The sequence below is a fragment of the Halorhodospira sp. 9621 genome, assembly GCF_022228055.1.
GTDB classification, from domain to species: Bacteria; Pseudomonadota; Gammaproteobacteria; order Nitrococcales; family Halorhodospiraceae; genus Halorhodospira; species Halorhodospira halophila_A.
This window is the reverse complement of the sequence record NZ_JAJNRD010000020.1, coordinates 1-43,021: the sequence shown is the minus strand read 5'-3', so window position 1 is coordinate 43,021 and position 43,021 is coordinate 1. Positions and strand designations below refer to the sequence as shown.

Below are 43,021 nucleotides of genomic sequence, written 5' to 3'. Positions count from 1 at the left end.
GGGGGGGGGCTACAGGTAAGGGGGCGCGCCACCGGCGGCCCCGCGGCAACCGCCGGGTCGGCTCAGGAGGCCGGCGAGGCGATGGCCTCGACCAGCTCGTCGATGACCGCGAAGTAGTCGTCGGCATCGCCATTCACCGGGACGTGGGTGGGCAGACTGTAGTAGGACCAGCCCAGCTCCCGCTCGATGAAGCGGGCCCCGTCCGCCGGCTGGAAGTCGGTGAACAGGGTCACGCCCCGCTCGTCCGCCAGCTCATTGACCAGCCGCCGCAGGTGGCGGGCCGTGGGCGGCACGCCGGGCAGCGGCTCCAGGTAGCCGTGCAGGGGCACGTCCAGGCGGTGCACCAGATAGTCGATGTCCGCGTGGAAGAGCAGCACCCCGGGGGCGTCGGCGACGCGCTCTTCCCAGCCGGGCAGACGCTCCTCGACGGCGGCCTGGAAGTCATCGGCATTGCTGTAGAAGTGCTCCGCGTGCTCCGGGGCCAGGTTGCCCAAGCGCGAGGCCAGGGCCTGACCCACCTCGGCCATGCGGACGGGGTCCAGGTAGACGTGGGGGTTGCCCGCCGGGTGGACATCACCCCGGGCACGGTCGGCGTGACCGGTCTGGCCGATCAGCTCCACCTGGGCGGCGGCCTCGAAGTAGCCGTCCTGGCCGATCTGCACGTCCGGGTTGTTGGCGCCGCGGATGGCGGCGGGCAGCCAGCCCTCCTCCAACTCGGCGCCCACCGAGACCACCAGGTCGGCCCCGCGCAGCGCGGCCATCATCGACGGCCGTGCCTCCAGGTAGTGGGCGTCGCGGTCCGGCGGGGCCATGGTGGTGACCTCCACATGCTCGCCGCCGACCTGCTGGGTGATCATGGCCATGTTGGTGGTGGTCGCGGCCACCTGCAGCCGCTCCGCTGCGGCGGGGCCGGCGGCGAGGGCGGTGGCGAGGACCGCGGTGGCAAGGATGCGCTTGAACATCATTCGACTCCCTTTGCGTTTGCGGCGCGGCGCGCTCAGAACGGATGGGCGCCGTGGGCGCCGAGGCTCAGGTTGTACTGGAGCATCGCCTGCCAGGCGTCTTCCCCGTGGTCGTGTCCGTGCCCATGCCCATGCCCAGCGCCACCGGCGAAGTCGGAGTAGTTGACCTGAGCCCGGATGTACGAGAAGTGCGACGGGTAGAAGGTCACGTTGGCCGCGTAACGGTAGCTGGTGTCTAGGGCCTCGATCTCATCGTGCCCGAAGGCGTCGTTGGTGATGCCCAGGGCTTCGGCGCGCAGGCCGGTCCGCCAGCGCGGGGCGATGCCGTAGACCGCCTGGATGTAAAGGCCGTCCTGCTTGCTGGTGCCGGCGTATTCGAAATCTCCGTCGTCATAAAAGTCGGCTTCGATGTTCCGGTAGAAGTACTCGCCCTGTACGGTCCAGTCGCCCTGGCCCTTATAACCACCGGCGTCGTAGCGATAGATCGCGTCGAGGCCGGCGAACCAGCTGTCGCCGTCCCAGGCGTCCTCGTCGTCGATATCGCCCTTCTGGAAGGCACGGGCGTAGCCTGCGGATGCCCCAAGCTGCGCGTTGTGATTGTAACCGAGGTTCGGTCCCCACTTGGCGAAGGCGGTCCCGAGGCGCGGGCCGGAGACATCGTCGAAGCCGTGGTCGTGCCCCTCGTACGGGGCGATTCCGCTGCTCTCACCTTGCAGAGTCTCGACACCGAACTTCAGGTAGGTGCGGGTGGGCGCCAGCCAGTTGAGCTGCACGCCGGTCTCCTGGATGCCGTGGTCGCCGAAGAGGTGCTCGCTGACCAGCGGGCGGTCCACGAAGTCCCACTCGTGGGGGTGCTGGCTGTTGATGTAGCCGGTGTCGGAGAGGAACCGGCCGGCCTTCACCTGGAGGCCCCAGGGCAGGCTGCGGGTGGTGAAGTACGCCTCCTCCAGGTCGATGTGGTCGGTGCCCTCGATCACCAGCATCGCGAAGGCGTCGAAATACGGGTCCACCGAGGCCTCGAAGGCGATCTCCGTCTCGCGCAGCTGGAAGCCGTCCTCGATCCCGTGGGCGTGGTCGTGGCCGTGACCGTGGCTGTGGCCCATGCCGAAGCCGCCGGGGTCATCGACGTGGCCGGAGAACTCGTTGCCGTACACGCCGTCCAAGATCACGGAGATGGACGGGTTCATCAGTGTGCCGGCGCCGATCTGCTCGCTGGAGGCGGTGGCCCGCTGCATCGGGCCGGGGTCGGCGCTGACGGTGGGTTCCGGTCCCTGCTCGACGGTGGGTTCGTCGGTGGGCGACTGGGCGTGGGCACTGCCGAGCAGCAGGGCTGCGCTGCCCAGACCGGTGGCCAGCAGGGCCGATCGGCGCCATTGGGCGTGGTATCGTGACATGTTCGGGCTCCCCTGGATTGAGTGACGCGCCGGGCGGTTGTGGCCGCTGTCGCGCTGCTGTGGTCAAGTTCCCGGCGCTGGTGGCCGATAGCACAAGAGAGTCCACAGCGGCCGCCTCCGGCGTCCAGTGCAATCTAGTTGCAAATGCAACAAGGCGTCAACAGGCGTCGCCGGCGGGTGATGCGGTAGCATGGGGAGTCGGCAGCAGCAGCGCCGGCGTCACGGCACAGTCAGTGCATTGATAGGGCACGGGGAGGCATACCAGTGCCGAAGATTGTCTACATATTCATGGGGATCATGGCGTTGATGATGGTCGTGACCATGGGCACCGTGGGGGCCCTGGCGTTCGGCTACATCACGCCGCCGGGCATGCATGCGGACGCAGAGCCCGACCTGGGGGATCCGCAGTACCTCAAGCTGGAGCCGCCTTTGACCGTCAATTTCGAGCGGGGTCAGCGGATCAGCTACCTGCAGGCCGAGGTCGAGGTCATGGCGCGCACCGACCAGGCGCTCGAGGGCGTGGAGCGGCACATGCCGGTGATCCGCAACAACCTGCTGATGCTCTTCGCTGATCAGAGCTTCGAGGCGCTCAACACCCGGGCCGGGCGCGAGGAGCTGCGGCACGCCTCGCTCGAGGAGATCAACGACATCCTCGATGAGCGCGGGATCGAGGGCGAGGTCGAAGCGGTCTACTTCACCAGTTTCGTAATGCAGTAGCGGGCGGTCGTCATGTCGCAGCAGGATATCCTCAGCCAGGACGAGATCGACGCGCTCCTCCACGGGATCGACGACGGCGACGTCGACACCGAGGACGAAGAGGATACCGGCGAACTCCGGCCGTACACCTTTACCGCCGAGGAGCGCATCGTCCGGGGCCGGATGCCGACCCTGGAGATGATCAACGAGCGCTTCGGGCGGCTGTTTCGCATCGGCCTGTTCAACATGCTCCGCCGCACGCCGGAGGTCTCGGTCACCGGCGTGGAGATGATGAAGTTCGGCGAGTACGTCCACACCCTGTTCGTCCCCACCAGCCTGAACATCATCCGCGTGCCGCCGCTGCGCGGCTCCGGTCTGTTCGTGATCGACCCCAAGCTGGTCTTCCTGGTGGTGGACAACTTCTTCGGCGGCGGCGGGCACTTCTACCTCAAGGTGGAGGGACGCGAGTTCACGCCCACCGAGCAGCGGGTTATCCGGCTGATGCTCGATCAGGCCTTCGATGACCTGCGCGAGGCGTGGAACCCGGTGCTCGGCGTGGACTTCGAGTACGTGAACATGGAGGTCAACCCGCAGTTCGCCAACATCGTCAGCCCCACCGAGGTGGTCGTCGTGAGCAAGTTCCACGTCGAGCTCGACGGCGGCGGTGGCGACATCCACGTGACCCTGCCGTACACCATGGTCGAGCCGATCCGCGAGATCCTCGACGCCGGCGTGCAGTCCGATCGCAACGACGTCGATGACCGCTGGGCCAAGGCGCTGCGCGAAGAGATGAAGACCGCTCCGGTGACCATGCACAGTACCCTGGCGCGCTCGGAGATCACCCTGCGCGATCTGATGCACCTCAAGGCCGGGGATGTGATCCCCATCGAGATGCCCGAGCGGGTGGTGGTCGAGGTCGAGGAGGTGCCGGTCTTCTACGGTACCTATGGGGTGTGCGAGGGCCATGCGGCGCTGCGCATTGACGAGAAGGTGCAGGCGCCGGAGCGCGAGACACTGCTGCCGGAGCGCGACCAGGTCCGCCGCGAGGAGCGCGAACGGGACGAGGAGCCGGTTCAGCAGCGCATCAACCGGCTCACCGCCGAGCAGCGCAGCGGCGCCGAGGAGTCCCACGAGGCGCCGGAGCGCCCCCAGAGCAGCCAGAGGGTGGATGAGTCATGAGTGACGAGAACGACCGGCCGTCGGCCGATGACGACTGGGCCGACGCCCTGGCCGAGCAGAAGGGGCAGGGCGAGCAGGAGGGAGAGCACATCGACGACGAGGCCCTGGCCGAGGAGTGGGCGGCCGCCATGGAGGAGGGCGCCGAGGCCACCGAGACGGCCGGTTCGGGCGGTCGGGAGAGCGGCCAGTCCGGCGCTGCCGAAAAAGGCGGCGGCGGCCGATCGGTGGATCTGGACGAGTTCGATCCGGCCGCCACGCGCGCCGCCGGCGAGGATGACCAGAACATCGATGTCATCCTCGACATCCCGGTGACGCTGTCCATGGAGATCGGCCGGACGCAGATCAGCATCCGCCACCTGCTCCAGCTCAACCAGGGCTCGGTGGTGGAGCTCGACCGCCTGGCCGGCGAGCCCCTGGACGTGATGGTCAACGGCACGCTGATCGCCCACGGCGAGGTGGTGGTCGTCAACGAGCGCTTCGGCATCCGCCTGACCGACGTCATCAGCCCGGCCGAGCGGGTGAAGAAGCTGCGCTGATGGCCCCTCGATCGCGCTCGTGGGTGACGTTCCTCCGGCGCTCGCGCCTGGCGGGGGCGGCGCTGGGCGTCAATCTGCTGGCGTTCTCGGCGCCGGCCGTGGCCGAGACCGTCCCCGGGGTCGAGGCCGAGGCCATCGTCCGGGTGATTGTCGCCCTGTTGGTGGTGCTGGCGGTGATTGTCGGGCTCTCCTGGCTGCTCCGGCGCTTCGGCGGCGGGGCCGTGGGCGGCACCGGGGCCATGCGTGTGCTCGGCTCGCTGCCGGTGGGCCAGCGCGAGCGCGTGGTGCTGGTTCAGGTGGGGGAGACCCAGCTGCTGCTCGGTGTAGCGCCCGGGCGGGTACAGACCTTGCATATACTGGAAACCCCAGTGACCGGCGTCGGCGGCGAGGCCGACGGCGGGCAGGGCGGCCCGTTCGCGGCGCGGCTGCGTCGCTTGATGCAGCAATCCGATCAGCAGTAGTCCATGCCCACACTCCGTATTCTGCTTCTCGTGGCGTTGTTTCTTTGCCCGGTGCTGGCCTACGGCCAGACCGGGCTGGAGGCGCTGACCATCGAGGAGACCGAGGACGGGCAGACCTGGAGCCTCAGCGTCCAGGTCCTCGTCCTCATGACCCTGCTGACGCTGCTGCCGGCGATGGTGCTGATGATGACCGCCTTTACGCGGATCATCGTCGTCCTTGCCATCCTGCGCCAGGCGCTCGGCACCGCCTCGACGCCGTCGAACCAGGTGCTCATCGGGCTGGCCCTGTTCCTGACCCTGTTCGTGATGATGCCGGTCTTCGACGAGATCAACGAGACCGCGCTGCAGCCGTACATGGCCGAGGAGATGAACGCCGAGCAGGCGCTGGAGCAGGCCAGCGAGCCGATGCGCGAGTTCATGATCCGCCAGACCCGCGAGGACGACATCGCCCTGTTCCTGCGCATCGCCGACTACGGCGAGGTGGACAGCCCGGACGACGTGCCCATGTCGGTGCTGATCCCGGCATTCATGACCAGCGAGCTGAAGACCGCCTTCATCATCGGCTTCGTGCTCTATCTGCCGTTCCTGGTCATCGACCTGGTGGTGGCCAGCACGCTGATGTCCATGGGCATGCTGATGCTCTCGCCGATGATCATCTCGCTGCCGTTCAAGATCATGCTCTTCGTCCTGGTCGATGGCTGGTCACTGGTGATGGGCACCCTGGCGTCCAGTTTCTTCCTGTGACCGCCCGGGTGCCCCGCCGGGCGGCAAGACCTTGCCGCCGGCGGCAATGGCGGGGCGCCGAACGGCAAAAAGCTGCCGACCCGGCCGGAGCCGGTCGGCCGGTGCCGGCCGCTAGCGGCAAGCCTTTAATGGAGGTTGTCTATGACACCCGAGCGGGCGATTCAGCTGGGCACGGACGCGCTCACCGTGGCCACGCTCCTGGCCGGGCCGATCCTGTTGGCGGCGCTGATCATCGGCCTGATCGTCGGCATGTTCCAGGCGGCCACGCAGATCAACGAGCAGACCCTCTCCTTCGTGCCCAAGCTCGCCGGCTTGGCGGTGGTGCTGTTCCTGCTCACGCCGTGGATGACCCAGGTCCTGACCGACTTCACCGAGGGGCTCATCCGCAGCATCCCGGAGATCCTGCGCTGAATGGAGATCAGCAGCGCCGAAGCGGCCGCGTGGGTGGGTACCTTCATGTACCCGCTGATGCGCATCGGGGCGGCGGCCCTGGTGGCGCCGGTGTTCGGCAACGACATGATCCCGCTGCAGGTGCGGGTGTTCATCGGCGTGGCCCTGACCATCGCCGTGCTTCCGGCGGTGGGCGAGGTGCCCCCGGTGGATCCGCTCTCGGCGGACGGCCTGCTGATCGCCGTCCAGGAGGTGCTGGTGGGGCTGACCATCGGCATGATCCTGGCCCTGGCGCTGAACACGGCGGTGATCGCCGGTGAGAGCATTGCCCTGGCCATGGGGCTGGGTTTTGCCACCATGGTGGACCCGCAGACGGGCATGTCGGTGCCGGTGATCTCCCAGCTGCTGCTGACCATCGTCACGCTGCTCTTCCTCGCCGTCGGCGGGCACCTGATGCTGATCCAGCTGCTGGCAGACAGCTTCGCGGCGGTGCCTATCGGCGAGATCGCCCTGGATCGGGACGTGTTCTGGGGTGTCGCGGCCTGGGGGACGCAGATGTACGCGGGTGCCGTACTCATCGCGCTGCCGCTGGTCACCGTCCTGCTGGTCATCAACCTCTCGCTGGGCGTGATGACCCGCGCCGCGCCGCAGATGAACGTCTTCTCCGTCGGTCTGCCGCTGACCATCCTGGTCGGCGGCGTCCTGATGCCCATCCTGGTCCTGCCGGCGCTGCCGGCGCGCATGGCCATGATGTGGAGCGAGGCGTACAACACCATCGGATCGTTGCTCGGTACACCGGGGATCGGGGGGTAGGCCGTGGCCCAGGAGAGCGAAGACGGGCAGGAAAAAACCGAGGATCCGACCCCGAAACGGCGCGAGGAATCGCGCAAGAAGGGGCAGATCCCGCGCTCGCGGGAGCTGACCACCATGCTGGTGCTGCTGGTGGCCGCCGGCGCGCTGCTGGCGCTCGGTCCCTTCATGGGCGGTCAGCTGACGTCGCTGCTCGAGTGGTCATTCACCATTGATCGTAGCCACATCTACGATCCGGGGATCCTCATCGAGCGGCTGCACGAGGCGCTCGGGCGGGGGTTGCTCACGGTGCTGCCGTTCATCGCCGTGATGCTGCTCGCCGCGCTGATCGCCCCCACCGCCCTGGGCGGGTGGAGTTTCTCCTTTCACCCGATGCAGCCCAAGCCCGAGAAGCTCAGCCCCATCAAGGGGTTTCAGCGCATGTTCGGGACCAAGGCGGCGGTGGAGCTGGGCAAGGCCCTGGGCAAGGTGCTGGTCATCGGCGGCACCGCCGTCGGGCTGTTCGTGCTCTTCTGGGACAACTTCTACACCATGAGCCGGGCCCCCCTCGAGCCCTCCATGGCCGAGGGCATGCGGCTGTTCTACATCTTCTTCTTCCTGCTGGCACTGTCGATGCTGGTGGTGGTGGCCATCGACATCCCCTACCAGATCTACGACCACACCCAGAAGATCCGCATGACCCGCCAGGAGGTCAAAGAGGAGTTCAAGCAGACCGAGGGCAAGCCGGAGGTCAAGCAGCGGGTCCGCGAGCAGCAGCGGGAGATGACCAACCGGCGGATGATGGAGCAGGTCCCCGATGCCGATGTGGTCATCACCAACCCGGCCCACTACGCTGTCGCGCTCAAGTACGATCAGTCGTCCATGCGTGCGCCCACGGTGGTGGCCAAGGGCGCCGACCTGCTTGCTGCGCGCATCCGCCAGATCGCCGAGGAGAACGACATCCTGATCTTCCAGGCCCCGCCGCTGGCACGGGCCTTGTATCATTCCGCCGATCTGGACCAGGAGATCCCGGGCGCGCTCTACTTCGCCGTCGCCCAGGTGCTGGCCTACGTCTACCAGTTCCAGGCCGCGCAGCGCCGCGGCTGGACGCCGCCGCAGCGGCCCGAGCCGGAGGTTCCGTCGGGCTACGACGCCGGCGGCGGTGCACCATCCGATGAGCCAGGAGGGGATAGCCGCCGATGAATTCGGCCATCGCCGATCAGATCCGCAGCCTCGGCTCCCGGGGGCTGGGTACGCCGCTGCTGGTCATTGCCCTGTTGGCGATGATGATCGTGCCCCTGCCGCCGCTGGCGCTGGACATGCTGTTCACCTTCAACATCGTCCTGTCGCTGTCGATCCTCCTGGTCACCGTCTACATCATGCGGCCGCTGGAGTTCGCGGTTTTCCCGACGATCCTGCTGGTGGCCACGCTGCTGCGCCTGGCGCTGAACATCGCCTCGACGCGGATCATCCTCCTCGACGGTCATACCGGCACCGACGCGGCGGGCAACGTCATCCAGTCGTTCGGCGAGTTCGTCGTTGGCGCCAACTACGTGGTCGGCTTCGTGGTCTTCGCCATCCTGGTGATCATCAACTTCGTCGTGGTCACCAAGGGCGCCGGGCGCATCTCCGAGGTCTCGGCGCGCTTCACCCTGGATGCGCTGCCCGGCAAGCAGATGGCCATCGACGCCGACCTCAACGCCGGGATCATCAGCCAGGAGGAGGCGCGCAACCGGCGCCAGGAGGTGGCGCAGGAGGCCGACTTCTACGGCTCCATGGACGGTGCCGCCAAGTTCGTCCGCGGTGACGCGATCGCCGGCATCCTGATCCTGCTGATCAATATCGTCGGCGGGCTGATCATCGGCATGACCCAGCACGGCATGCCGGCCGACGAGGCCGCCCGCAACTACACCCTGCTGACCATCGGCGACGGCCTGGTGGCGCAGATCCCCTCGCTGGTGCTCTCCAGCGCGACGGCCATCCTGGTCACCCGCCGCTCGGATACGCGGCGGATGACCGACGACATCATGGAGCAGCTGTTCAGCAACCCGCGGGTGCTCTGGGTCGTCGCCGGGATCATCGGCCTGCTTGGTCTGGCGCCGGGGCTGCCGCCGGTGCCGTTTCTCTTCTTCGCCGGGCTGTGCGCGCTGGGGGCGTGGTACGCCGGCAGGCGCGAGGCCGAGGCGGCCGCCGCGGCTCAGCAGCCCGCGGCATCCGAGCAGGCCGATGCCGAGCGGGAGGACCCCGAGCAGAAAGAGCTCACCTGGGACGACGTGCCCCCGGTGGACCCGGTGGGCCTGGAAGTGGGTTACGGCCTGATCCCGCTGGTCGACCGCAATCAGGGCGGGCAGCTGCTGACCCGGATCAAGGGGGTGCGCAAGAAGCTCTCCCAGGACCTGGGCTTCCTGGTCCAGCCGGTGCACATCCGCGACAACCTCGATCTGGGACCCAACGTCTACCGGGTCAGCATCCACGGCGTACCCGTGGCCGAGGGCGACGTGCAGCCCGGCCGCGAGCTGGCCATCAACCCCGGGACGGTCCACGGCGAGCTCTCCGGGACGCCGACCAAGGATCCGGCCTTCGGTCTCGACGCGGTGTGGATCGAGCCGTCGCAGCACGATTACGCGCAGACCCTGGGCTACACGGTGGTGGACGCCAGCACGGTGATCGCCACCCATCTCTCCCAGGAGGTGCAGCGCAACGCCCATCAGCTCTTCGGCCACGAGGAGGCGCAGAAGCTGCTCGACATGCTCGGCCAGAGCCAGCCCAAGCTGGTCGAGGAGCTGGTGCCCAACACCCTGAGCCTGTCCACGGTGGTCAAGGTGCTGCAGAATCTGCTCGAGGAGGGCGTGCCCATCCGGGACATGCGCTCCATCGTCGAGGCGCTGGCCGAGCACGGGCAGAAGACCAAGGACCCGGGGCAGCTGACTCAGCACGTGCGCGAGGCGCTCAGCCGCATGATCGTCCAGGAGATCGTCGGCATGCAGCGCGAGGTGCCGGTGATCACCCTGGAGCCGCAGCTGGAACAACTCTTGCTTAATTCCGTGCAGGGTGCCGGGGACGGGGGCGGCGGCATCGAGCCCGGGCTGGCCGAGCGCATGCAGCGCTCGATCGCCCAGGCGGCGGAGCGTCAAGAAGCCGCCGGTCAGCCCGCCGTATTGCTGACGTCACCGCCGCTGCGCCACTGGCTGCGGCGGCTGTCCCGCAACGTGGCGTCGGGGCTTTACGTCCTGTCCTACAACGAGGTCCCGGATGACCGGCAGGTGCGCATCATCGCCAACGTCGGTCAGGGGCAGGAGGAATCGGGCAAGCAGGGGTAACGCACCATGCGAATCAAGCGAATCTTCGCCGCCAATACCCGCGAGGCGCTGCGCAAGGTCAAGGAGCAGCACGGCCCGGATGCCGTGGTGATCTCGTCGCGCAATGTCGACGGCGGCGTCGAGGTGATCTCGGCGGTGGACTACGACGAGCGCGCCGTTCAGGCGGCGGCCCGCGCGCAGGATCCGCGGGCCGCCGAGATCCCGCCCCTGGACGGCTCGCCGGGCCCGCGCCCCGGTGAGCCGGACCTGCCCGCCGCCGAGGACGAGCCGTCCGGGCAGGCGGAGCCGGCCGAGGATGAGGCCGGCCGTGCTCGCGAGGCGGCACTGGCCCGCCTGCGCAGTCTGCGCGCCGGTGGTGCGGTGGCCGACGACGCCCTGCCGCAGCGTGAGGGGGGCGGCCCGTCCCGCGGGCGGCCGCGCATCGACACCGGCGCGGCGGAGCGGGCCCGTGCCAACGCGGCCGCCCATCGCAGTTCCGGCCAGGAGCGCAGCGGCGGCGAGCGCCGCGAGCCGCGTATCGATCTGCGCGTCGGCGGCGCCGACGAGGACGCCGAACTGTTCGACGCCCTCAGCCGCGAGCACCAGGAGGTGGAGCGCAAGCGCGCCGAGCAGCCGCGACGCGAGCCGGCCTCCCGGCCGGCGCGTGGTCGGGGCGGGGCGGCCAGCGGCGGCGAGCCCGGTGGCGACCGGGGCCAGGGGCTCGGCGGGGTCGAGCACGCCGCCGCCATGGGGGCCGCCGCCGAGGCGGCCAGCGCCGGCAACCAGGAGGGCCCGTCTACCGGGGGTGGCTCCGGTGCGAGCCGCCGTCGCGTCGAGGAGGAGCCGGCCTTCCAGGAGATGCGCGAGGAGATCCGCACCCTGCGCAGCCTCTTCGAGAACCAGCTCTCGCTGCTCGAGTGGAACCGCATGGGTCACCGCCACCCGGCCCGAGCCACGGTGATCAAACGGCTCACGGATCTCGGCATGGGCACCGAAGTCAGCCGCAAGCTGGCCGATCACATTGGCGGCGACGAGAACCCCGACACCGCCTTCCGCAAGGCGCTGGCCCTGATCGCCCGGCACCTGCCCATCGCCGGCGACGAGATCGTCGACCGCGGCGGGGTCTACGCCCTGGTCGGCCCCACCGGCGTCGGCAAGACCACCACGGTGGCCAAGCTGGCGGCGCGCTACGCCCTGCGCCACGGCCGCGAGCAGGTGGCACTGGTGAGCACCGACAACTACCGGGTCGGCGCCCAGGACCAGCTGCTGACCTACGCCCGCATCCTCGATGTGCCCGTCTACACCGCCACCAACCGCCATGAGCTGCGGACCATCGTCGACGATCTGATGGACCGCGGCCTGGTGCTCATCGACACCGTGGGCATGAGCCAGCGCGACGTGCGTCTGGCCGAGCAGTTCAAGACCCTGGGCAGCGCCGAGGGGCTGGTGAAGACCTACCTGGTGCTCTCAGCGGCCACCCAGATGGCGACGCTGACCGAATCGGTCAGCGCCTTCGCCGGCGCCGAGCCGGTGGGCTGCATCTTCACCAAGGTCGACGAGGCCTCCAGCCTGGGCGGGGCGATGACCTGCGCCCTGCGCACCAAGCTGCCTATCGCCTATCTGGCCGTGGGGCAGCGGGTGCCGGAAGACCTTCAGGCGGCCAGGGGTGATACACTCGTGCACCGGGCGTGTGCGCTGCTGGACGAGCACGTTCAGGAGGCCGACGAGGAAGCCCTGGCATTGGCTCTCGGTGGGGGAGGCGCATGTTCCTGACAGAGCCAGGCCTCGATCAGGCGGCGGGGTTGCGCAGGATGGCGAAAACCAGACCGGTCAAGGTGGTCGCCGTCACCGGCGGCAAAGGCGGGGTCGGCAAGACCAACGTCTCCGTGAATCTGGCCACTGCGCTCAGTCGCATGGGCCAGGAGGTGATGCTCTTCGACGCCGATCTGGGGCTGGCCAACGTCGACGTGGCCCTGGGCCTGTCGCCCAAGCTCAACCTCTCCCACGTGCTCGCCGGCGAGGCGAGCCTCGATGAGGTCCTCGTCGAGGCCCCCGGCGGCTTTACCATCGTGCCCGCCTCTTCGGGCACCCAGCGCATGGCCGAGCTCACCGCCGCCGAGCACGCCGGGCTGATCCGCTGCTTCAGCGAGCTCCAGCGCGAGGTGGATGTGCTGCTCGTCGACACCGCGGCGGGCATCTCCGAGAGCGTGGTCAGCTTCGTGCGCGCCTGCCGCGAACTGGTCATCGTCGCCTGCAATGAGCCCTCGTCGATCACCGATGCCTACGCCCTGATCAAGGTCCTCAACCGCTACGGGGTCGAGCGCTTCCACCTGGTCGCCAACCGCGTGCGCAGCCGCCGCGAGGGGCAGATGCTGCACCAGAAGCTGGCCGTGGCCACCGAGCGCTTCCTCGACCTGAACCTGGACTTCATCGGCGCCATCCCGGAGGATGATCGCCTACGCCGGGCGGTGCAGAAGCAGCAGCCGGTGGTCGAGACCTACCCGAACAGCCCCTCGGCGCGGGCGTTCGGTGATCTGGCGCGGCGAATCGACGCGTGGCCGACCCCCTCGGGGGCCACCGGGAACCTGGAGTTCTTCGTCGAGCGACTGATCGAATACAGCAGCATGGGGGGAGAGGTGACCTGATGAATGGTCACGCGATGTACACCGCGGTGGCACAGCAGGGCGACGAGGATCTGGTCACCCGCCACGCCTCGCTGGTCAAGCGGATCGCCCACCATCTGGCCAGCCGCCTGCCGCCGAGCGTGCAGCTCGAGGACCTGATCCAGGCCGGTATGATCGGCCTGCTCGAGGCGGCGCGCCAGTACGACTCCTCCCAGGGGGCGAGCTTCCAGACCTACGCCGGCATCCGCATCCGCGGCGCCATGCTCGACGAGATGCGCCGGCTCGACTGGACGCCGCGTTCGGTCCACCGCAAGGGCCGCGAGGTGGCCGAAGCCATCCGCAGCATCGAGCACCGGACCGGGCGGGATGCCCGCGACCACGAGGTGGCCGAGGCCCTGGGGATCTCGGTGGCGGAATACCACAATATCCTGCAGGATGTGTCCTCGGCGAAGGTCTTCAGCATCGACCAGGAGGATCCGGGCACCGGCGAGCCCCACGAGCCCGCCGGGCACGACCCCGGCCCCCTGGCCATGCTGCAGGACGAGGCGTTCCAGGGCGAGCTGGCCGAGGCGATCCGGGAGCTGCCCGAGCGCGAGCGCCTGGTCATGGCGCTCTACTACGATGAGGAACTCAACCTGCGTGAGATCGGCGAGGTGCTCGGGGTCTCGGAGTCGCGGGTCAGCCAGATCCACGGCCGGATCATGCTCAAGCTGCGCAACCGTCTCGGGGAGTGGCGGCGCGAGCAGCAGGAACGAACGGCGTAGCACGGCTTTGGCAAGGCCTCGAGATAGGGGGGCAATGTGGCAGCGGACAAGAACATGAAGATCCTCGTTGTGGACGATTTCTCCACGATGAGGCGGATCATCAAGAACCTGTTGCGCGAACTCGGCTACAACAACGTGGTCGAGGCCGACGACGGCAACACGGCGCTGCCCATCCTGCAGAAGGGCGGGATCGACTTTCTGATCACCGACTGGAACATGCCGGGCATGACCGGTCTGGAACTGCTCAAGCACGTCCGTGCCGACGCCAATCTCAAGGACCTGCCCACGCTGATGGTCACCGCCGAGGCCAAGCGCGAGCAGATCATGGAGGCGGCGCAGGCCGGGGTGAACGGCTACATCGTCAAGCCCTTCACCGCGGCGACGCTGCGCGAGAAGATCGACAAGATCTTCGAGCGGGTCCAGGCAGGCGGGGGATGAGCAGCATGCGCCGGGAGCAGGGCAGCAGCGGCGCCGACCTCGAGGCGTACCGCCGCGCCGCGCAGCAGTTACTGGAGCACGTCGACGCCGGGGACAGCGAGGGTGCCCAGACGGTCATCGACGACCTGACCCACCTGCGGGAGACCGAGCTCTTCCGCGAGCTGGGGACGCTGACCCGGGATCTGCACGAGGCGATCAAGGCGTTCAACTACGACGAGCGCCTGGCCGATATCACCTCCCAGGAGATCCCCGATGCCCGCGAGCGCCTGAACTACGTCATCACGATGACCGAGCAGGCCGCCCACCGCACCCTGACGGTGATCGAGGGCAGTGCGCCGCTGGCGCAGGAGCTGGCCGAGGAGGGGGCACGGCTGGCGGAGCGCTGGCAGGCCTTCCAGCGCCGCGAGCTCAATGTCGAGGACTTCCGCGAGCTCTCCCGCGAGCTGGATGGCTTCCTCAACCGGGTCCAGGCAGACAGCCGGCAGATCAGCGATCAGCTCAACGAGGCGTTGATGGCCCAGGACTACCAGGACCTGACCGGGCAGATCATCCGCAAGGTCATCGCCCTGGTCGAGGAGGTCGAGTCGAACCTGGTCCAGCTGGTGCGCATCTCCGGGCAGCGCTTCGAGGAGGAAGGCCAGCAGCCCTCCACCCGGCCGGCCGAGGACGCCGAGGTGGCCAGCGAGCGGATGCGCCGCGGCGAGGGGCCGACCATGCCCGGCAAGGGTGGCGACGACGTGGTCAGCGGGCAGGACGAAGTGGACGATCTTCTGTCGAGCCTGGGGTTTTAGCCCGGGCACCGAGAAGCCCAACAACAGCGGAGGCCGAGCATGGCCATCGACCTCGACGACGACATCGTGCAGGACTTCCTGGTCGAGTCTCGGGAGATCCTCGACCGGCTGGGCGAGCAGCTGGTGGATCTGGAGCAGCACGGCGAGGACCAGGATCTGCTCAATTCGGTCTTCCGCGGCTTCCACACCATCAAGGGGGGCGCCGGGTTCCTCGGGCTCGATCCGCTGGTTGAGGTCTGCCACCGCACCGAGGACGTCTTCAACCTGCTGCGCAATGGCGAGAAGCAGGTCTCGCCGGAGCTGATGGACACCGTCCTGCGCGCGCTCGATGTGGTGGTCGCGCAGTTCGGGCAGATCGAGAACGGCAGCGACCCGGAACCGGCCTCGGCGGAGCTGCTCCAGGAGCTCGACCGGCTCAAGCAGGCGGATGCCGGTGCGCCGCCGGCCGCCGCCGCAGGGGCAGCGCAGGAGCAGCAGCCGGCCTCCCAGCAAGAGCAGACCGGCGACGACAGCGACGCCGAGTTCGATGAGCTGCTCACCGCCCTGGACGACGGCGACGAGGCCGCCACCTCCGGAGGCGGCGACGAGATCACCGACGCTGAGTTCGAGCAGCTGCTCGACGAGCTCCACGGCAAAGGTCAGCACCAGGGCAAGCCGGTGGCCGAGGATCCGGCCGCGGAGGCCGCCGAACCGGCCTCGGGCGGCGGGGACGACGAGATCACCGAGGAGGAGTTCGAGCAGCTGCTCGACAGCCTCTACGGCCCCGGAGCAGCGCCCGGCAAGGACGCGTCGCCGCCGGCGGTCGAAGGCGCGGGCGACGATGCGCAAAGCGCTTCGGCGCCGCCCCCACCCGGCGCGGCCGCGGCTGGCGAGCCGCAGGCGGGCGAGCCGCAGGCGGCCGACGCGCCGGCGGCCCCCCGGGAGCCCGAGCCGGCCGCTGCGGCGGAGTCGACCCCGGCGGCGCCGCAGGCCGATGCCCCCGCCCGCAAGCCGGCCGCCGGCGGCGGCCAGGGTGGTGGGGGCGGTGGTGGTGCCGGTGCCGACAAGGGTGGCACGGGTGCCGATGCCGGGGGTGGCGGCAACAAGGTCGAGGCCTCGGTGCGGGTGGATACCGCCAAGCTCGACGAGATCATGAACCTCGTCGGCGAGCTGGTGCTGGTGCGCAACCGCCTCTCCAACCTGCGCAACGAGCTCGACGACGATCGCCTCGGCCAGGCGGTCAGCGATCTGGAGCTGGTCACCTCCGACCTGCAGTCTTCGGTGATGAAGACGCGCATGCAGCCGATCAAGAAGGTCTTCGGCCGTTTCCCCCGGGTGATCCGCGACCTGGCCCGGCAACTCGACAAGGAGGTCACGCTGGAGACCCGCGGCGAAGACACCGACCTGGACAAGAACATGGTCGAGGCCCTGGCCGACCCCATGGTCCACCTGGTGCGCAACGCCGTGGATCACGGCGTGGAGTACCCGGATGAGCGCGAGGCCGCCGGCAAGCCCCGCCAGGGCACGGTGACCCTGTCCGCCGAGCAGGAGGGGGATCACATCCTGCTGACCATCGCCGACGACGGGCGCGGGATGGACCCGGACAAGCTGCGCGGCCTGGCGGTGAAAAAGGGCATGATGGACGAGGAGTCGGCCTCGCGGCTCGATGACAAGGAGGCGTACAGCCTGATCTTCCACGCCGGGTTCTCGAGCAAGGAGGAGATCTCCGACGTCTCCGGCCGCGGCGTGGGCATGGACGTGGTCAAGAACAGTCTCTCGCGGCTCAACGGCACCGTGGACATCGACTCCGAGCTGGGCCGTGGCACGGTCATGCGCATCCAGCTGCCGCTCACCCTGGCCATCCTGCCGACGCTGATGGTCAAGGTCTCCGGGCGCAAGTTCGCCCTGCCCATGTCCGTGGTGCGCGAGATCTTCGAACTCCAGGACGTGCGCACCAACGTGGTCAACAACCGCCTGGTGGCCATCGTCCGCGACAAGGCCATGCCGCTGTTCTTCCTGGAGCGCTGGCTCAGCCAGGCCGGTGAGCCGGTGCTCACCACCAAGCGCGAGATGGCCAACGGCGAGGAGGCCGAGGACGAGCGGCAGGTCATCACGGTCATCGTCGGCAACCAGGCCGTCGGCTTTGTCGTCGACGAGGTCATCGGTCTCGAGGAGGTGGTCATCAAGCCCCTGGGCGCGCTGCTCCACGGCCTGCCGGGGCTGGCCGGCTCGACCATCACCGGCGACGGGCAGATCGCCCTGATCGTCGACATCCCGAGCCTGATCAAGGCCTACGGCAAGCGGCTGTAGGCCGCCCGGGCGCGGGGCGCGCGTCGCTCGTAGAGGAGGACTGGGTGAGCATTCGGGTTCTGGTGGTCGACGATTCCGGCTTCTTCCGCCGGCGCATCCGCGCCATGGTCGAGCAGGACCCGCGTCTCGAGGTCTGCGGCGAGGCTGGCGATGGACGCCAGGCCGTGTCCCTGGCCCAGCGCCTGTGCCCGGACGTCATCACCATGGACATCGAGATGCCCGAGCTCGACGGCATCTCGGCGGTCCGCGAGATCATGCAGCGCCGGCCCACCCCGGTCCTGATGTTCTCCTCGCTCACCCACGAGGGCGCACGGGCCACCATCGAGGCGCTGGAGGCCGGCGCCGCCGATTTCATCCCCAAGCGTTTCGCCGACCTCTCCGGGGATATGGAAGCGGTCCAGCGGCAGCTCTGCGAGCGGCTGGTGGAGCTTGGCGGCGGTCGTCGCGGCGGCGGTTCCCGGGGCGGGCAGGCGGCCGCCTCCCAGGCCCGCTCCCCCGCCCCGACACCCCCTCCGGCTGGCGGTGAGGCCGACCGACCCCGGCGCACCCCTGCCTCGACGGCGCCGTCGACCCGGCGGAGGACGGGCGGCGAGCTCGCGCCCGAGTCCCCGGCCGAGTCCCCGACCCCGGCAGCCGAGCCTGCCACTGCCCCCGCGGCAGGCCCCCGGCGGGGCGCGCGCGGCGCTCCGCGCCTGGCCGACCTGCAGGCGGTGGTCATCGGCTGCTCCACCGGCGGTCCGGTGGCCCTGCAGCGGGTGCTGACGCGGCTGCCAGCGAGCTTCCCGGTACCCGTGCTGGTGATCCAGCATATGCCGGCCTCCTTCACGCCGGCCTTCGCCGAGCGTCTCAACGAGCTCTGCCAGGTGCGCGTGCGTGAGGCGGCCGATGACGACATGCTGCGCCCGGGCGAGGTCCTGCTCGCTCCCGGAGGCCGGCATCTGGGGGTGCGCGGGCGTAGCGGCGCACTCAGCGTCTACACCTACGAGGGGCAGAGTGACCACCACTACAAGCCGAGCGTCGACATCGCCTTCAGCGAGCTGGCCCGGCTGGCCCCGGGCGGGGTGCTGGGCATCGTGCTCACCGGCATGGGCTCCGACGGGGCCAAAGGGGCCCGGCTGCTCAAGGATAACGGCTGCTGGGTGTGGAGCCAGGACGAGGCGAGCAGCGTCATCTACGGCATGCCTGCGGCGGTGACCCGGGCCGGGCTCACCGACCAGGTGCTGCCCCTGGACCGGATCGGAGACGAACTCGCCCGCCTCCGCTAGCGGGCAGGATCGCAGGCCTATGCGCATCTGGACCGTGGCCAATCAGAAGGGCGGCGTCGGCAAGACCACCGTCGTCACCAGCCTGGCCGGGCTGCTCGCCCAGCGCGGCAGCTCGGTGCTGGTGGTCGACCTCGATCCCCACGGCTCGCTGACCAGCTACTTCGGCTACGACCCGGAGGAGGTCGAGCCGAACCTCTACGAGCTCTTCCGCCACCAGGGGCGGGGTGTCGACCCCGAGGCGATGAGTGTGCCCACCGCGGTGCAGGGGCTGCACCTGCTGCCGGCGTCCACCTCTCTGGCGACCCTCGACCGGCAGCTGGGCAGCCGCAAGGGGATGGGGCTGGTCATCCGCCGCGGCCTGAGCACCATGGCCCACCGCTTCGACTACACCCTGCTCGATTGCCCGCCGATGCTCGGCGTGCTGATGGTCAACGCCCTGGCCGCCTGTGAGCGGCTGATCGTGCCGGTGCAGACTGAGTTCCTGGCTCTCAAGGGGCTGGAGCGGATGGTCCATACCCTGGAGATGATCGAGCGCTCGCGGCCCCGTGCCCTGCCGTACACCATCGTCCCGACGCTCTATGACCGGCGGACCCGGGCCGCGACTCGGGCCCTGGAGGAACTGCAGCAGCGCCACGGCGAGCGGGTCTGGCCCGGTGCCATCCCGGTGGATACCCAGTTCCGCGAGGCCAGCCGCGAAGGCCTGCCGCTGACCGTGATGCAGCCCTGGTGCCGCGGCAGCCTGGCCTTTCGTAAGCTGCTCGATCACTTGACCCGCGGCGAGCGCGAGCGTGACAACGAGGTGGCCGGCCATGTCTGAGGAGGATCCGGGCAAGGGGCTTCCCGATCACCAGCGCGCCCTGGGGGAGTACCTCCAGGCCCTGCTCGACGACGTCGAGGACTACACTCCGGAGGCGGAGGCGGAAGCACCGGCATCCGATGCCCCGCAGGCGGAGCCGGCACCGGCCCCGCGGGCGCCGGATGCGGAGCCTGCGTCGGGGTCGGCACCCACCGGGCCGCCGCCGGCTGCCGAGCGGCAACCGGCCCGTACCCGGGAGACGCCGCCGAGCCGGGTGGCCGAGCGCCCGCGGATGCCGCAGGCGCCGCCGCCGTCGGTGGCCCCGCCGGAGACGGCCCCCGGCGAGCCCGAAGCGCACCCGCCGTCCGCCGAGACCGCAGCGCCGCCCCGGCCACGGGCCGGGGCTACGGGAGGCGGCCAGGAGCCGCCGACCGACCCCACCCCGGCGTGGGCGCGTCCCTTCTTCCAGGCGCTGACCCTGCACGTGGGCGCGCTTCGCCTGGCGGTGCCCCTGGTCAAGCTCCACCGGGTGGTGCCGTGGGAGGATCCCGACGAGGTCGAGCCCACCGTGGGGCAGCCGGGGTGGATGCACGGGCTCCTCGACCACCGGGGGCGGTATGTTCAGGTCGTCGACACCGCCGAGCTGGTCCTGCCCGAAGACCGTCGTCCGCCGCTCGAGGAGCGCCGCGCCGGGAAGATCATCATCGTCGGCGACGGCAACTGGGGGCTGGCCTGCCGCGAGGTGGGCGCGGTGCTCAAGCTCACCCCGGATCAGGTGCAGTGGCGCTCGGCTCAGGGCCGGCGGCGCTGGCTGGCGGGTACGGTGCGCGAGCACCTCTGTGCGCTGGTGGATCCCGACGCCTTCGCCGACATGCTCGAGCAGGAGGGCGGCGTCGGGGGCACCCTGGCATCCCCCGCCGCCGGGGGGCAGAATGGCCCCGCCGGCTCCCGTTAAACCCGTAGCGAGGGGAATACATGGCTTACGAACAGGCACAGTACGATGAGGATGCCGAGCTCGCCGAGGGGCCGACCTCCCAGTGGGTGACCTTCAAGCTCGGCAATGAGCACTACGGCATCAACGTGATGCAGGTCCAGGAGGTCCTGCCGTTGTCCGAGATCGCGCCGGTCCCCGGCGCGCCGGAATTCGTGCTGGGCATCATCAACCTGCGCGGCAAGGTGGTGACAGTGATCGACACCCGGCTGCGCTTCGGGATGCAGTCGCGGGAACCCGACAAGCAGAGCCGGATCATCGTCATGGAGGTGGCGGAGAACGTCGCCGGGATCCTGGTGGATAGCGTCGATGAGGTGGCCAGCGTCCGCGAGGCGCAGATCGATACGGCGCCAAACGTGGGCAACGAGGAGTCGTCGCGCTACATCTACGGGGTGGTCAGCCGCGAGGATGGGCTGCTGATCCTGGTCGACGCCAACAAGCTCCTGACCGAGGACGAGTGGCAGGAAGTCGCCGCCCTCTGATCCGCGAGCAGTCCGCCGGGCCGCGGTCACCCCGCCCGCCGGCGGGTTTGGTGAGGTTGGAGACGGAAGCTGCCGCGGTGTGGGGCCTGCCGCCGCGCGGATGTGCGCGCCCCGCCTGCGGCGGGGTTCCCTGCGCTGCTCGCCCCGCCGGGGCCGCTCGCTCAACTCGCGGCGCTAACGCGCCGCTCGGACAAGACCTCGCTGATGAGCGCGAACCGGTAAAGGTTCGCGCTCACCCCCCGTCGGGGCTGCGCGGCTCGGCGCGCCCAAATGCGCGGCGGCAGGCCCCACAAAGCGGCAGCCCTGCACATCGCCCGAGGCCCGCCGGCGGGCGGGGTGGCCGCGGGCGCGCTACGACTCGCGCCGGACCGAGGGCGGGCGCTCCGGCTGGATCTCCGCCGTCTTCACCCGATTGCCCTGGGTCTGCACGATGGTCACCGGATAACCGTCGATCAGCAGGCTCGTGCCCGCCTCGGGGATGGTCTCCAGCCGCTCGAGGATCAACCCGTTCAGGGTCTTCGGCCCGCTGGTCGACAGCTCCCAGCCCAGTACCCGATTCAGCTCCCGGATCGTCGCGCTGCCCTCGACCAGATAGGTTCCATCCTCCTGCCGGGTGATCGAGCGGGTCAGCGTGCCCGGATCCGTCGTGAATTCGCCGACGATCTCCTCGAGGATATCGTCCAGGGCCGCCAGGCCCAGGATCTCGCCGTACTCGTCCACCACCAGCCCGACGCGCTCGCGCTGGCGCTGGAACTTCAACAGCTGGGTGTGCAGCCCGGTGCCCTCCGGGATGAAGAACGGCTCGTGCAGCCGGGCCTGGAGGTCCTCCGGCGTGAAGCTGCCGCGGACCAGGTCGCCGACGATCCGGCGCACATGCACGAACCCCAGGACGTGGTCCACCGTGCCGCGGTAGACGGGCATGCGGGTGTACTGGCTGTTGGTCAGCCGTTCCAGGGTCTCCGGCCACGGATCGTCGAGGTCGATGCCGACGATCTCCGTGCGCGGGATCATGATGTCCTCCACCGTCGCTTCCTCCAGGTCGAGGATGCTCACCAGCATGTGCCGGTGGCGGCGGGGGATCATGTTGCCGGCCTCGTTGACGACGGTGCGCAGCTCCTCCTGGCTGAGCTCGGCGGCGCTGACGTCCTCGACCCGCACCCGGACGATGCTCAGTAGGGCGTTCGCCGCCGCATTGACTAGCCAGACCAGGGGGTAGAGCAGGCGCAGGAGCAGCCACAGCACGTAGCTGGCCGGGAAGGCCACGCGCTCTGGATGGACGGCGGCGAGCGTCTTGGGTGCCACCTCGGCGAAGATCAGGATCACCAGCGTCAGCAGGCCGGCGGCCACGGCGATGGCGCTCTCGCCGTGCAGGCGCAGGGCGATCAGCGTCGCCAGGGAGGAGGCAGCGATGTTGACGAAGTTGTTGCCGAGCAGGATCACCCCGAGGACCCGGTCCGGTCGCTGCAGGAGCCGCTCGGCGATGCGTGCACCGCGATGGCCCTGCTTGGCCAGGTGACGCATGCGGTAGCGGTTGAGCGACATGAGCGCCGTCTCCGAGCCCGAAAAGCAGCCGGAGAGGACGATCAGGCCGCCGAGGGCGGCGAAGAGCAGGCTGACGGGAATCGCTTCCAACGGGGGTCCGGGGCCTCGGTGGCTTCAGGTGCGAATGCGTCGGGCGACCGCCGGTTCGGCGCAGAGTCCGGCCAGATCGTCGCCATCCGGGCGCTGCGGGCGGTCGCGGTCGCGGTCGACGATGCAGAGAAAGCCCAGCGGCTCGTCGCCGCCGGTGGCGTGGATCTGGTGCCAGGCCCGCGGGGCGATGTAGACGCAATCCAGCGGGGTGACGACCTCGACCCGGTTGTCGAGGACCACCTCGGCGCGGCCGCGCACCACGATGACCACATGGGTGTGCTCGTGGCGCTCGAGCGTCGTGTAGCCGCCGGGCTCCACCTCGAAGTAGCGGGTCTCGAAGGCCGGAGCCTCCTGCCCGGACGGACGGCCGACCAGGGTCTGGCGGCGGGCACCACTGAAGTGGGTGCCCTCCGCCTTGTAGGCCTCTTCCTCGATGCCCTCCCAGCGGTAGCCCTGCTCGCGCAGGACGCGGGAGGCGTCGTGCTCCTCGCCGGTCATGCCGCTAACGGCCCTCCACCACGTCCTGCAGCCGGCGCGCCGCGGCGACCCGGTCGCCCTGGGCGTAGAGGCTGCCGCCGATCAGCAGCACGACGTCCGGGCCGTAGCGCTCGGCCCAGTAAGGCGCCCGCTCGGCGTCGACCCCGCCGCCCGGGGTGGGCAGGGCGGGGCGGATGTCGCCCAGTGGCCGGCGCAGGCGGTCGTTGATGCGGTCACACAGGGCCTGATCGTAGGTCGGGAAGCGCCCTTCGGCGTTGGTGTAGACGACCATATCGGCGCCAAAGAGCCGGGTGATCTCGCCGAGCAGCAGGGCGGGGTCGATGCCGTGCTCGGCGCCGGCCACGGCCCCGGCGAAGGCCGGGTGGGCCATCAGCGCCATGTCGTAGCGCTCCCGGGCCCAGATCAGTGCGTCGAGGCCGGTCAGGAAGGGGCAGATGAGCACCGCCTTGCAGCCGGCCTCCTGGGCGGCGTCCAGGCGCTTGTCCAGCTCCCAGCGCGGCCCGGTGACGTTGGGCAGGTAGAGCGAGCGGCCGCCGGTCTCGGCGTTGACCTCATTGACGGCCTGCTGGCACGCCTGCACCCGGTCGACGAAGCGCGAGGTGTCCTGATCGCAAAGGCCGTGGTCGTCCTTGATCAGGTCGATGCCGCCGCGGGCGAAGTCGGCGCAGAAGCCGGCCAGCGTGGCGGTATCCAGCCCCAGGGGCTTGAGCGCCGTAGAGCTCATCGGCCGCTCGGCGATGCCGAGCATCTCGCGCACGCCGGTGGTGCCGTAGCGCGGGCCGCCCAGGGCCTGCAGCAGGTTGGGCGTCCACTCGACGTCGGCCAGGCGGATTCCGCTCTTGAGCGAGATGTTGCCGAACAGGTTGTTGATCAGCTGCGTCGGCTCGAGACCGGTGATCGCCTCCGGGAAGTCCAGGACCAGGCGGTGGCGACCGTCGTCGAGGGCCGTCAGCTCCTGGATCGTTGGCACCACGTCGTCGTAGACGTGCGCCGGGATGCAGCGCGAGGGCAGCTCGGCGCTCTGCTCCAGGGCGATGCCCTTGGCCTTGTCGTGGGGGTCTTCGCCGGGGCGGCAGGTCAGGTGGTAGGTGACGCGCAGGGTTTCGGCAGACAAGGTGGTTCCTCTCCGGTTCGGTCAGTTCTGGTTGGCGTTCGGGGGCGCGATGAGTTCGGCCACGCGGAGCAGGTCGCCGCCCTCGTCGAGGGCGCAGGTGACCGCGCTCTCGGCCGCCTCGAGCAGCAGATCGCGGTTGCTGCCGTGGTCCGGGTAGGCGGCGACTCCGGCGGAGACAGTCACCGGGCCGAGGGGGCGACCGCGCTGGTGGATGCGCAGCTCGGCCAGCTCCTCCCGGACCGCCTCGGCGCGCATGGCGCCGTTGTCCAGGCTGGCGTCGGGCAGCAGGATCCCGAAGCCGTTGTCACCAGCCCGGCAGCAGACGTCCGAGCCGCGGAAGGCGTGGTGTACGGCATCGGCCATCACCTGCAGCAGCCGGTCGGCGGTCTCGCTGCCGTGCTCGGCGGCGAAGGCCTCGAGGGTGTCCACCTCCAGGCGGATCAGCACCAGCCCGGCGTTCACGCGGCGGGCGCGGTGGAGCTCACGCTCCAGGGTGTCCTCCAGGTAGCGCCGGTTGAACAGCCCGGTGAGTGGGTCGCGGACGTTGCGGTGGCGCACCCGGCGCTTGAGGACGTGCCCGGAGAGGCTGATCGCTGCGGCGGTGGCCAGGCTCCGCAGCAGCTCCTGCTCGGCCTCGGATTCGATCTCCGGGCACGGGATGCGCAGCTCGGCGACGGTCAGGCCGTGGGCCTGCAGGGGCAGGCGCAGCTCATCGGTGGGGCCGCGCGGCAGCGTCGTGCGCAGGGAGCGCTCCTGGGGCGGAAGCACGACGCCGGCCTGCCAGCCGCCGCTGTGGTACCAGCCCTCGCGGTCGAGGGCGAGCTGCCAGAGCTCGCCGGAACTGCGCGGCAGCAGCCGGGCCGCGGTCTCGCAGAGGGTCTGCACGACCTCCTCCTGCCCGTGGCTCTCGGCCAGGGCGGTGAGATACCCTCCCAGGGCGGCGACGGTGTCGGCTTGCGCGTGTGCTGCGTGCTGTGCGCTCATGGCCCTCGGTACCCAGTCGGCGTTCAGACGGTTACCTTAAACCAACACCCCGCATACCAGCCAGTTGGAGTCACGACAGGAGGCGCCATGGCGCTGCTGACCACCGATCTCTGTGATGCCCACGCCGATGACCCGGGCGTGCAGCTGCGCGTGATGAACCCGATGCTCATCGGCTACGGCGGGCGCACCCGCTTCGGCGGCCGGGTGACCACGCTCAAGCTCTTCGAGGACAACGTCCGCGTCCGTGAGCTGCTCAGCGAGCCCGGCGACGGCGGCGTGCTGGTGGTCGACGGCGGCGGCTCCATGCGGTGCGCCCTGCTTGGCGACCGGCTGGCGGCGCTGGGGCGGGATAACGGCTGGTCCGGGGCGGTCATCTACGGCTGTGTGCGCGACAGCGCCGAGCTGGCGCAGATCGACTTCGGCGTCCAGGCGCTCAATACCCACCCGCTCAAGAGCCAGAAGAAGGGCCTGGGCGAGCGGGATGTCTCGGTGACCTTCGCCGGGGCCACGATCCAGTCGGGCGACTGGCTCTACGCCGACGAGGACGGGGTCATCGTGGCGACGCGCGAGTTGACCCTGTAGGGGCCCGGTAGCCGGGCAGCGAGTGATTCGGCAAGGGGGCAGCGGGCATGAGTGATCGTTCGGCATCGGTGCGTCTCGATCGCTGGCTGTGGGCGGCGCGCTTCTTCAAGACCCGCCGGCTGGCCGTCGAGGCGGTGCAGGGGGGCAAGGTCGATGTGGACGGCGCCCGGGCCAAGCCGAGCCGGGCGGTGCGCCCCGGGGACCGGCTGACCATCACGAAGGCGCAGCAGCGTTTCGAGGTGGTCGTCCGCGATGTGGCCGAGGAACGCGGGCCGGCCCGGGTGGCGGAGACCCTCTACGAGGAGACCGAGGCCAGCCGCGAGCGGCGTCAGCGGCAGGCTGAGCAACGCCGCGCGACTGCGGCGTCCATGCCACGGCCGAGCCACCGCCCTGACCGGCGCGAGCGCCGGCGCCTGTCGGCATTCAAGAAGGGGAGCTAGCTGAAGTCCCGCGAACGGACGTCCAGCTCGCCGATCAGGGCCGAGAGATCCTCCAGGCGGCCGGCGATCAGGTGGCCGACGCCGTGCCGGTACTGCCACGTACCGGCCACCCCCAGCAGCCGGGCCTCGAGCAGGGGGCGGTGCTGCGCCTCGGCGGTGGCGCGGCGCACCACCAGGTTGATCCGGCCGGTCTCGTCCTCCAGCGTGACGAAGGTGATCCCTCCGGCCGATCCGGGGCGCTGGCGGTTGATGACCAGACCCGCGGCCCGCACCGGGCGGCCGTCCTTCGCATCGGCCAACTCGGCGGCGCTGCGGTAGCGCCGATCGCGCAGCTGTCGGCGGAGGAAGGCGACCGGGTGGCGGCGCAGGCTGAAGCCGGTGCTGGCGTAGTCGGCGAGGACCGCCTGGGACTCCCGGGCCGGTGCGAGGCTTGGCCGGTCGGTCTCGGCCGGCGGGGAGGGCAGCAAGGCGGTGCCCGCGTCAGCGCCCAGGGCCGCCCAGCTGGCCGCCCGGCGGTGCCCGGCGATGCCGCGCAGGGCATCGGCGCGGGCCAGGGCGCGGATATCGGCCCGCGACAGGCGGGCGCGGCGCTTGAGGTCGTTGACCCCGGTGAAGGGCGCCTGGCGGCGCGCGGCGGCCAGCCGCTCGGCGCCGGCGGTGGACAGTCCGCGGACCTGGTTCAGCCCGAGTCGCAGCGCCGGCTGCGTATCGCCGGTTGACCGGGTGGGCTCGAGGGTACAGGTCGGCTCGCTGAAGCGTACGTCCACCGGGTGGATCGTCACGTCGTGCTCCCGGGCATCGCGGATGATCTGCGCCGGGGCGTAGAAACCCATGGGCTGGCTGTTGAGCAGGGCGGCGGCAAAGGCCGCTGGCTCATGGCACTTGAGCCACGCCGAGGCGTAGACCAGCAGCGCGAAGCTCGCGGCGTGGGACTCCGGGAAGCCGTACTCGCCGAAACCCTCGATCTGCTGATAGAGCCGCTCGGCGTAAGCGTCGGCGTAGCCGCGCTCGCGCATCCCCTCGATGAGCCGCTCGCGCAGCGGTGCCAGCCCGCCCTTCTTGCGCCAGGCGGCCATGGAGCGACGCAGCCGGTCGGCCTCGTCCGGGGTGAATCCCGCGGCCACCACCGCCAGCTCCATGGCCTGCTCCTGGAAGATCGGCACCCCGAGGGTGCGTTCCAGGACCCCGCGCACCTCCTCCGAGGGGTAGTCCACCGGCTCGCTGCCCTCGCGCCGGCGCAGGTAGGGGTGGACCATGTCGCCCTGGATGGGGCCGGGGCGGACGATGGAGATCTCGATGACCAGGTCGTAGAAGCAGCGCGGGCGCATCCGCGGCAGCATCGCCATCTGCGCCCGCGACTCGATCTGGAACACCCCCAGGGTGTCGGCGCGGCGGATCATGGCGTAGGTGGCCGGGTCCGCCGGGGGCAGGGTGGCCAGGGTCCAGGCGTGGCCGCGCCAATGGCGGATGAGTTCGAAGGCGCGGCGGATCACGCTGAGCATCCCCAGAGCGAGGACGTCCACCTTGAGCAGGCCGAGCGCCTCCAGGTCGTCCTTGTCCCACTGGATCACCGTGCGCCCGTCCATGGCGGCCGGCTCGATCGGCACCAGCTCGGTGACCGGGCCGCGGGCGATCACGAAGCCGCCGACGTGCTGCGACAGGTGCCGCGGAAAGCCGAGGAGTTCGCTGGCGAGCACATGCAGTCGGTGCGCGGTGGGCCCCTCCGGGTCTAGACCGGCACGGCGCAGCTGCTCGTCGCCGGCCGCCGAGCGGTCCCACGGCTGCAGCCCCTTGGCCAGGCGTTCGACGGTCTCCCGCGCCAGCCCCAGGGCCTTGGCCACGTCGCGCACCGCTGAGCGGGGCCGGTAGGCGATCACCGTGGCCGCCAGGGCGGCGCGGTGCCGGCCGTAGCGCTGGTAGATGTACTGGATGACCTCTTCGCGCCGGTGGTGCTCGAAGTCCACGTCGATATCCGGTGGTTCGCCGCGTTCGCGTGAGACGAAGCGCTCGAAGAGCACCGACTGGTGGGCCGGGTCCACCTCGGTGATGCCGAGGCAGAAGCAGACGACGGAGTTGGCCGCCGAGCCGCGGCCCTGGCAGAGGATGCCGCGCCCGCGGGCGAAGGCGACGAGATCGTGGACGGTCAGGAAGTAGTGCTCGTAGCCGAGTTCGGCGATGATTGCCAGCTCGCGCTCGTAGCTGGCCCGTACCCGCGGCGGCACCCCGTCGGGGTAGCGCCGGTGGGCCCCGGCCTCGACCAGGTGGTGCAGATGCGCTGCCGGGCTCGTGCCTTCGGGGACGACCTCCTCGGGGTACTCGTAGCGCAGCTCGTCCAGCGAGAAGGAGCAGCGCGCTGCCACCGCCGTGCTTTGTGCCAGCAGGTGGTGCGGGTAGCGCCGGGCCAGGGCGGCGCGCGGGCGCAGGTGGTGCTCGCCGTTGCTGGCCAGATGGGGGGTGACCTCGGCCACCGGGCGGCCGTGGCGGATGGCGGTCAGGGTGTCGTGCAGGGCGCGACGGCCCCGGGTGTGCATCTCGGCACCGGTGGCGGCCACCGCCGGCAGGCCGACGGCGGCGGCGCGGGCCTCCAGCTGCCGGCAGCGGGCGTCGTCGTCGGGGCCGCCGAGCAGCTCCACCGCCAGGTAGCCGCGCCCGGCAAAGCGTCGTGCGAACCAGTGCGCCTGGGCCTCGGCGTCGGCGGTCTCCTGCAGGGGCGGATCCGGCACGAGCAACCCGATGCACTCCGGTGCGGCGGTATCCAGATCCTCACGCGTGGCGTGGTAACGCCCTTTGGCGGCGCGGCTGCGGGCCAGGCTGATCAGGGCGCAGAGCTGTCCGTACGCCCGGCGGGTGGGGGCGAGAAGGACGACGCGCGGCCCGTCGGCCAGGTGCAGCTCGGTTCCGACGATCAGGTGCAGGCCGCGTTGCCGGGCGGCCTGCCAAGCGCGTACCGCCCCGGCCACCGAGCATTCGTCGGTGAGGGCCAGGGCGCGGTATCCCAGCTGCGCGGCCCGGGTGATGAGTTCCTCGGGTTGCGAGGCGCCGCGCCGGAAGGTGAAGGCGCTCAGGCAGTGGAGTTCCGCATACGCTGGGCTGGTGTCGTTGTATACACTGTTCATGGCAACAGTAGGCTGCCTCCTTGCCCGCCGAAAGGCAAGGGGGGTCAGCTCAGCGCCAGACGATGGGGAAGCGGCCGCTGGTGGCGTGGCGGAAGGCGTCGCTGCTGCGCTGGATGGCCACAACGGTGACCGCCGGGCAGAGGACGATCAGCATCAGGCCGAGCAGTCCCGCCGGCGGGTAGAGCAGGGAGATCGCCAGTACCGGGATCAGCATGATCACCAGGAACCACTCCAGGCTGGCGATGCGCTGGAGCATCCGCCGGGCGATGGGGCGGCCCTCGCGGATCCGTCCGTCGCTGCGCAGCAGGACCACCGGCGGCCACAGCCAGGTGGCCGAGATGGTGAGCATGGCCGTGTGCAGCACCAGCCCCGAGGCGATCTCCAGCGCCGGCGCCGTGGTCCACGGGGCGGCGGCACGCAGGCCGGCGTACTCGGCCACCGGGTCGCGCACGGCGTCACCGAGCAGGGCGACGACGGCGGCGACGAGCAGCGCCCCGGGGATCAGCCACAGCGCCTGCACCGCCCACAGCCGCATCAGGCGCCACAACCCGGACAGGTAGTGGGTCCTGGGCAGACCGTTTTGGGCCGCGGCAAGCAGCGTGCCCAGGGCAATGACCCCGGCGACGGCGACCCCGGTCAGCCAGGCGGTCAGCGCCAGGCGCAGCGGGAAGTCGAGCTCGCGGAGCTCGGCGTAGGCGTAGCCCGCTCCCTGGAGGGCAAGCAGGGTCGCGGCGATCAGGGGCAGGGTGACGACGAGCAGGCCGCGCAGCAGCAGGAGGGTGGCGTCGCGCAGCGTGGCGAGGATCAGATTGATCATCGGGGTACCGACTTCCGTGGACGCTTTAGTCTAACATCCCGCTGCGGCGCCACAGTTTCGGCGACAGGAGTGCTGAATGCAGGGCATGCAGGTCTTCACGTTCCTGGGCGGCATCGGCCTGTTCCTGCTGGGCATGCGGCTGATGAGCGACGGCCTGCGCGCGGCGGCCGGCGGTGCGCTGCGCGATATCCTGGCCGCCTCCACGCGGTCGCGGCTGCGCGGGCTGCTCTCGGGGGTACTGATCACCGCCGCGGTACAGTCCTCGAGCGCAGTGATCTTCGCCACGGTGGGCTTCGTGAACGCCGGGCTGCTGACCCTGACGCAGGCCATCGGGGTGATCTATGGCGCCAGCCTTGGGACCACGCTGACCAGTTGGATCGTCGCGGTGGTCGGCTTCAACGTCGACCTCCAGGCGCTGGCGCTGCCGGCCATCGGTCTCGGCGTGGGATTGCGGGTGGTCGCCGGCTCCGGGCGCCGTCAGGCGCTCGGCGATGCCATCGCCGGGTTCGGATTGTTCTTCCTGGGGCTGGATATCCTGCGCGGGACCTTCGCGGATGTGGGCGATCCGGGCATGCTCGCCGCCCTGGCCGGCCACGGGGTGTTGAGCCTGGTGCTGTTCGTCGGGATCGGCATGGTGCTGACCACGCTCACGCAGTCGTCCTCGGCGGCGCTGGCCATCACCCTGACCGCCGCTGCCGGCGGGCTGGTGCCCGAGCAGGCTGCGGCCGCCACGGTGATCGGCGCGGCGGTGGGGACCACCTCCACGGCGGTGTTCGCCACGCTGGGCGCCACCGCCAACGCCCAGCGCACTGCCTCGGCTCAGGTGATCTTCAACGCGGTGGCCGGTCTTGCGGCGCTGGTTGCCCTGGTGCCGCTGCTTGAGCTGGCCCACCACATCGTCGCCTGGCTGGGCCTGGAAGCGCACAAGGCGGTGGTGCTGGCCGTCTTCCATACCCTGATGATGCTCCTCGGGCTGGCCCTGATGTGGCCGGCCACGCCTCGCCTGGTGGCTTGGCTGGGGCGGCGCTTCCGCCGGGACGACCACACCCGGCCGCGCTATCTGGACGACAACGTGCTGACCACCCCCGCGCTGGCCCTCGACGCCGCCCGCCTGGAGGCCGAGCGCACCGGCGCCATGGCCCGCGCCATGGTCACGGCGGCGATCAGTGGTGGCGGGGCGGGGCAGCGCAGATGGCTCGAGGCCGAGCACCAGAAGCTGCAGCAGCTGGCGCTGACCATCAACGAGTTCGCCAACCGGATCGAGCGCAGCCACGGCGATCCGGCCATCGGCTCCAGCCTGGCCCACCTGCTGCGGGTGACGCAGTACCAGCAGAACATGGCCGAGCGCGCCGTGGCCTTGGCCCGGCTCGATGCCGACGGCGAGACCCGTATCGATGACCCGGAACTGGCCACTGCGGTGGACCGGCTGCTGGCCGAAGCGGTCCGCGGCATCGAGGCCACCGGCGCGGAGATCGATGCCTGGGACCGGCAGGCGGTGAAGACGACCCTGAAGGGCTTCGATCGCGAATACCAGCCGGTCAAGGAGCGGTTGCTGCGCGCCGGCGCCGCCGGGCAGCTACCGGTGCGGCGCATGGTGGCGGTGCTCGACCGCCTCTCGGCGGTCCGCCGGGCGCTGGATCAGGCCGCCAAGTCGGCCCGCTACCTGCGCAAGTTCCAGCACGCCGAGCGGGAGCTGGCGGACCCCGGGGAGCCCGGCGAGGGGTGAATGCTACACTGCAGCATCGGCGGGTAACCGCAAGGCGGGAGGTGGTATGCGCGAGGAAGCAGAGGGCTCCGGCCAGGAGCGGGCGGACTGGCACGCACGCGAGAGCGCCGAGGTGGTCCGCCGGCTCGGGGCGCAACCGGGCAACGGACTGACCGGCGAGGAGGCCGGGCAGCGACTTGAGCAGTACGGCCCCAACCGCCTGCGCCCGCCCGAGCGCGAGGGCCCGATCAGGCGCTTTCTCAAGCAGTTCCACAATGTCCTGATCTACATCCTGATCGTTGCCGGCGTGGTCACCGCACTGCTCGGCCATTACCTGGACAGTGCGGTGATCTTCGGCGTGGTGGTGATCAACGCCGTCATCGGCCACGTGCAGGAGGGCAAGGCCGAAAAGGCCCTGGACGCCATCCGCGGCATGCTCTCGCCCCGGGCCGTGGTGCTGCGCGACGGCGAGCGCATGACCGTCGACGCCGAGGACCTGGTCCCCGGCGACATCGTCCTGCTCGAGGCCGGCGACCGCGTGCCTGCCGACGTGCGCATCCTCGAGGCACGCAACCTGCGCCTGGACGAGGCGGTGCTCACCGGCGAGTCGGTGCCGGTGGAGAAAGCGGACGAGCCGGTGGCTGCCGACGCCGAACTCGGTGATCGCAAATCGTTGGCCTTCTCCGGCACCCTGGTCGCCTACGGTCGCGGCCAGGGCGTGGTCGTGGCCACCGGCGAAGCCACCGAGATCGGCAAGGTCAGCAGCCTGATCGCCGGGGTGGAGTCGATCACCACGCCGTTGCTGCGCCAGGTTGCCGAGTTCGGACGCTGGCTGTCGGTGGCGATCGTCCTGCTCGCCGGGGCGACCTTCCTCATCGGCTACTACCTGCAGGCCTACACCGCCATCGAGACGTTCCTCGCCGCGGTGGCCCTGGCCGTCGCCGCCATCCCCGAGGGGCTGCCGGCGATCATGACCATTACGCTGGCCATCGGCGTGCAGCGCATGGCCGGGCGCAACGCCATCATTCGGCGTCTGCCGGCGGTGGAGACCCTGGGGTCGGTCACCACCATCTGCTCGGACAAGACCGGCACGCTGACCCGCAACGAGATGACCGTGCGTAGCGTGGTCACCGCCGGGCAGGCGTACGAAGTCAGTGGCGTGGGCTACGTCCCCGACGGGGCCTTCCACCGCGACGGCGACGAGGCGGTGAGCGCTGCTGACGAGCCGGTCCTGGCACAGATGCTGCGCGGCGTGGCCCTGTGCAACGAGTCGGCCCTCTACCACCGGGACGGCGACTGGCGCCTGGAGGGCGATCCCACCGAGGGGGCGCTGATGGTGGCGGCGGTCAAGGGCGGCTTCGAACGCCGCGAGCTCGATCGCGCCTTCCCGCGGGTGGACGTGATCCCCTTCGAGTCGTCCTACAAGTTCATGGTGACCCTCCACCGCGAGCGCGAGGACGGCGGGCTGCTGATCATGAAGGGCGCCCCGGAGCGTGTGCTGGCCGCCTGCACCCAGGAGCGGACCGCCGACGGCGATCGCCCGCTGGACCGGGACGGCTGGCAGGAGGTGCTCGATGGCATCGCCTCGCGGGGTCAGCGGCTGCTGGCGGTGGCGGTCAAGGAGACCGACCCCGACCACCGCGAGCTGCTCTTCTCCGACGTCGAAGAGGGCATGGTGCTGCTCGGGGTCATGGGCATCATCGACCCGCCCCGCGAGGAGGCCATCGAGGCGGTGACCGAGTGCCACCGGGCCGGGATCGGGGTGAAGATGATCACCGGCGATCACGCCCTGACCGCCGGAGCCATCGGCGAGCAGTTGGGTATCCGCGGCCGGCCGCTGGTCGGCCACGAGATCGAGGCCATGGACGACGACGAGCTGGGTCGTCGTTGCCTGGAGACCGATGTCTTCGCCCGCACCACGCCCATCCACAAGCTGCGCCTGGTCCAGGCCCTGCAAGGGCACGGCCAGATCGTGGCGATGACCGGGGATGGGGTCAACGATGCCCCCGCGCTCAAGCGCGCCGACGTCGGCATCTCCATGGGCAACAAGGGCACCGAGGCGGCCAAGGAGGCCTCGGAGATGGTGCTCGCCGACGACAACTTCGCCTCCATCGCCCACGCGGTGGAGGAAGGGCGCACCGTCTACGACAACCTCAAGAAGGCGATCCTTTACCTGCTGCCCACCAACGGCGGTCAGGCGTTCACCATCGTCATCGCCATCATGTTCGGGCTGACCCTGCCGGTCACCCCGGTGCAGGCGCTGTGGATCAACATGGTCACCGCCGTCACCCTGGCCCTGGCGCTGGCCTTCGAGCCCCCGGAGCCGGGGTTGATGGAACGCCGACCGCGGGATCCGGCCAAGCCGATCCTCTCGGGCTTTCTCATTTGGCGGGTCCTGTTCGTGTCGGTGTTGCTGGTGATCGGCACCTTCGGTCACTACGTCTACATGGAGGCGCAGGGGGTCAGCGATGAGCTGGCTCGCTCGGTGGCTATCAACACCCTGGTCATGGGGCAGGTCTTCTACCTGTTCAACGCCCGCTACATCCTCGAGCCGGTGACCAGCGTCGCCGGCCTGTTCGGCAGCCGGGCGGTGCTGATCGCCATCGGCGTGCTCATCGTCCTGCAGGGGCTGTTCACCTACGCCCCGCCGGTGCAGGCACTGTTTGGCACCGCCGGGCTGGGCCCGGAGGAGTGGCTGCGGGTGCTGATCTTCGGGATCCTGCTCTTTGGTGTCGTGGAGCTGGAGAAGGCTGTGCTGCGGCGGCGGATCTCGCCGGAGGACTGACCCCGTCGGTCGTGGGTCCGCTGCGGCGCCGCGGCCCGGCCGGGCGGCTCCTCCCGGGGCGGCGCCCGCGGTTCCGCTAGCGATCCTCGTCTCGCCTGTCAAGACTTGAAATCACTACTGGTTGGGGTAACCTCTCCCGGTAACTACTACATATGGTGTTTCCCGCGAGCGTCGCCAGATCGGGGCCAGCGCCCGTCGCGCCGGCCCACAGGGGTTTTTTTGCTCGCGGTTCAGATAGAGCGGTTCAGGCAAGGGGGACGATCCATGACCAAGCGCGCCGAGAGCAAGGTCCAGGCGATGCGCCAGTCGGCCGGCGATGTGCCGATCCAGAGCGCCTCCCTCGACATTTGGGATAAGAAGTACCGGCTCAAGACCAAGGCCGAGGAGCCGGTCGACGGCAGCATCGACGAGACCTATCAGCGCGTCGCCCGGGCGCTGGCCGAGGTGGAGGAGACCGAGGCCAAGCAGGAGCATTGGTATGAGCGCTTTCTCTGGGCGCTGCGCCACGGCGCGGTACCGGCGGGCCGGATCATCTCCAACGCCGGGGCTTGGGACCACAAGCCGGCCACGTCCACGATCAACTGCACCGTCTCAGGCACCATCCACGACTCCATGGACGGCATTCTCAAGCGGGTCCACGAGGCGGGGCTGACCCTCAAAAGCGGTGCCGGCATCGGCTACGAGTTCAGCACCCTGCGCCCGCGCGGCGCCTACGTCTCCGGCGCCGGCGCCTACACCTCCGGGCCCCTGTCGTTCATGGACATCTACGACAAGATGTGCTTCACCGTCTCCTCCGCTGGCGGGCGGCGGGGTGCGCAGATGGCCACCTTCGACGTGGGCCATCCGGACGTGACCGACTTCATCCGCGCCAAGCGCGAGGACGGTCGCCTGCGCCAGTTCAATCTGTCGCTGCTGATCACCGACGCCTTCATGCAGGCCATGGAGGCCGATGCGGAGTGGCCGCTGGCCTTCCCGCTGACCGAGGACGAGGTCGCTGCCGAGGCGATCGATCTTCAGGATCCGGAGCAGGTCCTCTGGCGCGAGTGGCCCACCCGTGCGGGGTACGTCACCGATGGGGAGGGCCGCGTGGCCTGCCGCATCTACCGGCGAGTCAAGGCGCGCCATTTGTGGAACCTGATCATGACCTCCACGTACGACTACGCGGAGCCCGGGTTTATCCTCATCGATCAGTACAACGAGTTGAACAACAACTGGTTCTGCGAGGAGATCCGGGCCACGAACCCGTGCGTTACGGCCGAGACCTGGGTCCAGACGGACCAGGGGCCGCGCCAGGTGGCGGATCTGATCGGGACACCGTTCCGGGCCCGTGTTCACGGCGAGGATCACGATACCGGTGCCGACGGCTTCTTCCACACCGGCCGCAAGCCGGTGGTTCGCCTGCGCACCCGGGATGGCATGAGCCTGCGCCTGACCGCTGATCACCAGGTTCGCCGGGTCACCCGGCTCACGCGCTGGCAGCGAGAGGAGGCGTGGTGCCCGGCCGGCGAGTTGGCAGCAGGGGACCAGGTCGTGCTCCACGACCATCGTGCCGGCACCGAATGGGCGGGCCCCTATAGCGAGGATGACGGCTATCTGATGGGACTGCTCGTCGGCGACGGGACGGTCGAGCGCGACGGTCAGGCCATCCTGTCGGCGTGGCGGCCTGCAGCGGTCGCCAACGCGCCGCAGGCCAGCGGCGTGGACGGCGTCATGGCCGCTGCAGAAGCGGCGGTGCGTGCGCACCAGCACCGCGCGGATTTCAACGGCTGGCGAGAGGTGGCGGGACGCAACGAGTTCCGCCTGTCGACGGCGGCGATCAGTGCGCTGGCCGCCGAGCTGGGGCTCTCTGCCGAGGACAAGCGCCCCACCGAGGCCATCGAGCGCACCTCCAGCGCATTCCATCGCGGTTTCCTGCGCGGCCTGTTCGATGCCGACGGATCCGTGCAGGGTGGGCAGCACAAGGGCGTCTCCATTCGTCTCGCGCAGTCCGACCAGTCGAGCCTGGAGGCGGTGCAGCGGATGCTGCTGCGCCTGGGTGTCGTCGGGCGCATCTACGCCAACCGGAGGGCCGCCGGTGAATCGGAATTGCCTGACGGCCAGGGCGGTCGCCGGGCGTATCCGATCCGGGCCCAGCACGAGCTGATCATCACCGGCGAGAATCTGCGTACCTTCCGCGACGAGGTGGGCTTCGCGGATACCGACAAACGCCGCCGGCTGGATGCGGCCCTCGGCGGCTATCAGCGCCGGCTCAACCGCGAGCGTTTCGTCGCCGAGGTCGCCTCGGTGGAAGCCGATGGTGAGGCGGACGTCTACGATGTGCAGGTGCCCGGCGTGAACGCCTTCGACGCCCAGGGCGTGATGGTCCATAACTGCGGTGAGCAGGGGCTGCCGCCCTACGGCGCCTGCCTGCTCGGCTCGATCAACCTGACCATGTTCGTGCGTGACCCCTTCACGCCGCAGGCCCGCTTCGACTGGGACGAGTTCCGTGAGGCGGTGGCGGTGTTCACGCGGATGCTCGATAACACGGTCGAGATCAACGGCCTGCCGCTGGAGCAGCAGCGTGCCGAGATCGAGCGCAAGCGCCGCCACGGCATGGGCTTTTTGGGGCTCGGGTCGACGGTGACGATGCTGCGCATGAAATACGGCGACGCCGATTCGGTGGCGTTCACCGAGGAAGTGGCCAAGCAGATGGCGCTGACGGGCTGGCGCACCGGTCTCGAACTGGCGCAGGAGAAGGGGCCGGCGCCGATCATGGAGGAGCTCTTCGAGCTGACCCCGGAGCTGATGCGCAAGCGCCCCGAACTGCGCGAGGACGGCTACGAAGTCGGGGAGCAGGTCCCGGGCCGTGTCCTGTGGGGCCGCTACTCGCGCTACATGCAGCGGATCGCCGCGGAAGATCCGCAACTGGTCGATGAGCTCGCCCAAGTGGGGGCGCGCTTCACCCACCACAGCTCCATCGCGCCCACGGGCACCATCTCCCTGTCGTTGGCCAACAACGCCAGCAACGGCATCGAGCCGTCCTTCGCCCACCACTACGTGCGCAACGTCATCCGCGAGGGGCGCAAGACCAAGGAGCCGGTAGACGTCTTCTCCTTTGAACTGCTTGCCTACCGCCACTTCGTCGACGGCGACGCGCTACCCGAGGGCGGTGAAGAGGGAGCGGGCAAGCTGCCGGATTACTTCATCAGCGCCGACCAGGTGACGCCGAAGCAGCACGTGGACATCCAGGCGGCCGCGCAGCGCTGGGTGGATTCGTCCATCTCCAAGACGGCCAACGTGCCCACGGACTACCCCTACGAGGATTTCAAGGACATCTACCGCTACGCCTACCAGCAGGGACTGAAGGGGTGCACGACCTTCCGCTTCAACCCGGAAGTCTTTCAGGGCGTGCTGGTCAAGGAGAAGGACCTCTCCGAGACCACCTATCGCTTCCATCTGGAGGACGGCACCGTGATCGAGGCGCAGGGTGACGAGGAGATCGAGTACGACGGCGAAACCCACAGTGCCGCCAACCTCTACGAGGCGCTGAAGGAGGGGTACTACGGCAAGTTCTGAGTCGCCGTACCCTGGCGCGCTACGCCCGGACGGGGTTGTCTCCGTCCGGTGCGCAACGCCGGGTACCCGCAGACTGCCTAAGCCCGGAAACCGAACCGCAGCCCCGAAGCGGGGGGAGCAACGCAATGGCCAAGAAAATCGAGACGAGCATCGTCGACTACGAGGTGGTCCGCAACGAGCCGGATGCGCCGGAGCAGGGTCAGGAGGCCGCCGGTGGGCAGCCGGAGGCCGATATCCAGCACATGCACGAGCACATCGAGCGCCCTGAAGCGCTCCACGGCTCGACCTACAAGATCAAGACGCCGCTCTCGGAGCACGCCCTGTACGTCACCATCAACGACGTCATCCTTAATCCGGGGACCGAGCACGAGATCCGCCGCCCCTTCGAGATCTTCATCAACTCGAAGAACATGGACCACTTCCAGTGGATCGTAGCCCTGACGCGGATCATCTCGGCGGTCTTCCGCAAGGGCGGCGATTGCACCTTCCTCGCCGAAGAGCTGCGCTCGGTCTTCGACCCGCGGGGCGGATACTTCAAGCGTGGCGGGCGGTTCATGCCCTCGCTGGTGGCCGAGATCGGCGACGTCATCGAGACCCACCTGCGTGAGATCGGCATGATGGAGCCGGAGGGTCTCGACGAGCACCAGCGGCGCTTCATCGAGCAGAAACGGGCTGAGGTTGAGGGCGGCGGTCCGGCCGCGAACAACGGTGATGGCGAGTCCGGTGCCTTCCCGGAGGGGGCGCAGCTGTGCGAAAAGTGTCATACCAAGGCGATGGTGCAGATGGAAGGGTGTCTGACCTGCCTCAACTGCGGGGAGTCGAAGTGCGGCTGAGGAGTTCGCCGGGGGTGTGGCTGCGGGCGGCCCGCCGGCTGCGTGGCGGCAGCACGCCCCCCCGAGCGGTGGCCGATTGGCCCGGGTTGTGCTTTCCGCCCCTGCAGCTCTGGAATGCGCCGCCAAGTCCCGCCATGCTGCGTGAACTGGAGAGGGAACATCAGCAGAGACAGGCATGGTGAACCAGAACCGGGAGACTCCGCGGGTGGCCCTGGCGCTGGGCAGTGGCTCGGCGCGGGGCTGGGCGCACATCGGCATCATCCGCGCCCTGGAAAGGGCCGGCGTGCGCCCGCAGGTGGTGGTTGGTACATCCATCGGGGCGCTGGTCGGGGCCTTCTACGCCGCCGGCAAGCTCGACGAGCTCGAGCCGTGGGTGCGCAAGCTGACCCGGCGCGATGTGCTGGGCATGCTCGACCCGACCCTGCGTACCACCGGCGGACTGATCGAGGGGCGCCGGCTCTACGATTTTTACCAGGAACACCTCTCGGGCGCGGCCATCGAGGGGCTGGCCATGCCCTATGCTGCTGTGGCCACGACCCTCGGCCGCGGTACCGAGGTTTGGCTGCGCGAGGGGGATCTGGCCGACGCCGTGCGCGCCTCGAGTGCGTTGCCGGGGGTGTTCAGCCCGGTGCGTCGAGGCGGCGACTGGCTCGTTGACGGCGGGCTGGTCAACCCCGTCCCGGTCAGCGTCTGTCGGGCCCTCGACGCCGATGTGGTCATCGCCGTCAACCTCAACGGCGATCTGGTCGGGCGGCACCTGCGCGAGAGCGCCCACCACGCCGGTGCGGGTGTGGATCCGGAACGCTGGCTGCAGCAATTGCCCGCCGGCGTGCGCAGCCGCGCCAAGACCCTGGTGGGGCTGTGGGGCGACTGGACCGGGGCGCGGGATGCCGAGCGCAGCGAGGCACCGGGGGTCTTCGAGGTTCTCGCCGGGTCGCTGAACATCATGCAGGACCGCATCACCCGCAGCCGTATGGCCGGCGATCCGCCCGAGCTGATGCTTGCCCCCCGCCTGGCCCACATCGGCCTGCTCGAGTTCCACCGCGCCGAGGAGGCGATCAGCATCGGCAAGGCCATGGTCGAGCGGATGCTCCCCTCCATTCAGGATCTGTTCCAAAAAGGCTCCGGCAATCAGGTAGGATGACGCCGCACCGGCGTCCGCCGGCGGCAGCGAGCGAGGCGAGAGCGATGAGAGCAGTGGCAGTCATGCTGATGCTGGGGTGCGCCGCGGCCCTGGCCCTGAGCGGGTGCGCCCCCGGCGCGCAGACCGTGAAGCTGGCTCCGGAGACGGAGCAGATCGAGGAACGCGAGCGGGCCGAGCCGGCCGGGCTGGCGCTGCGCGTGATCGACCGGCGGCCCCGCGAGATCTTTGGTTACCGGGACGAGGCCGGCGGCGTGACGCTGGCCGGCGAGCCCGCGCTGGCCGAAGCCGTCCACGACGGCCTGGCCACGGCCTTCGAGCGGCAGGGCATTGCGGTAACCGAGTGGGACGGCGAGGCCGAGCGGCGCCTGGAGGTGGAGATCTACACCTTCGATTACGAGCGCTCGGGTGGCTTCCTCAACCGCCGGGCCAGCCTGAAGAGCGCGTGGATGGTCAGCGGCATGGTCGACGGCGAACGCTACAGTTCAGAGGCCCGGGTGAGCACCGAGACCCGGGCGCTGTTCGGGCCGGGTGAGGCGAAGAATGAGGAGCTGGTCAACCGGGTGCTTTCCCGGGGGGTGCGCCAAGTGGCCACCCAGAAGGACCTGCTTCGACTGCTGGAGGGTGAGACGTGAACGACAAGCGCAGCTCGGCGAACAACCCCAGGGATCCGCAGCAGATTCGCGAGCGCCTGGTCTGGCGCGCCGCGGTGGTGATGCTGCTGGCGATCACCGGCTGGCTGAGCTTCGTGGCCTTCGATGCCCAGGAGCGGGCCGACGAGCTGGAGGCCGAGTTGGCCGCCCACGAGGACCGCGAGGGGCTGCTGACCCGGTTCGGCCTGAGCACCGAGGTGGTACGTCGCTTCGAGGTGGCCGGCATCGAAGCCCCGCCGGAGCAGTACCTGCTTGAGGATCTGCAGGAGCGGGACGAGTGGTTGGCCGATCAGGCCGCGCGCCTGAAGGGACCACTGGTGATCGATACGGAGCGCAGCGCCGTGCTCTCGGACCACTGGGTCTTCGCCACCGTCGAGACCGAGACCGGCGGCGGCTCGGCGCTGCTCGCCTACGAACTCAGCGACGCCGGTGAGCTGAGCTGGGAGCTGCTCGCCTACGCCGCCGACGGCGAGTAGGGGGCGTCCCGGCAAGGCGGCCCGGCCGCCCCGCCGCGACATTGAAAACGATTCGCAATAGCATTAACCTATCCCGGTTATCGACAACCCCCACGAGTAATGCCCCATGAGTGAGAGCGACACGGCCGGCCCCTTCGCCGACGGGAGCCTGATCGAGCGGCTGATGGCCCTCCTCGACGACGGCGGGCCCGTGCTGACCCTGTTGGCCATCCTGTCGGTGTTCACCCTGGCCCTGATCCTGATCAAGCTCTGGCAGTTCACGGCGGCGCGGCTCTACGACCGGCGCACGCTCAACGAGGCACTGGCCGCCTGGCGGGCCGGACAGACCCAGGAGGCCCTGCAGCGGCTGGAGGCGAGCAAGCACCTGGGTGCCGAGCCGTTGGCCGTGGCCATGCGCGGACGGCTGGAGTCGCCCGATGACCAGGAACGGATCCGCGAAGAGGTGACACGGCTGGCCAGCGGTCGGCTGGAACAGCTGCGCGCCTACCTGCGCGGGTTGGAGGCCATCGGGGTGCTCAGCCCGCTGCTGGGGCTGCTCGGCACCGTGCTCGGCATGATCGAGGCGTTCCGCCAACTGGAGGCAGCCGGTAGTCAGGTGGATCCCTCCATGCTTTCCGGCGGCATCTGGGAGGCCCTGCTGACCACGGCAGCCGGGCTGGCGCTGGCGATCCCCGCGGTGGCCGCGCTCACCTGGCTCGAGCGCATCGTCGAGCGCTTCCGTCACCGTGTCGAGGATTCGGTCACCCAGGTCTTTACCACGGCGCCGCCGCCGCTGCGCCATGCGGATTGAGGAGGCGCCGCGCCGCCGGCGGCTGGTGAGCCTGACGCCGCTGATCGACGTCGTCTTTATCCTGCTGATCTTCTTTATGCTCGCCTCGACCTTCGTCGAGTGGCAGGCCTTCGGGGTCGATGCGCCGGCCGACGGGGCCGCCGAGGAAGCGCAGGACGAGGAGCCGCTGCGGCTCTACGTCACCAACGACGGATACCGCCTGGGGGACGAGTCGGTGGGCCCGGATGCCCTGCGCAGCCGCCTTGAGGAGGTCGGTAGGGACGACGCCGAACGCCGGCTTTTGGTCATTCCGGCCGCAGGGGCACCGGTGCGGGCCGTGATCCTTGCCCTGGACAGTGCTGCGGCCGCCGGGCTGGAGGATGTCGGCGTACTGCGTGAGGAGGCACCGGAATGAAGCTGCCCGAGCCGCCGCGCCGAGAGCCGGAAGAGAACGTCATCCCGATGATCAACATCGTCTTCCTGTTGTTGATCTTCTTCATGGTGGCCGGAACGCTTGAGCCGCACTCGCCGCTTTCCGTCGATCCGGCGGAGAGCGAGCGGGGGGCGGAGCTGGCGGGAGATCCCCTGCGGGTGTTGATTGACGCCGAGGGGCAGATGGCCGTGGATCAGGACGTCGTCGATGATCGTGAGCAGCTCCGCGAGCGGCTGAAGGCTGCGCTGGCAGAGGCGCCCGAGCGCCCGGTGGAGGTCAAGGCCGACGCCGATGCCGATTCGGCACGGCTTCTCGACGTCATGGACGACCTGCGCGAGGTCGGGGCCGAGCGGATGCAGCTGATGACCCGGCGGGAGCACTGAGATGGAGCCGCGCTGGATCCACTGGGTGGTTGCGGGCACTGTGGCCTTCGGCGCGCACGCCGCCATCCTGGCCTGGGTGCCCCGGGACGCCGAAGAGCAGATCGAGGAGCGCCATGCCCCGGAAGGGGTGGAGGTGCAGCTCTCCGCCGCCCCGCCGCAGCCGGAGGAGGAGGTGGTCGAAGAGCCGGAAGAGGACGAACCGGAGCCTGAGGAGC

39 protein-coding genes and 1 pseudogene are annotated in these 43,021 nt (G+C 69.8%); 32 read left to right on the top strand and 8 right to left on the bottom strand.

Annotated features, from left to right (window positions below; translation table 11 throughout):
* Positions 1 to 62: 62 nt before the first annotated feature.
* Positions 63 to 962 carry a metal ABC transporter substrate-binding protein gene (locus tag LRF89_RS09760; RefSeq protein ID WP_238633583.1) on the bottom strand — a complete coding sequence of 300 codons (900 nt, stop codon included), beginning with the start codon at positions 960 to 962 and terminating at the stop codon, positions 63 to 65.
* Positions 963 to 997: 35 nt separating this feature from the next.
* Positions 998 to 2,356 carry a zinc-regulated TonB-dependent outer membrane receptor gene (locus LRF89_RS09755; protein ID WP_238637008.1) on the bottom strand — a complete coding sequence of 453 codons (1,359 nt, stop codon included), beginning with the start codon at positions 2,354 to 2,356 and terminating at the stop codon, positions 998 to 1,000.
* 264 nt (positions 2,357 to 2,620) lie between these two features.
* On the opposite strand from LRF89_RS09755, the gene LRF89_RS09750 reads away from it, so the two are divergent.
* The 19 genes and pseudogenes from LRF89_RS09750 (at position 2,621) to LRF89_RS09660 (ending at position 20,890) form a co-directional block, all read left to right on the top strand.
* Complete coding sequence (locus tag LRF89_RS09750; RefSeq protein WP_238637007.1) at positions 2,621 to 3,073, top strand: flagellar basal body-associated FliL family protein; 453 nt, start codon at positions 2,621 to 2,623, stop codon at positions 3,071 to 3,073.
* 12 nt (positions 3,074 to 3,085) lie between these two features.
* A pseudogene (fliM, locus tag LRF89_RS09745) lies at positions 3,086 to 4,048 on the top strand (flagellar motor switch protein FliM); the annotation flags it as partial.
* A 179-nt stretch (positions 4,049 to 4,227) separates the two neighbouring features.
* A complete protein-coding gene (fliN, locus tag LRF89_RS09740) occupies positions 4,228 to 4,767 on the top strand; it encodes a flagellar motor switch protein FliN (protein WP_201168489.1) in 540 nt (179 codons plus the stop codon).
* Complete coding sequence (gene fliO / locus LRF89_RS09735) at positions 4,767 to 5,228, top strand: flagellar biosynthetic protein FliO (protein ID WP_201242400.1); 462 nt, start codon at positions 4,767 to 4,769, stop codon at positions 5,226 to 5,228. Before fliN ends, fliO begins: the two co-directional genes overlap by 1 nt.
* A gap of 3 nt (positions 5,229 to 5,231) precedes the next feature.
* Positions 5,232 to 5,972, top strand: coding sequence for a flagellar type III secretion system pore protein FliP (fliP, locus tag LRF89_RS09730; protein WP_201168483.1), 741 nt, complete (start codon positions 5,232 to 5,234; stop codon positions 5,970 to 5,972).
* Between the two features lie 141 nt (positions 5,973 to 6,113).
* Complete coding sequence (fliQ, locus tag LRF89_RS09725) at positions 6,114 to 6,383, top strand: flagellar biosynthesis protein FliQ (RefSeq protein WP_201168480.1); 270 nt, start codon at positions 6,114 to 6,116, stop codon at positions 6,381 to 6,383.
* The gene (gene fliR / locus LRF89_RS09720) at positions 6,384 to 7,175 is read left to right on the top strand and encodes a flagellar biosynthetic protein FliR (RefSeq protein ID WP_201168477.1); all 792 of its coding nucleotides are present in this window, start codon (positions 6,384 to 6,386) and stop codon (positions 7,173 to 7,175) included.
* A gap of 3 nt (positions 7,176 to 7,178) precedes the next feature.
* Complete coding sequence (flhB, locus tag LRF89_RS09715) at positions 7,179 to 8,354, top strand: flagellar biosynthesis protein FlhB (RefSeq protein ID WP_201168474.1); 1,176 nt, start codon at positions 7,179 to 7,181, stop codon at positions 8,352 to 8,354.
* A complete protein-coding gene (gene flhA, locus LRF89_RS09710; RefSeq protein WP_238633586.1) occupies positions 8,351 to 10,471 on the top strand; it encodes a flagellar biosynthesis protein FlhA in 2,121 nt (706 codons plus the stop codon). The genes flhB and flhA overlap by 4 nt, the downstream gene beginning before the upstream one ends.
* 6 nt (positions 10,472 to 10,477) lie before the next feature.
* A complete protein-coding gene (gene flhF, locus LRF89_RS09705) occupies positions 10,478 to 12,223 on the top strand; it encodes a flagellar biosynthesis protein FlhF (protein ID WP_238633587.1) in 1,746 nt (581 codons plus the stop codon).
* Positions 12,224 to 12,261: 38 nt separating this feature from the next.
* A complete protein-coding gene (locus tag LRF89_RS09700; RefSeq protein ID WP_274519788.1) occupies positions 12,262 to 13,095 on the top strand; it encodes a MinD/ParA family protein in 834 nt (277 codons plus the stop codon).
* Positions 13,095 to 13,838, top strand: a complete 744-nt coding sequence (locus tag LRF89_RS09695; RefSeq protein ID WP_201168468.1) for an RNA polymerase sigma factor FliA — start codon at positions 13,095 to 13,097, stop codon at positions 13,836 to 13,838. The genes LRF89_RS09700 and LRF89_RS09695 overlap by 1 nt, the downstream gene beginning before the upstream one ends.
* A 54-nt stretch (positions 13,839 to 13,892) precedes the next feature.
* Positions 13,893 to 14,276 carry a chemotaxis response regulator CheY gene (cheY, locus tag LRF89_RS09690; RefSeq protein WP_201168465.1) on the top strand — a complete coding sequence of 128 codons (384 nt, stop codon included), beginning with the start codon at positions 13,893 to 13,895 and terminating at the stop codon, positions 14,274 to 14,276.
* 5 nt (positions 14,277 to 14,281) lie between these two features.
* The gene (locus LRF89_RS09685; protein ID WP_201168690.1) at positions 14,282 to 15,067 is read left to right on the top strand and encodes a protein phosphatase CheZ; all 786 of its coding nucleotides are present in this window, start codon (positions 14,282 to 14,284) and stop codon (positions 15,065 to 15,067) included.
* 39 nt (positions 15,068 to 15,106) lie between these two features.
* A complete protein-coding gene (locus LRF89_RS09680; RefSeq protein WP_238637006.1) occupies positions 15,107 to 17,356 on the top strand; it encodes a chemotaxis protein CheA in 2,250 nt (749 codons plus the stop codon).
* A 44-nt stretch (positions 17,357 to 17,400) separates the two neighbouring features.
* Positions 17,401 to 18,621, top strand: a complete 1,221-nt coding sequence (locus LRF89_RS09675; RefSeq protein ID WP_238637005.1) for a protein-glutamate methylesterase/protein-glutamine glutaminase — start codon at positions 17,401 to 17,403, stop codon at positions 18,619 to 18,621.
* A gap of 19 nt (positions 18,622 to 18,640) precedes the next feature.
* Positions 18,641 to 19,438 (top strand): ParA family protein, encoded by a 798-nt coding sequence (locus LRF89_RS09670; protein ID WP_238633590.1) that lies wholly within the window; start codon positions 18,641 to 18,643, stop codon positions 19,436 to 19,438.
* Complete coding sequence (locus LRF89_RS09665; protein ID WP_238637004.1) at positions 19,431 to 20,372, top strand: chemotaxis protein CheW; 942 nt, start codon at positions 19,431 to 19,433, stop codon at positions 20,370 to 20,372. The genes LRF89_RS09670 and LRF89_RS09665 overlap by 8 nt, the downstream gene beginning before the upstream one ends.
* Before the next feature lie 20 nt (positions 20,373 to 20,392).
* Positions 20,393 to 20,890 carry a chemotaxis protein CheW gene (locus tag LRF89_RS09660; protein ID WP_201168447.1) on the top strand — a complete coding sequence of 166 codons (498 nt, stop codon included), beginning with the start codon at positions 20,393 to 20,395 and terminating at the stop codon, positions 20,888 to 20,890.
* A gap of 351 nt (positions 20,891 to 21,241) precedes the next feature.
* Here the strand turns inward: LRF89_RS09660 and LRF89_RS09655 are convergent, their stop codons facing one another.
* From LRF89_RS09655 to LRF89_RS09640, 4 genes are read right to left on the bottom strand one after another with little or no spacing between them, the layout of a single operon-like run.
* Positions 21,242 to 22,522 carry an HlyC/CorC family transporter gene (locus LRF89_RS09655; RefSeq protein ID WP_201168446.1) on the bottom strand — a complete coding sequence of 427 codons (1,281 nt, stop codon included), beginning with the start codon at positions 22,520 to 22,522 and terminating at the stop codon, positions 21,242 to 21,244.
* A gap of 24 nt (positions 22,523 to 22,546) precedes the next feature.
* The gene (locus LRF89_RS09650; RefSeq protein ID WP_201168444.1) at positions 22,547 to 23,020 is read right to left on the bottom strand and encodes a cupin domain-containing protein; all 474 of its coding nucleotides are present in this window, start codon (positions 23,018 to 23,020) and stop codon (positions 22,547 to 22,549) included.
* Between the two features lie 4 nt (positions 23,021 to 23,024).
* A complete protein-coding gene (locus LRF89_RS09645; RefSeq protein WP_201168443.1) occupies positions 23,025 to 24,134 on the bottom strand; it encodes a RuBisCO large subunit C-terminal-like domain-containing protein in 1,110 nt (369 codons plus the stop codon).
* A gap of 21 nt (positions 24,135 to 24,155) precedes the next feature.
* Positions 24,156 to 25,118 carry a GGDEF domain-containing protein gene (locus LRF89_RS09640; RefSeq protein ID WP_201243140.1) on the bottom strand — a complete coding sequence of 321 codons (963 nt, stop codon included), beginning with the start codon at positions 25,116 to 25,118 and terminating at the stop codon, positions 24,156 to 24,158.
* Between the two features lie 87 nt (positions 25,119 to 25,205).
* Between LRF89_RS09640 and rraA the strand changes: the two genes are divergently transcribed.
* Positions 25,206 to 25,700: a ribonuclease E activity regulator RraA gene (rraA, locus tag LRF89_RS09635; RefSeq protein WP_201168440.1), complete on the top strand. Its 495-nt coding sequence runs from the start codon at positions 25,206 to 25,208 to the stop codon at positions 25,698 to 25,700.
* Positions 25,701 to 25,747: 47 nt separating this feature from the next.
* Positions 25,748 to 26,140, top strand: a complete 393-nt coding sequence (locus tag LRF89_RS09630; RefSeq protein WP_238637003.1) for an RNA-binding S4 domain-containing protein — start codon at positions 25,748 to 25,750, stop codon at positions 26,138 to 26,140.
* On the opposite strand, the gene LRF89_RS09625 is transcribed toward LRF89_RS09630, so the two are convergent.
* Positions 26,137 to 29,256 carry an error-prone DNA polymerase gene (locus LRF89_RS09625; RefSeq protein ID WP_238637002.1) on the bottom strand — a complete coding sequence of 1,040 codons (3,120 nt, stop codon included), beginning with the start codon at positions 29,254 to 29,256 and terminating at the stop codon, positions 26,137 to 26,139. The two genes, LRF89_RS09630 and LRF89_RS09625, sit on opposite strands and share 4 nt — an antisense overlap.
* 49 nt (positions 29,257 to 29,305) lie before the next feature.
* A complete protein-coding gene (locus LRF89_RS09620) occupies positions 29,306 to 30,073 on the bottom strand; it encodes a hypothetical protein (protein WP_201243022.1) in 768 nt (255 codons plus the stop codon).
* A 76-nt stretch (positions 30,074 to 30,149) separates the two neighbouring features.
* Between LRF89_RS09620 and LRF89_RS09615 the strand changes: the two genes are divergently transcribed.
* From LRF89_RS09615 to LRF89_RS09565, 11 genes are all read left to right on the top strand, one after another.
* On the top strand, positions 30,150 to 31,799 hold the full coding sequence (locus LRF89_RS09615) for a Na/Pi cotransporter family protein (protein WP_201168436.1): 1,650 nt from the start codon (positions 30,150 to 30,152) through the stop codon (positions 31,797 to 31,799).
* Positions 31,800 to 31,845: 46 nt separating this feature from the next.
* Positions 31,846 to 34,563, top strand: a complete 2,718-nt coding sequence (locus tag LRF89_RS09610; protein WP_238634946.1) for a cation-transporting P-type ATPase — start codon at positions 31,846 to 31,848, stop codon at positions 34,561 to 34,563.
* Between the two features lie 264 nt (positions 34,564 to 34,827).
* Complete coding sequence (locus LRF89_RS09605) at positions 34,828 to 38,118, top strand: LAGLIDADG family homing endonuclease (RefSeq protein WP_201243019.1); 3,291 nt, start codon at positions 34,828 to 34,830, stop codon at positions 38,116 to 38,118.
* A gap of 125 nt (positions 38,119 to 38,243) precedes the next feature.
* Positions 38,244 to 38,951 (top strand): TSCPD domain-containing protein, encoded by a 708-nt coding sequence (locus LRF89_RS09600; RefSeq protein WP_201168431.1) that lies wholly within the window; start codon positions 38,244 to 38,246, stop codon positions 38,949 to 38,951.
* Between the two features lie 175 nt (positions 38,952 to 39,126).
* Entirely contained in the window at positions 39,127 to 40,095 is a 969-nt protein-coding gene (locus tag LRF89_RS09595) for a patatin-like phospholipase family protein (protein ID WP_238637001.1), read from the top strand.
* Positions 40,096 to 40,139: 44 nt separating this feature from the next.
* The gene (locus LRF89_RS09590; RefSeq protein ID WP_238637000.1) at positions 40,140 to 40,727 is read left to right on the top strand and encodes a YajG family lipoprotein; all 588 of its coding nucleotides are present in this window, start codon (positions 40,140 to 40,142) and stop codon (positions 40,725 to 40,727) included.
* Positions 40,724 to 41,221 carry a hypothetical protein gene (locus LRF89_RS09585; protein WP_238636999.1) on the top strand — a complete coding sequence of 166 codons (498 nt, stop codon included), beginning with the start codon at positions 40,724 to 40,726 and terminating at the stop codon, positions 41,219 to 41,221. The genes LRF89_RS09590 and LRF89_RS09585 overlap by 4 nt, the downstream gene beginning before the upstream one ends.
* 106 nt (positions 41,222 to 41,327) lie before the next feature.
* Positions 41,328 to 42,011, top strand: coding sequence for a MotA/TolQ/ExbB proton channel family protein (locus LRF89_RS09580; RefSeq protein ID WP_201168426.1), 684 nt, complete (start codon positions 41,328 to 41,330; stop codon positions 42,009 to 42,011).
* Positions 42,001 to 42,405, top strand: coding sequence for an ExbD/TolR family protein (locus LRF89_RS09575; RefSeq protein WP_201168425.1), 405 nt, complete (start codon positions 42,001 to 42,003; stop codon positions 42,403 to 42,405). Before LRF89_RS09580 ends, LRF89_RS09575 begins: the two co-directional genes overlap by 11 nt.
* Positions 42,402 to 42,806, top strand: coding sequence for an ExbD/TolR family protein (locus LRF89_RS09570; protein ID WP_201243016.1), 405 nt, complete (start codon positions 42,402 to 42,404; stop codon positions 42,804 to 42,806). Before LRF89_RS09575 ends, LRF89_RS09570 begins: the two co-directional genes overlap by 4 nt.
* A 1-nt stretch (position 42,807) precedes the next feature.
* Positions 42,808 to 43,021, top strand: a 214-nt coding sequence (locus LRF89_RS09565) for a hypothetical protein (RefSeq protein ID WP_238636998.1), incomplete at its 3' end; no start/stop codon positions are given.

Excerpts from the sequence above, each read along its gene's own strand:
- LRF89_RS09650 (WP_201168444.1), bottom strand. The coding sequence starts at position 23,020 with ATGACCGGCGAGGAGCACGACGCCTCCCGCGTCCTGCGCGAGCAGGGC.
- fliN (WP_201168489.1), top strand. The coding sequence starts at position 4,228 with ATGAGTGACGAGAACGACCGGCCGTCGGCCGATGACGACTGGGCCGAC.
- LRF89_RS09595 (WP_238637001.1), top strand. The coding sequence starts at position 39,127 with ATGGTGAACCAGAACCGGGAGACTCCGCGGGTGGCCCTGGCGCTGGGC.
- LRF89_RS09670 (WP_238633590.1), top strand. The coding sequence starts at position 18,641 with ATGCGCATCTGGACCGTGGCCAATCAGAAGGGCGGCGTCGGCAAGACC.
- LRF89_RS09620 (WP_201243022.1), bottom strand. The coding sequence starts at position 30,073 with ATGATCAATCTGATCCTCGCCACGCTGCGCGACGCCACCCTCCTGCTG.
- LRF89_RS09600 (WP_201168431.1), top strand. The coding sequence starts at position 38,244 with ATGGCCAAGAAAATCGAGACGAGCATCGTCGACTACGAGGTGGTCCGC.
- LRF89_RS09640 (WP_201243140.1), bottom strand. The coding sequence starts at position 25,118 with ATGAGCGCACAGCACGCAGCACACGCGCAAGCCGACACCGTCGCCGCC.
- fliR (WP_201168477.1), top strand. The coding sequence starts at position 6,384 with ATGGAGATCAGCAGCGCCGAAGCGGCCGCGTGGGTGGGTACCTTCATG.
- fliP (WP_201168483.1), top strand. The coding sequence starts at position 5,232 with ATGCCCACACTCCGTATTCTGCTTCTCGTGGCGTTGTTTCTTTGCCCG.
- fliO (WP_201242400.1), top strand. The coding sequence starts at position 4,767 with ATGGCCCCTCGATCGCGCTCGTGGGTGACGTTCCTCCGGCGCTCGCGC.
- LRF89_RS09605 (WP_201243019.1), top strand. The coding sequence starts at position 34,828 with ATGACCAAGCGCGCCGAGAGCAAGGTCCAGGCGATGCGCCAGTCGGCC.
- LRF89_RS09680 (WP_238637006.1), top strand. The coding sequence starts at position 15,107 with ATGGCCATCGACCTCGACGACGACATCGTGCAGGACTTCCTGGTCGAG.
- flhF (WP_238633587.1), top strand. The coding sequence starts at position 10,478 with ATGCGAATCAAGCGAATCTTCGCCGCCAATACCCGCGAGGCGCTGCGC.
- rraA (WP_201168440.1), top strand. The coding sequence starts at position 25,206 with ATGGCGCTGCTGACCACCGATCTCTGTGATGCCCACGCCGATGACCCG.
- LRF89_RS09610 (WP_238634946.1), top strand. The coding sequence starts at position 31,846 with ATGCGCGAGGAAGCAGAGGGCTCCGGCCAGGAGCGGGCGGACTGGCAC.
- LRF89_RS09575 (WP_201168425.1), top strand. The coding sequence starts at position 42,001 with ATGCGGATTGAGGAGGCGCCGCGCCGCCGGCGGCTGGTGAGCCTGACG.
- LRF89_RS09665 (WP_238637004.1), top strand. The coding sequence starts at position 19,431 with ATGTCTGAGGAGGATCCGGGCAAGGGGCTTCCCGATCACCAGCGCGCC.
- LRF89_RS09700 (WP_274519788.1), top strand. The coding sequence starts at position 12,262 with ATGGCGAAAACCAGACCGGTCAAGGTGGTCGCCGTCACCGGCGGCAAA.
- LRF89_RS09760 (WP_238633583.1), bottom strand. The coding sequence starts at position 962 with ATGTTCAAGCGCATCCTTGCCACCGCGGTCCTCGCCACCGCCCTCGCC.
- LRF89_RS09660 (WP_201168447.1), top strand. The coding sequence starts at position 20,393 with ATGGCTTACGAACAGGCACAGTACGATGAGGATGCCGAGCTCGCCGAG.
- LRF89_RS09625 (WP_238637002.1), bottom strand. The coding sequence starts at position 29,256 with ATGAACAGTGTATACAACGACACCAGCCCAGCGTATGCGGAACTCCAC.
- LRF89_RS09755 (WP_238637008.1), bottom strand. The coding sequence starts at position 2,356 with ATGTCACGATACCACGCCCAATGGCGCCGATCGGCCCTGCTGGCCACC.
- LRF89_RS09685 (WP_201168690.1), top strand. The coding sequence starts at position 14,282 with ATGCGCCGGGAGCAGGGCAGCAGCGGCGCCGACCTCGAGGCGTACCGC.
- LRF89_RS09590 (WP_238637000.1), top strand. The coding sequence starts at position 40,140 with ATGAGAGCAGTGGCAGTCATGCTGATGCTGGGGTGCGCCGCGGCCCTG.
- fliQ (WP_201168480.1), top strand. The coding sequence starts at position 6,114 with ATGACACCCGAGCGGGCGATTCAGCTGGGCACGGACGCGCTCACCGTG.
- LRF89_RS09580 (WP_201168426.1), top strand. The coding sequence starts at position 41,328 with ATGAGTGAGAGCGACACGGCCGGCCCCTTCGCCGACGGGAGCCTGATC.
- LRF89_RS09630 (WP_238637003.1), top strand. The coding sequence starts at position 25,748 with ATGAGTGATCGTTCGGCATCGGTGCGTCTCGATCGCTGGCTGTGGGCG.
- LRF89_RS09695 (WP_201168468.1), top strand. The coding sequence starts at position 13,095 with ATGAATGGTCACGCGATGTACACCGCGGTGGCACAGCAGGGCGACGAG.
- LRF89_RS09615 (WP_201168436.1), top strand. The coding sequence starts at position 30,150 with ATGCAGGGCATGCAGGTCTTCACGTTCCTGGGCGGCATCGGCCTGTTC.
- LRF89_RS09570 (WP_201243016.1), top strand. The coding sequence starts at position 42,402 with ATGAAGCTGCCCGAGCCGCCGCGCCGAGAGCCGGAAGAGAACGTCATC.
- flhA (WP_238633586.1), top strand. The coding sequence starts at position 8,351 with ATGAATTCGGCCATCGCCGATCAGATCCGCAGCCTCGGCTCCCGGGGG.
- cheY (WP_201168465.1), top strand. The coding sequence starts at position 13,893 with ATGAAGATCCTCGTTGTGGACGATTTCTCCACGATGAGGCGGATCATC.